60 protein-coding genes and 1 tRNA gene (1 of these 61 cut by a window edge) are annotated in these 56,848 nt (G+C 52.9%); 25 read left to right on the plus strand and 36 right to left on the minus strand.

What is annotated here, in order from left to right; translation table 11 throughout:
- From K0B01_04815 to K0B01_04875, 13 genes are all read right to left on the minus strand, one after another.
- The coding region (locus tag K0B01_04815) for a hypothetical protein (GenBank protein MBW6485457.1) at window positions 1-475 on the minus strand (475 nt) is incomplete at its 3' end.
- 266 nt (window positions 476-741) lie between these two features.
- Window positions 742-1,077: a transposase gene (locus K0B01_04820; GenBank protein ID MBW6485458.1), complete on the minus strand. Its 336-nt coding sequence runs from the start codon at window positions 1,075-1,077 to the stop codon at window positions 742-744.
- Between the two features lie 60 nt (window positions 1,078-1,137).
- Window positions 1,138-2,484: a M20/M25/M40 family metallo-hydrolase gene (locus K0B01_04825; GenBank protein MBW6485459.1), complete on the minus strand. Its 1,347-nt coding sequence runs from the start codon at window positions 2,482-2,484 to the stop codon at window positions 1,138-1,140.
- Between the two features lie 418 nt (window positions 2,485-2,902).
- Entirely contained in the window at window positions 2,903-3,136 is a 234-nt protein-coding gene (locus tag K0B01_04830) for a BrnA antitoxin family protein (protein MBW6485460.1), read from the minus strand.
- Window positions 3,108-3,389 carry a BrnT family toxin gene (locus K0B01_04835; protein MBW6485461.1) on the minus strand — a complete coding sequence of 94 codons (282 nt, stop codon included), beginning with the start codon at window positions 3,387-3,389 and terminating at the stop codon, window positions 3,108-3,110. Before K0B01_04835 ends, K0B01_04830 begins: the two co-directional genes overlap by 29 nt.
- Before the next feature lie 119 nt (window positions 3,390-3,508).
- Window positions 3,509-4,402: an ADP-ribosylglycohydrolase family protein gene (locus K0B01_04840; protein MBW6485462.1), complete on the minus strand. Its 894-nt coding sequence runs from the start codon at window positions 4,400-4,402 to the stop codon at window positions 3,509-3,511.
- 7 nt (window positions 4,403-4,409) lie between these two features.
- The gene (locus K0B01_04845) at window positions 4,410-4,862 is read right to left on the minus strand and encodes a hypothetical protein (GenBank protein MBW6485463.1); all 453 of its coding nucleotides are present in this window, start codon (window positions 4,860-4,862) and stop codon (window positions 4,410-4,412) included.
- The gene (locus K0B01_04850) at window positions 4,859-5,671 is read right to left on the minus strand and encodes a hypothetical protein (protein MBW6485464.1); all 813 of its coding nucleotides are present in this window, start codon (window positions 5,669-5,671) and stop codon (window positions 4,859-4,861) included. The genes K0B01_04845 and K0B01_04850 overlap by 4 nt, the downstream gene beginning before the upstream one ends.
- 141 nt (window positions 5,672-5,812) lie before the next feature.
- Window positions 5,813-6,088, minus strand: coding sequence for a hypothetical protein (locus K0B01_04855; GenBank protein MBW6485465.1), 276 nt, complete (start codon window positions 6,086-6,088; stop codon window positions 5,813-5,815).
- A gap of 18 nt (window positions 6,089-6,106) precedes the next feature.
- Window positions 6,107-6,964, minus strand: coding sequence for a metallophosphoesterase (locus K0B01_04860; GenBank protein ID MBW6485466.1), 858 nt, complete (start codon window positions 6,962-6,964; stop codon window positions 6,107-6,109).
- A 70-nt stretch (window positions 6,965-7,034) separates the two neighbouring features.
- Entirely contained in the window at window positions 7,035-7,670 is a 636-nt protein-coding gene (locus K0B01_04865) for a hypothetical protein (GenBank protein MBW6485467.1), read from the minus strand.
- Window positions 7,671-7,680: 10 nt separating this feature from the next.
- A complete protein-coding gene (locus tag K0B01_04870; protein MBW6485468.1) occupies window positions 7,681-8,259 on the minus strand; it encodes a hypothetical protein in 579 nt (192 codons plus the stop codon).
- 13 nt (window positions 8,260-8,272) lie between these two features.
- The gene (locus K0B01_04875; protein MBW6485469.1) at window positions 8,273-9,259 is read right to left on the minus strand and encodes a hypothetical protein; all 987 of its coding nucleotides are present in this window, start codon (window positions 9,257-9,259) and stop codon (window positions 8,273-8,275) included.
- Window positions 9,260-9,382: 123 nt separating this feature from the next.
- Between K0B01_04875 and K0B01_04880 the strand changes: the two genes are divergently transcribed.
- The 9 genes from K0B01_04880 to K0B01_04920 all read left to right on the plus strand — a co-directional run bounded on the left by K0B01_04880 (window position 9,383) and on the right by K0B01_04920 (window position 18,993).
- Window positions 9,383-10,378 carry a transcriptional regulator gene (locus K0B01_04880; protein ID MBW6485470.1) on the plus strand — a complete coding sequence of 332 codons (996 nt, stop codon included), beginning with the start codon at window positions 9,383-9,385 and terminating at the stop codon, window positions 10,376-10,378.
- Window positions 10,379-10,655: 277 nt separating this feature from the next.
- Window positions 10,656-10,883, plus strand: a complete 228-nt coding sequence (locus K0B01_04885) for a hypothetical protein (GenBank protein ID MBW6485471.1) — start codon at window positions 10,656-10,658, stop codon at window positions 10,881-10,883.
- Between the two features lie 68 nt (window positions 10,884-10,951).
- The gene (locus K0B01_04890; protein ID MBW6485472.1) at window positions 10,952-11,278 is read left to right on the plus strand and encodes a putative toxin-antitoxin system toxin component, PIN family; all 327 of its coding nucleotides are present in this window, start codon (window positions 10,952-10,954) and stop codon (window positions 11,276-11,278) included.
- A gap of 531 nt (window positions 11,279-11,809) precedes the next feature.
- Window positions 11,810-12,340, plus strand: a complete 531-nt coding sequence (locus K0B01_04895; protein MBW6485473.1) for a hypothetical protein — start codon at window positions 11,810-11,812, stop codon at window positions 12,338-12,340.
- Between the two features lie 2 nt (window positions 12,341-12,342).
- The gene (locus tag K0B01_04900; GenBank protein MBW6485474.1) at window positions 12,343-14,391 is read left to right on the plus strand and encodes a hypothetical protein; all 2,049 of its coding nucleotides are present in this window, start codon (window positions 12,343-12,345) and stop codon (window positions 14,389-14,391) included.
- A gap of 3 nt (window positions 14,392-14,394) precedes the next feature.
- Window positions 14,395-15,321, plus strand: a complete 927-nt coding sequence (locus tag K0B01_04905) for an NADH-quinone oxidoreductase subunit H (GenBank protein MBW6485475.1) — start codon at window positions 14,395-14,397, stop codon at window positions 15,319-15,321.
- Between the two features lies 1 nt (window position 15,322).
- The gene (locus K0B01_04910) at window positions 15,323-15,970 is read left to right on the plus strand and encodes a hypothetical protein (GenBank protein MBW6485476.1); all 648 of its coding nucleotides are present in this window, start codon (window positions 15,323-15,325) and stop codon (window positions 15,968-15,970) included.
- A 3-nt stretch (window positions 15,971-15,973) separates the two neighbouring features.
- The gene (locus K0B01_04915; protein MBW6485477.1) at window positions 15,974-17,422 is read left to right on the plus strand and encodes a hypothetical protein; all 1,449 of its coding nucleotides are present in this window, start codon (window positions 15,974-15,976) and stop codon (window positions 17,420-17,422) included.
- On the plus strand, window positions 17,419-18,993 hold the full coding sequence (locus K0B01_04920) for an NADH-quinone oxidoreductase subunit C (GenBank protein ID MBW6485478.1): 1,575 nt from the start codon (window positions 17,419-17,421) through the stop codon (window positions 18,991-18,993). The genes K0B01_04915 and K0B01_04920 overlap by 4 nt, the downstream gene beginning before the upstream one ends.
- 161 nt (window positions 18,994-19,154) lie before the next feature.
- Here K0B01_04920 and K0B01_04925 read toward each other — a convergent pair whose 3' ends face one another.
- The 9 genes from K0B01_04925 to radA all read right to left on the minus strand — a co-directional run bounded on the left by K0B01_04925 (window position 19,155) and on the right by radA (window position 28,578).
- Entirely contained in the window at window positions 19,155-19,949 is a 795-nt protein-coding gene (locus K0B01_04925; protein MBW6485479.1) for an SDR family NAD(P)-dependent oxidoreductase, read from the minus strand.
- Between the two features lie 67 nt (window positions 19,950-20,016).
- On the minus strand, window positions 20,017-20,724 hold the full coding sequence (locus tag K0B01_04930; GenBank protein ID MBW6485480.1) for an ABC transporter ATP-binding protein: 708 nt from the start codon (window positions 20,722-20,724) through the stop codon (window positions 20,017-20,019).
- Window positions 20,717-21,511, minus strand: a complete 795-nt coding sequence (locus tag K0B01_04935; GenBank protein MBW6485481.1) for an ABC transporter ATP-binding protein — start codon at window positions 21,509-21,511, stop codon at window positions 20,717-20,719. Before K0B01_04935 ends, K0B01_04930 begins: the two co-directional genes overlap by 8 nt.
- Before the next feature lie 4 nt (window positions 21,512-21,515).
- Complete coding sequence (locus K0B01_04940) at window positions 21,516-22,724, minus strand: branched-chain amino acid ABC transporter permease (GenBank protein ID MBW6485482.1); 1,209 nt, start codon at window positions 22,722-22,724, stop codon at window positions 21,516-21,518.
- Between the two features lie 19 nt (window positions 22,725-22,743).
- Window positions 22,744-23,646, minus strand: a complete 903-nt coding sequence (locus K0B01_04945) for a branched-chain amino acid ABC transporter permease LivH (GenBank protein ID MBW6485483.1) — start codon at window positions 23,644-23,646, stop codon at window positions 22,744-22,746.
- A gap of 93 nt (window positions 23,647-23,739) precedes the next feature.
- Window positions 23,740-24,873, minus strand: a complete 1,134-nt coding sequence (locus K0B01_04950; GenBank protein MBW6485484.1) for a branched-chain amino acid ABC transporter substrate-binding protein — start codon at window positions 24,871-24,873, stop codon at window positions 23,740-23,742.
- A gap of 156 nt (window positions 24,874-25,029) precedes the next feature.
- A complete protein-coding gene (gene groL, locus K0B01_04955; GenBank protein ID MBW6485485.1) occupies window positions 25,030-26,670 on the minus strand; it encodes a chaperonin GroEL in 1,641 nt (546 codons plus the stop codon).
- 28 nt (window positions 26,671-26,698) lie between these two features.
- The gene (groES, locus tag K0B01_04960; GenBank protein MBW6485486.1) at window positions 26,699-26,989 is read right to left on the minus strand and encodes a co-chaperone GroES; all 291 of its coding nucleotides are present in this window, start codon (window positions 26,987-26,989) and stop codon (window positions 26,699-26,701) included.
- Between the two features lie 128 nt (window positions 26,990-27,117).
- On the minus strand, window positions 27,118-28,578 hold the full coding sequence (gene radA, locus K0B01_04965) for a DNA repair protein RadA (GenBank protein MBW6485487.1): 1,461 nt from the start codon (window positions 28,576-28,578) through the stop codon (window positions 27,118-27,120).
- 199 nt (window positions 28,579-28,777) lie between these two features.
- Between radA and K0B01_04970 the strand changes: the two genes are divergently transcribed.
- The 7 genes from K0B01_04970 to K0B01_05000 all read left to right on the plus strand — a co-directional run bounded on the left by K0B01_04970 (window position 28,778) and on the right by K0B01_05000 (window position 37,282).
- Window positions 28,778-29,905, plus strand: coding sequence for a phosphoserine transaminase (locus tag K0B01_04970; GenBank protein MBW6485488.1), 1,128 nt, complete (start codon window positions 28,778-28,780; stop codon window positions 29,903-29,905).
- Window positions 29,906-29,977: 72 nt separating this feature from the next.
- Complete coding sequence (serA, locus tag K0B01_04975) at window positions 29,978-31,561, plus strand: phosphoglycerate dehydrogenase (protein ID MBW6485489.1); 1,584 nt, start codon at window positions 29,978-29,980, stop codon at window positions 31,559-31,561.
- 19 nt (window positions 31,562-31,580) lie between these two features.
- On the plus strand, window positions 31,581-32,885 hold the full coding sequence (locus K0B01_04980) for an adenylosuccinate synthase (protein ID MBW6485490.1): 1,305 nt from the start codon (window positions 31,581-31,583) through the stop codon (window positions 32,883-32,885).
- A 78-nt stretch (window positions 32,886-32,963) separates the two neighbouring features.
- Window positions 32,964-33,039 (plus strand) — tRNA-Lys (locus K0B01_04985).
- 693 nt (window positions 33,040-33,732) lie between these two features.
- Window positions 33,733-35,832, plus strand: a complete 2,100-nt coding sequence (locus K0B01_04990) for a thioredoxin domain-containing protein (GenBank protein MBW6485491.1) — start codon at window positions 33,733-33,735, stop codon at window positions 35,830-35,832.
- An 83-nt stretch (window positions 35,833-35,915) separates the two neighbouring features.
- Window positions 35,916-36,407 carry a DUF433 domain-containing protein gene (locus K0B01_04995; protein ID MBW6485492.1) on the plus strand — a complete coding sequence of 164 codons (492 nt, stop codon included), beginning with the start codon at window positions 35,916-35,918 and terminating at the stop codon, window positions 36,405-36,407.
- Window positions 36,408-36,415: 8 nt separating this feature from the next.
- The gene (locus tag K0B01_05000; GenBank protein MBW6485493.1) at window positions 36,416-37,282 is read left to right on the plus strand and encodes an enoyl-CoA hydratase/isomerase family protein; all 867 of its coding nucleotides are present in this window, start codon (window positions 36,416-36,418) and stop codon (window positions 37,280-37,282) included.
- A 140-nt stretch (window positions 37,283-37,422) separates the two neighbouring features.
- Here K0B01_05000 and K0B01_05005 read toward each other — a convergent pair whose 3' ends face one another.
- Window positions 37,423-37,944 (minus strand): peptidylprolyl isomerase, encoded by a 522-nt coding sequence (locus tag K0B01_05005; GenBank protein ID MBW6485494.1) that lies wholly within the window; start codon window positions 37,942-37,944, stop codon window positions 37,423-37,425.
- Window positions 37,945-38,187: 243 nt separating this feature from the next.
- Here K0B01_05005 and galE point away from each other — a divergent pair, with 243 nt between their 5' ends.
- On the plus strand, window positions 38,188-39,198 hold the full coding sequence (gene galE, locus K0B01_05010; GenBank protein ID MBW6485495.1) for a UDP-glucose 4-epimerase GalE: 1,011 nt from the start codon (window positions 38,188-38,190) through the stop codon (window positions 39,196-39,198).
- Window positions 39,199-39,246: 48 nt separating this feature from the next.
- Here galE and K0B01_05015 read toward each other — a convergent pair whose 3' ends face one another.
- The 7 genes from K0B01_05015 to K0B01_05045 form a co-directional block, all read right to left on the minus strand.
- Window positions 39,247-39,558, minus strand: coding sequence for a nitrous oxide-stimulated promoter family protein (locus K0B01_05015; protein MBW6485496.1), 312 nt, complete (start codon window positions 39,556-39,558; stop codon window positions 39,247-39,249).
- A gap of 4 nt (window positions 39,559-39,562) precedes the next feature.
- Window positions 39,563-40,009: an NUDIX hydrolase gene (locus K0B01_05020; protein ID MBW6485497.1), complete on the minus strand. Its 447-nt coding sequence runs from the start codon at window positions 40,007-40,009 to the stop codon at window positions 39,563-39,565.
- A gap of 424 nt (window positions 40,010-40,433) precedes the next feature.
- Window positions 40,434-41,201: an IS21-like element helper ATPase IstB gene (istB, locus tag K0B01_05025; GenBank protein MBW6485498.1), complete on the minus strand. Its 768-nt coding sequence runs from the start codon at window positions 41,199-41,201 to the stop codon at window positions 40,434-40,436.
- Complete coding sequence (locus K0B01_05030; protein MBW6485499.1) at window positions 41,198-41,689, minus strand: hypothetical protein; 492 nt, start codon at window positions 41,687-41,689, stop codon at window positions 41,198-41,200. The genes istB and K0B01_05030 overlap by 4 nt, the downstream gene beginning before the upstream one ends.
- Complete coding sequence (istA, locus tag K0B01_05035) at window positions 41,686-42,675, minus strand: IS21 family transposase (protein MBW6485500.1); 990 nt, start codon at window positions 42,673-42,675, stop codon at window positions 41,686-41,688. Before istA ends, K0B01_05030 begins: the two co-directional genes overlap by 4 nt.
- Window positions 42,672-43,088, minus strand: a complete 417-nt coding sequence (locus tag K0B01_05040; GenBank protein MBW6485501.1) for a hypothetical protein — start codon at window positions 43,086-43,088, stop codon at window positions 42,672-42,674. Before K0B01_05040 ends, istA begins: the two co-directional genes overlap by 4 nt.
- A gap of 81 nt (window positions 43,089-43,169) precedes the next feature.
- The gene (locus K0B01_05045; GenBank protein ID MBW6485502.1) at window positions 43,170-43,634 is read right to left on the minus strand and encodes a hypothetical protein; all 465 of its coding nucleotides are present in this window, start codon (window positions 43,632-43,634) and stop codon (window positions 43,170-43,172) included.
- 211 nt (window positions 43,635-43,845) lie between these two features.
- On the opposite strand from K0B01_05045, the gene K0B01_05050 reads away from it, so the two are divergent.
- Window positions 43,846-44,706, plus strand: a complete 861-nt coding sequence (locus K0B01_05050) for an OmpA family protein (protein ID MBW6485503.1) — start codon at window positions 43,846-43,848, stop codon at window positions 44,704-44,706.
- 15 nt (window positions 44,707-44,721) lie between these two features.
- A complete protein-coding gene (rlmN, locus tag K0B01_05055; protein MBW6485504.1) occupies window positions 44,722-45,756 on the plus strand; it encodes a 23S rRNA (adenine(2503)-C(2))-methyltransferase RlmN in 1,035 nt (344 codons plus the stop codon).
- A gap of 178 nt (window positions 45,757-45,934) precedes the next feature.
- On the opposite strand, the gene K0B01_05060 is transcribed toward rlmN, so the two are convergent.
- Window positions 45,935-46,639, minus strand: a complete 705-nt coding sequence (locus tag K0B01_05060; GenBank protein ID MBW6485505.1) for an outer membrane protein assembly factor BamD — start codon at window positions 46,637-46,639, stop codon at window positions 45,935-45,937.
- 204 nt (window positions 46,640-46,843) lie between these two features.
- Between K0B01_05060 and K0B01_05065 the strand changes: the two genes are divergently transcribed.
- Complete coding sequence (locus K0B01_05065) at window positions 46,844-47,557, plus strand: MTAP family purine nucleoside phosphorylase (protein MBW6485506.1); 714 nt, start codon at window positions 46,844-46,846, stop codon at window positions 47,555-47,557.
- A gap of 78 nt (window positions 47,558-47,635) precedes the next feature.
- On the opposite strand, the gene K0B01_05070 is transcribed toward K0B01_05065, so the two are convergent.
- Complete coding sequence (locus K0B01_05070) at window positions 47,636-48,082, minus strand: hypothetical protein (protein MBW6485507.1); 447 nt, start codon at window positions 48,080-48,082, stop codon at window positions 47,636-47,638.
- A gap of 449 nt (window positions 48,083-48,531) precedes the next feature.
- Between K0B01_05070 and K0B01_05075 the strand changes: the two genes are divergently transcribed.
- The gene (locus tag K0B01_05075; protein MBW6485508.1) at window positions 48,532-49,305 is read left to right on the plus strand and encodes an enoyl-CoA hydratase/isomerase family protein; all 774 of its coding nucleotides are present in this window, start codon (window positions 48,532-48,534) and stop codon (window positions 49,303-49,305) included.
- Between the two features lie 12 nt (window positions 49,306-49,317).
- On the opposite strand, the gene K0B01_05080 is transcribed toward K0B01_05075, so the two are convergent.
- Window positions 49,318-50,583 (minus strand): radical SAM protein, encoded by a 1,266-nt coding sequence (locus K0B01_05080; protein ID MBW6485509.1) that lies wholly within the window; start codon window positions 50,581-50,583, stop codon window positions 49,318-49,320.
- Between the two features lie 141 nt (window positions 50,584-50,724).
- Between K0B01_05080 and K0B01_05085 the strand changes: the two genes are divergently transcribed.
- The 4 genes from K0B01_05085 to K0B01_05100 all read left to right on the plus strand — a co-directional run bounded on the left by K0B01_05085 (window position 50,725) and on the right by K0B01_05100 (window position 55,630).
- Window positions 50,725-51,741, plus strand: a complete 1,017-nt coding sequence (locus K0B01_05085) for a DUF3187 family protein (protein ID MBW6485510.1) — start codon at window positions 50,725-50,727, stop codon at window positions 51,739-51,741.
- 67 nt (window positions 51,742-51,808) lie between these two features.
- Window positions 51,809-51,961, plus strand: coding sequence for a hypothetical protein (locus K0B01_05090; protein MBW6485511.1), 153 nt, complete (start codon window positions 51,809-51,811; stop codon window positions 51,959-51,961).
- The gene (locus K0B01_05095) at window positions 51,961-54,924 is read left to right on the plus strand and encodes a hypothetical protein (GenBank protein MBW6485512.1); all 2,964 of its coding nucleotides are present in this window, start codon (window positions 51,961-51,963) and stop codon (window positions 54,922-54,924) included. Before K0B01_05090 ends, K0B01_05095 begins: the two co-directional genes overlap by 1 nt.
- Before the next feature lie 103 nt (window positions 54,925-55,027).
- Window positions 55,028-55,630, plus strand: a complete 603-nt coding sequence (locus K0B01_05100; protein ID MBW6485513.1) for a molybdenum cofactor guanylyltransferase — start codon at window positions 55,028-55,030, stop codon at window positions 55,628-55,630.
- 19 nt (window positions 55,631-55,649) lie between these two features.
- On the opposite strand, the gene K0B01_05105 is transcribed toward K0B01_05100, so the two are convergent.
- The 3 genes from K0B01_05105 to K0B01_05115 form a co-directional block, all read right to left on the minus strand.
- Window positions 55,650-55,811, minus strand: coding sequence for a hypothetical protein (locus tag K0B01_05105; protein ID MBW6485514.1), 162 nt, complete (start codon window positions 55,809-55,811; stop codon window positions 55,650-55,652).
- Window positions 55,812-55,868: 57 nt separating this feature from the next.
- The gene (locus K0B01_05110) at window positions 55,869-56,312 is read right to left on the minus strand and encodes a hypothetical protein (GenBank protein MBW6485515.1); all 444 of its coding nucleotides are present in this window, start codon (window positions 56,310-56,312) and stop codon (window positions 55,869-55,871) included.
- A gap of 114 nt (window positions 56,313-56,426) precedes the next feature.
- Window positions 56,427-56,848 carry the end of a TRAP transporter large permease subunit gene (locus tag K0B01_05115; GenBank protein MBW6485516.1) on the minus strand. It continues 895 nt past the right edge of the window, so only the last 422 of its 1,317 coding nucleotides appear in the window; its start codon lies beyond the right edge, outside the window; it ends in the stop codon at window positions 56,427-56,429.

The following is a 56,848-nucleotide window of genomic DNA, read 5'->3' on the forward strand; positions in this document are numbered from 1 at the left end:
CGCTTATGCGCTGGCTTGCCAGGGACGTCACGAGGGCGGGCTCATGGCTTTTCGCCCAGGATTCGCAATAGCTGAGCGCTCCGCCCTCTATAGCGAGGTAGTTGGCCATCGCCAGGATCTGCCGGTGAGTGTCGGGAAAGCAGGACTTCAGCAATTTCTCCAGACCGGTGCGCTTGGAAAACTCATCCAACACCACCGCTGGGCCGACGACCTGCGCCGATGCGGTGACCGCGGGATCCCGGACCGCCGCCTGCCGGGGATCAAGGCGTTTGGAGGGGACGAACTCGCCGGTTACCGGATCAAGCTTGCCGACGCACACCTGCTTGTTGCGCGACTGCCCAAGTTCCTTGTGCCATACGGATACCACATCGTAGACATAGGTGACGCCGTTCTTCTTATTGGTCTGGTGCACACGGTATGCCATGCTTTCCTCCTTTATCGTCGTAATTATGACGATAAAAAAGAGAAAAGTCAAGGCTTTTTAGTGCATAAACTGATTAATTTTATATGATTGTATCTCCCATCGTTATAAATATGGCGGGAATTTAGGATGTTATCTGCTGCGTAATGGCCGGCACGAGGTAAGAGTCCGACGAACCCGCCTTGCGGGGTATTAGCCAGTGCGGTAGAAGATGCCCGTCGCGGCGGTGGATCAATCCAGCAACGGCATGCTCTTTGACAATCTATGCAGGAGAAATGGTTTTGAGAAGCAAGGCGCGCTCAATCATCCCCTGGCTGTTGTCAGCGGGTTTCAGGAATGGTTGATTCGGTAAGGAGTAGGCCATGTTTATCTTTAGGGAGCAGCGCCCACTGATCGGGGAGGAACTCGCGCCGGCGACTGACCGGATGGCTCATAATCCTCCTGAGTATATCGTCTAAATACTCCCAGGGATTGATCTCGAGGTCTTTGCAGGATTTTACCAGGCTCATGAACAGGGCCGCCGCTCTGCCGCCCCGTTCGCTGCCGACTAAGAGCCAGTTCTTCCAGCCCAGAGTTATCGGACGCATCGCGTTTTCAGCCGTATTGTTATCCGGCTTCAGTCGCCCGCAAGTCACCACCGCCAGGACAGCCAACACGAATGATCATCATACCATGAAATCCTCCTCGCATGCCGGGCGATCGAGTGTCCATCGCACTTAGAGTGCGGCCACCTCGTGGAGCAACGCCGCCGTGGTCTTGATGCCGCTGAAAAACCCCTCCACCATGATGCTCTCGTTCGGTGCGTGGTTGTTCTCGTCGTGGGGCGCGTACGGGACATTCACCCGTGGGATCCCGAGTACCCGCGTGAAATAGTAGTCAGGATCGCTACCACCCATGCAGGGCTGGAGCACCGGTTCTTTGCCGAATCCCAGCCGGACCGCCCGGACCGCTGCGCCGCCGAGGGGATGATCCAGGTTTGTCCGGGACGGATAAAACCCGCCTTGGCGATCGATATGCACGTCGTCGAAACCGTGCGCCTTGGCGTGCGCGGCGAACTTCGCGAAGATGTCATCCGGATCCTGATTCACCACGAGGCGCATGTCGATCTTGGCCGACGCCCGGTGCGGGACGATGGTCTTGGAGCCGGGACCCTGATAGCCGCTCGTCAGGCCGCAGATGTTCACGGTGGGCTGGAACATCAGTCGCTCCAAGTAAGCCGGCCCCGCGTCCGCCGGTCCTGCAGGCAGCCCCAGCCCGGTCAGGACGACCGGATCGAATGGGATCTTACGGAGCGTCTCCTGCTCAAGAGGCGTCGGGGGGACCACGGCATCGGCGAAGCCTTGGATCAGTATCCGCCCCTGCGGATCCTTGAGCGTGTTCAGGAAATGGACCAGCCGCCAAGCCGGCGCCGGCACAAAGACGCCCAGGTTCCCCGAGTGGACGTCTCTGTTCGCACCCTTGAGCGACACCTCCACGTGCAGGATGCCGCGAACGCCGAACAGGATGGTCGGCTGATGGTTGTACAGCATCGGGCCGTCGGAGCAAAAGCAATAGTTCGCCGCCAGCAAGGCCCGATTTGCTTCAATGAAGGCGCGCAGGCTGCGACTGCTGATCTCCTCTTCACCCTCCAAGAGGATCTTGACGTTGACCGGCAGCCTGCCCACGGTCTTCAGGATCGCTTCCACCGCCTTCAGGTGGGCAAAGAACTGGCCCTTGTTGTCGCCGGTCCCCCGTCCCCAGATGCGTCCATCCTTGATCGTCGGTTCGAAGGGAGGCGTGTGCCACAGCTCCAGCGGGTCGGGCGGCTGCACGTCGTAGTGGCCGTAAATCAAAATGGTACGCTTGGCGCCCGACGCCTTCACCTCCCCGAAGACCACCGGGTGGCCGGTCGTCGGAAGAACCTGCGCGGCGATGCCAATGGCCTCCAACTGGGACTTGAGCAGGGTCGCGCACTCGGTCACGCCCACATTCTGAGCACTGATGCTGGGTTGCCGGAGCAGCGTGAACAGTTCGCCCAGAAAGCGCTCCCGATTGCGATCCACGTACCGGAAAATTTCGTGCATGGTTCCTCCTGACGACATAGCCCTTCCTCTGCGACGAACGCTTCAGCGCGCCGTGAACCTCCGCTGCCGCGTTGGTTTGTAGCGTTCTCCGTCCACCCTTGTCAAGCGGAGTTTCGTGACCGGTGGGTGATCGGCCCACGGCGTCCCGCCGGGCGGGAGCGTCAGGGCGAGCATCGGGATCTTAACTGGATGTATTCATCCCAGGTATATTATGTAGAGAGGTCGAGGTGGAAGGATGAGCAAGCCTGGGTGTTTGTTGCAAGATAAAAAGTTAATGAATAAAAATGCCCATTTTGGCAAAATTGACCAAAGCGGGTTTTTTTTCTTGATATTATTGACGATTCTCTTTTTCTTATTCTTTAACTTTTGTATAGAGGTTAAAGAACTGGGGCGGTGCGGGAATTGTGAAAACGATGGTTCAAACCGATGTCTTCAATCGTTCCGCGATCCAGAACTTAATGACTGATTGCCGGGTAACACCTAACTCGCGAGCGGCCTGGTCAAGACGTTCGATCATCCAGGCGGGAAAATCGACGTTGACCCGACGTTGTTCCAATCCGGGACGGAGAATATTATCAAGGTTACAGTATTCCAGGACATCTTCGCCGGCATCAAACTTTTCGTCAAACTCCTTTGCGGTTATGGTCTTCATAAAGCATCTCCTCTTTTTTTCGGGAGCGGCGCACGGAAATGATACGAATACAGCCTTTCCTGAATGTTGCGACGGCGGTCCAGAATTTTCCTTCGATTTTCCCTATCGTCAAAAACCGTGGTTCATCCAGCGTGGCGACGGGAACCTCAATCATTCCATGATCGTTCCAAAGAGTACGGGCTTCTTGGAAATCAATCCCGTGCTTGTCCCTGTTGGTAAGGCTCTTATTAGGATCGTACTCGAACGTCGTCATAGGGTATTAACTATACCTTTATTAACTTGTTGTCAAACAAAAATCCCCGTGAAGTTGACATGATCCTTACCCTCTGTTCGTGTTAAGACAAACTGCCAATTTCTCGGTCATTTGAAGAATTAAGCCACATTCTGATATCTTAACCTTCCAAAAAAAGGAATTGCTTTATCCCCGTAATACGCCCCGGCAAGCTGTCCGTAAATCGCCCCGGTGGTGTCTGCATCATCGCCAAGGTTGACAGCCATTAGACAGCCTTCTTGAAAGGTATCGCTGTGGAAGAATGCCCACAGGGCAGCTTCCATGGATTGGACGACATAGCCGCTGCCCCTGATTTCCGGGGGATGCTTGTATTTGAAGGAGCCTGCGGCAATTTCGGCAATCTCTGGGACAAGAGGGGTCTTTTGCCAGTATCCAGCTACAGGGCAGTAATGATCGGCCAGGATGGCTTCTTTATCTTCGCCGTTCAGAGCCCCGACAATCAGCGCCCCGAAATAGCGGCAGGCATCCACGGCAGCAGGGGCGCCATGGGTGGTTTCGGAGCTTTCGCCGGATTTCTCAATGGCCTCTCTGGGGCTGCCGGCATAGAACATGGGGACCGGAGCCAGACGCATGAGGGAGCCATTTCCAGCGCTGTAAGAACCGGATGATCCGGAGAACGGGTTGCCTGTTTTCAAGAAGGCGGCAAGGGCCTTCCTGGTCGTATTGCCGATGTCGAAGCATGTCCCTGTGCTACTCAGGTGGCCCTCTTTCCACCAGAGAACGTACCGCTCCATTTGATCTTGTGGGTTGAAGTCCTGACATTCGATCAGGCTTTCAGCGAGGCACAGGGCCAGGGATGTATCGTCAGTCCACTGGCCCGGCTTGAGATTGAAGGGACCACCGCCGACCATGTCGGTGATGGGCTTGAAACTGCCCGGAGGCATGAACTCCAGAGTTGTCCCCAAGACGTCGCCAGCGGCAAGTCCGAGCAGGCAGCCCCGATATCGTTCGAGCTTTTCTATGCCGTTAGTCACGCCGCTATTATTGTCCTTTCTCCCAGGAGCAAACCATCCGGATTTGCTGGGGCATTTCCGGGGAAGGCCAGTGCGCCTTTGCGTCGGTGCGGCGAAGCTCTTTAATCTTCTCCAGCACGCCTTCCCCTTCGGCAATACCATGGCGTACCAGCCAGCAGCCGACGACCGTCCCTGTTCTACCTCGCCTTCCCCAACAATGGACATAAACGGGTCGATCTTCTCCCAGTGCACCATCAATCTGATCGAGGATCTGCACCATAAAGTCTCGCGAAGGAATCCCGAGATCCCGGATAGGCATGCGGTGGCAGGTCACCGGGGGACTGCCATTGGTGATTCTTTGTAGAACCGGCACATAATCCACGAAGGGCAACCCATTATGATCCCGCTCATCCGGCTCCATAAGATTGACAATACACCGGACGCCGCACGCCAGAAGATCCGACATCTTTTGCTTCATCATGTCCTTTTGCCGGTCGCCGGGATAATAGCCGGCCAGGAATTTTCCATGGACGACCCAGTATGACCGGTCGAAGGGTGGCTTATGGTTTGTTCCCTCAGATCCTCATACTCTTTTTTGATTTTGATGACAGGCTGCCCATCTCCTGCCGTGGTGATTCTCCGGAAGTCTTTTGCGTGTTCTTCCAGTCCGGCGACCCCGGTGCAAGCGCCATACTCGCTCTTCACCTCAACAAAGACCAAATATGGCTCTTCCCAGCCGGTTGCATCGTTAAGAGTTATCCTGCGCTTTGCTGCGATCATGTCGAATCGGCATTTGGCATATTCATACTCCAGATCCAGCACCAAATAGTCAACTGAAGATCGACCAAATATTCCGGCATTCTCGGTGGCAATCTTTTGGCAATGATCACGCTCGTGCCTGTGTTCGCTCTCGTCATTCCGATGTTGGTCAAACCATCGGTCCATGCCGGCGATCAGATCCGGAAATGCTTCAATCCATCGTTCCAGGTTTGCGTCTATGCACTCCTGCGGTAGTTCAGGTGCTGGGCACGATATGTCATTGAAGTACTCTTTGTCGAAATGCAGAGACCAGAGTTTTTTGCGTCCATCGACGCGCATCAGGTTGCCGCCGCGATAGTATATGTTAAAGCGATGATCCCGGATCTCTAGGCGTAGTCGCTGATCGGCAGCGACTCTGACCAGGACTGGATTGAGCATGCCGCCTGGCCCGAGTGCATCTTCCATTGCCTGAGTCAGGAGGCGAGGTCCTTTTCGGTATGTAGTGAGGTCAACGTCATTCTTGGTAGTCATCTGTCTATTTCCACCAGTGAATACAAGGAGAACAGCTCAATGCGTTACTCGATTTCGCCAGAATCCAGCCTTGCGGAAAAGCTGGGTGACTTCGGCAATAATTCGCTCAGACTCTTCTGCTGATACAGGAATATCCCTTTTCTACAGGCATTCGATATGGTTGGGCATTTCGTCGTTCCAGACGACCAGAACTGTGGATCGCGGTTCTCCCAGCCAGCGAAAGAAATAGGCCGCTCTCTCTTCAATACTGTCATACCAGAAATCATCAAAGATGATACCCGTTACCTTGGCTTCTCGAAAAATGTCGGGCCAGGTGGTTATCGGCGCAAGCAGTTTGCTTCCTTTCACCGGTGGCGGTGGGAAAATGCCATCCAACCTTCTTGTCTGTTCCGCACGTTTCTTTTCCAAGTCAATCATGTCCGGCATTCCCTGAGTCTATTGGGCAGCAAGTGGCGTGACGGTCCATTTTGAAAGGGCTTTGCTGTGCTGCAGGAGATCGCCCTCCTCTGTGATTTCAAGATAAACCCTTGCCCCGCCGTACACCCGGCACATGCCAGCATCCACGTCGATAAGCTTTAAACCCTGTGCGGTCTGGACCCTGTTTTGCCTTGTCGGCGTATGGCCGAAAATTTGGGGAATCGTCCATGCCTCGAGGGAAGGGCTGATCTTAGAAAAGTCGCACCAGAAGATGCCCCCCACGTCATTATCGCCGCCTCTCTCTGGTCCCACATGGAAAATGGGGTGCCGTTCGAGATCGTCCTTCTCTACAGCCTGTCGGAAAATCCCGTTGATATGTTCAGCAAGCCGGTCGAGATCGCCGGTCCTTTCCTTCACTTGAGCCCCAATCGTTCCCATTTCCGCCATCAGGGCTTGCCGGATGGCGGATCTCAGACCGGCATGCGAATATAGCCGCGCTCCGTCGCTATAGGCAGCCTGCACATTGCCCTTGGCGATTTCCTCGGTCAGTTCAGGCATCAACGACGCCGGGTTGGTGAAATTGGCATAGAAAAATTTCCCCTGCAGGAGCATCAGCTCATGATTTCCGCAGAGGCGGATGACTGCACCCTTGGCGTGAATGGCTTCTTTCTGAAGATTCCTCAGTAACGCAATGGTTTCTCGTGAGTAAGGTCCTCTATCTATTACATCTCCTGTTTGTATTAAGATGCAATCGCTGCCACTCCAATTGTCTTTGTTATCAATCAATCCCGCATTTCTCAAGATTTCTCTAAATCCATCCACTTCTCCGTGTATATCTCCTACGACAATGCGTCGTTTTTGTTCTACCGATTGCATTCTAACCCCTTACTCATAATGCGGTGTCCGTGTATGGTGCCAGAAAATCGTAAAGAAAGATTACGCCTTGTTAGACTGCACCCCACGCACCAAGGAACTCTGGTTTCGGTTTTGACTTTCCATCGACCAGAGCAAGGGCTACTCGAACACGTGTAGCTGCATCTTCAAGGGCGGCTCTGATTTCGTCCTTGTTTCGATTGTAATCTGAGTCATCACGGACAAAGAAGAGGAGATATCCATATCTGATCTCGTTCTTTGGACCGGCTAATTTCGTGGCGTCGTTTATAGTGTGAACATTCCCCTTCCCGCACTCATTAAGGGCCAACTCAGCGGCACAGAGTACCTTTTGCTTACGGTGTTCCCGCTCCGCGATAAAGAGAGGATCCCAGATCGAGATGTCGAAGGCTCCACGCCTACGGCCTTCAACCGATTCCTCCAATTTTCCGTCTACCCTTCTCAAGTAACGGGCAACAGTAGGGTATTCCTTGTGAAGTAGTATCGTGTCATAACCCTCAGCCGTGCGATAGAGACCATTCTCAAAGCCACCCGAATATAGGCGGTGATAGAGATAGCAGTGCATGTCAGTTTCTGTGTAGAATGCATACGGATGATTCCGAAACCTTCGGACGAGACTCTTGATGGCAGCTTCAAATTTTGGAATGAGTATTTCTGGTGAAGGCAGCTCAGATGGACGTCGATATGGCATATCTCCTCCTTTAATTCAGGTAAATCTCTCTTCCTTCTTCATAAATATGCGCCGTCCAGTAATCGGCCCAATGGACGAGCAGAGTTAAGGGTTCCTCCTTGTGGGCGATAATCCTGTTATCTTCAATATACTGCCCGTCATGATAGGCAATTGCCTGGGCTTCGGCATCGGAGAGGGGTATGTATTGCGCCACCAGGTAAAGGCTTCTCACCGCCAGTCCCATTGCCACTACTTCGGGATTGATCTTATAGCGTATCCCTCGATTCTTTACCATCCATTTATTGTCATTATGCAGATATAGCGGTTTGCCGGGCATCCCCAGTTTCCCCACATCATGGAAAAGGCCGACTATGACGCAGCTCTCCTCGGGGATCGCCGGGGCAAGAAATTCCCGGAAACGCAGCAGGGATTCCGTCACCCCGACGCTGTGTTTCAAGAGACCCTGTTCCTCCGACAGATGAAACCTGGTACTCGCTGGAGAGGCGAGCCAGGTGGTCTCGCCCTCCAGGAGTTTGATGAAACACTCAAACGGTTCCTTCCGATCCGTGATCTTCTCTTTCAGTGCCTTATAACGATCTAACAATTCCATACATTTACCTCAATCATTGATTCGTCCGGTACGCCCTTCTCCGGGAGACGGGTGACATGCGGCCGGCTTTCTCGGTTTCCGTGATCTGAAAGAAGGCCATGTGGATCGCGGTGTTCTCATAAACCAAGGCGGAGCCGACGATATTCTTCCCTTCGTAGCGGTAATCCTGACCGTAGCCCACCGAGTCGAATCTCTGCTCCGTGCACAGGGCAATCTTCTGCAGGAAGGCATCCGCCTTCTCCGGGGGTGTTTCTTTTGCCCTCCTCGGTTTTTCCGTCAGGGCGTCCATGACATAGCTGCGGATCAGCTTGGGGTGGAGCACGCTGAATGACGATGCGCGTGAGACTCTGTCCAGGCCGACCACGTCTCCGTTCACGATTACGACGAGGCCCTCCTGATCGGCACCCATCGGGAGGTGTTCCAGAAAGGCATCCATGTCTTCCTTTTTGGCTTCCAACACATCTTTCATCGCTCCCGTTACGGGGCTGACTTTATTGATGTGAGCCTGTGTGGCGATCTCGTCCCAGACCGCCCCCTGATCGGAACAAAAGCTGTGCGCGGATTTAAGATTTTCAAAGACGGAGGCATTCTTGACCCTCCTGAGCTTGGCGGACATGATGTGGCCCGATTCCTCAAAATGGGCGGAGCGGTAGGACCAGCGGCCGTGCTCGGTGCAGCTTACAGGGATGACCATTTCCGACATTTCTTTGAGCAGGATGGTGGTATTGAGCACCCGGTTCTGCTTGGCGCCCGAGAGTTCCTCGCCGTCGAGAAGTAAAACGGGTTTTTTCCCCCGGTTGATGACCTTCAGCTCCGGGACCGTTCCGCCCTCCGTTACCTCGGTCACCGTGAGAAGCTGTTGCTCCATGGCCTCCTTCATGGTCAGGTAATCCGGCCCGGAATCGCCGCCGCCGATGATGGGGATCACGGCCACATGACCGTGGACCTGAACCTCTCCGAACTTGATCCTTTCCAAACTTCCCTTAACGATTGCTTCCATGGCTTTTCTCCTTTCCCCCTCTTTTGTCTTGACCTTAGGCGGTTTTCCCTGATAATTCCAGAGCGGGGCGACAAGGGTGTGTCGCATTATTTGAGGACGCATTTCCTGAAGGAGGCAAAGGCGATGGGCCGTGAGCAAAACGCGCAGACGAAACTGATCCGGTTGGGCCAGATCCTCAGAATCTTCATGGAGAAGGATAAAGTCGCGAGCAGTTGGTTGAGCGAGCAGTTCCAGACCACACCTCGGACGATTCAGCGTGACCTGCTTCTCCTCAAAGAGTCCGGTTTCCCTCTTCATGAGATACAGAAAGGCATTCACCAGATGAGCAAGGACCTGGTGAAAAATCTGGAGGTGTTCGACGATACCGAGCTTGCCCTGGTGATCGCCCTGAAGAATATGGTGGGGCAGTTGGGCCAGCCCTTCCAGCAGGCGGCCGACGGTGTTCTCGACCGGCTGTACGATTGCGTGACTACCATGCCGGTGTTCGTGAAGATCGACGAATCCGTACCGCTGGACAGTGCTCTGCTCAATCGGATCGTGAAGGCCATTCGGGAAAAGAGGCGGGTTGGTTTTCAGTATGCGCTCGCAAAAGGGAGCGGGATGCATCCCGTCGATCTGGAACCCTACCGGGTCGTCTATTTCGGCGGTTTCTGGTACCTGATCGGCAACGAGCCCTGCACGGGGATTCTCAAACGGTACGCCCTCGACCGGATCAGGAATTTGCGTCTATCGAATGATGTATTCAAGGGTGTTCCCGATGATCTGGATACGATCCTTCAGGGCAGCGCCAATATCTGGTTTACCGGCGAGCGGAACCCGGAGGTGACCATCCTGGTCGATTCCCAGGTCGGTCATTATTTCAAGCGGCGGAAGATGTTCCCGACACAGGAGATCAAAGAAGAAAGGCCCGATGGGGCGCTTGTCCCGACACAGGAGATCAAAGAAGAAAGGCCCGATGGGGCGCTTGTCGTCTCATATCGGGTAGGCAATTACGAGTCCATCGAAAATCTTCTCAAATCCTGGATACCCCATATCGTGATCTTGGAGCCAAAAGAATTCAGGGAGTCCTTTCTGGCGGATGCAAAGGAGTGGGTCCGCAAACAAGGGAAGGTGCGTTGATTCAGTATTCCGGGGATAGTATTCCGGGGACATAATACCATTTTTCTTCTCATTACCAAGCTCCATGCATATTCAAGACTGGTACTGGCTCCACAATTGTTCCCCTCGTCAGCCAAATCCTGCCGGACGGCTCTGCCTTCCTGACTTTGCAGTGGGTTCAGGTGGAACATCTGGCCACCAGGCATGTGTTTCCGGTAAATTATCGTCTTAACTTTTTATCGTTGGCGTGATATATGTCTCACCGGCGATCTGTAAATTTTAGTTTTGAGGTATAGCAATGAATAATCCAACCATTGAATTGAACCGCCCACAGCTCGTATCTGCACTATCGCAGTTCTCCCCGGAAGCACTGAAAAAGGTCATAGACGATCTGTTCCGTAAGAAGCTCTACAAACCGCATTCTCTGGATGAAATCACCAGAGAGGCATCCGCCATGGTCTGCAAGGCCAAACTGGGGCCAGAAACGGTAGCGGAAGCGGTGAAATGGGCACGATCTCAAAAATAGTTATCGACACCAATGTATTCATATCCGCCTTTGGGTGGGATGGCGAACCTGAATAGGTGTTGCGCTTATTGGAACAGCAGCACATTTTCAACTACACGACCGACAATATCTATGATGAGCTCCGTCGTGTAGTTGCCTATCCCAAACTGAAGTTTTCCGCTTCACTGCAAGCCAAAATTCTTGAATTCGTCTTCTGTTGGTCAACGTTTATGCAACCCGTTAAGGCCGTTTTTGTTGTAACTGATGATCCTGATGACGACAAGTTCATTTCCTGCGCACTCGTTGCCGGCGCCAGCCACATCGTTTCCGGCAACCCCCACCTGCTGAATATTGACACCTACCAGAGCATCCGGATTCTAACCCCTGCTCAGTTTATAAAATCATTCGACAAATAGCTTATGATCTCCTGCGAAACATGCCGGACGGCACACACGCGCATCCGCTTGCGGAAAGCCCCAATCCTCGCTTATTTTCTTTTCTAATGACGGCGGCACGGCGGGGCTCTCAGGATTGGTCAAAACCAAATCCTGACCTCGGCCGTCAATAGTGGACATGAAATATTTCATGCTTCAGAGGCAATTGCAAAACTCTCACATTCTGTCATTCCCGCAATGATTTTAAGCGGGAAAACGAAGTTTAATGTTCATAATCTGGTTCTAACTGCTTGAAAAACCGTATTCCCGATAGAAGCATTGTGTACATTAAGCTCCGCTTTCGGGAATGACAAATAGTTTTGCAATTGGCTCTTCATACTTGGCATTTATCTTGATTATATGTCAAGTACGGTTGCCCGATAGCGAGACCATTCTGGCTGAATTTGTTGATAACATCATTAATATTAAAAGTTTATAATGTAAGGACCATTAGTGTAGAATAATTATTTTTACCGTTGACATGAAAGCGAGACAGGAGTAGGAGCACCGCTTATGTTTAAACTTGTTAAAAAAATAATTGCCACACCCAATAACATCGTCTCGCTGAATCTTGAGGATTGCGAGCAGGTGGAGGTTACTGAAGTTGGCATAAAGATTGAAGAAAAAGTGAAGCGTCTCTTCCGGGGATCGCTTGCTATCAGACAGGTGGACGCAGGCTCCGACAATGCCGCCGAACAGGAACTGGTAGCCTTGTCCAATCCTTTTTACGATGTCGAGCGGTTCGGAATCCATTTTGTCGCTTCGCCCCGCCACGCCGACATGCTGATAGTAACAGGCCCGGTGACCCGGAATATGGCAGAAGCGGTGCGGCGGGCGTACGGAGCGACGCCGGATCCCAAGATCGTGGTGGCGCTCGGCGACGACGCCATTAACGGAGGCATCTATCGGGAAAGTTACGCGGTACTTGACGCGGTTAAAAACGTCATCCCGGTTGATTACGAGATTCCGGGCAATCCGCCCTCCCCTAAAACCATTCTCTGTCATTTGGTTAAAATATTGTACAGAGTATCTGCGGCGCATTGATCATGATTGAATTTATTATATCGCCGGACGGCTTTATCATATTGCTGCTGTTGTTTCTGCTGGGGGCTCTCGGCGCGGCGCTGCTGAAAAATAATGATGAGTCGGCCAACTACTGGAGCAGCTTCTTCGCGATAGCCGGTTCGCTCTGGGGCGTCCTGTTCGGTCTGGGGTCGCTTTTTGCCGTCCGGCCGCTCCTGTTTACCATCGGGGCCTCCCCCTTTTCGCTTTTGCAGTTTTCCTTTCTGATCGACAAGCTGGCCGCCTTCTTCGTTTTTATCATCTGCCTGATCGCCCTCTTCTGTTCGCTCTACGGCATTGACTATGTTAGGCAGTACTACCGCAAATACAGCATCGGGTCGCTGGGATTTTTTTACAACCTCTTTATTGCCGGGATGCTGCTCGTGGTTACCGCGACCAACGGACTTTTTTTCCTGCTTGCCTGGGAGATCATGTCGGTCGCGTCCTTTTTCCTGGTCATCTACGATCGCCATGAACAGGAAAATATCCGGGCAGGGTTTCTTTACTTAGTCATGACGCATGTCGGCACCTCCTTTATCATCGCGGCCTTTCTGCTCCTTTACAAATTTACCGGGTCGTTCGAATTTTCGCTGATCAGAAATGGGGCGGGAATGATTCCCGGCTCAGTCAAAAACGCCGTTTTCGTTTTATCGCTGATCGGGTTCGGCACAAAGGCCGGCATTATCCCGCTGCATATCTGGCTCCCCGGCGCGCACCCGGCGGCCCCTTCGCACGTCTCGGGGCTAATGTCCGGCGTGATGATAAAAACCGGGATATACATGATGATCCGGATTTTTCTCGATCTGCTCCAGCCGTTTCCGTTGTGGTGGGGGGTGGTTCTGCTCATCACCGGCGCGGTTTCTTCCCTGCTGGGCGTCCTTTACGCCCTGACCGAGCACGACATCAAAAAGCTGCTGGCCTACCACAGCATAGAAAATATCGGGATCATCCTGCTGGGTCTCGGGAGCGCCCTCACCTTTCTTTCCCTCCAAATGCCGGCGCTCGCGCTGGTCGGTTTGGTCGCCTCCCTTTTTCATACGTTAAACCACGCCACCTTCAAGTCGCTCCTTTTTCTCGGCGCCGGTTCGGTGATCAATCAAACGCACACCCGAAACATGGAGGAATATGGCGGTCTTATCAAATTAATGCCGCAGACCGCGCTGCTTTTTCTCGTTGGGTCCATGGCCATCACGGCCCTGCCGCCCTTTAATGGTTTTTTCAGCGAATGGCTCACCTTCCAAGCGCTCTTCCAGGGAATCGCAGCTCCCAATTCACAGGTAATCTGGATATTTGTGATAGCGGCGGGCGCACTGGCCTTTACCGGCGGTCTGGCGCTTGCCTGTTTCGTCAAGGCCTTTGGCGCGATCTTTCTCGCCCGTCCCCGCAGCGACGAGGCCAAGCACGCCAAAGAATCCTCCCCCTTCATGCTCGCCGGGATGTGGTCGCTGGGGGCGCTGTCGCTGTTATTCGGGGTTGGTTCCGGCTATGTTTCTCAAGTTCTTCAAGCAGTTGGAGGCGAGTTTGCGGTCTTCCAAAATCTTCCTGCCCCGTTTTTGCACACGGAAGGGGGATGGATCACAGTCGGCGGCTTTTCCTCCGTCTTTGCGCCGGCAATATTTCTGGCGTTGCTCTTGGCGCTTTTGGCCGTTGTCTTTGCGGTCAACCGCCTGCTCAGTCGTCGGCAGACCGTCAGGACCGGCCCCACCTGGGATTGCGGCACGGATCTGACGCCCCGCATGGAAATTACCTCAACCGGGTTCGCACGTTCCATCATCCTTATATTTAAGGGAATCTTGAAACCGACCATGCAAAAAGCGGTTGAATATCGGGACGGGGAGTCGCGCTATCTGCCGAAGTCGAGGATGATCAAGCTCGGCATGAACGATATCTACGAGAAATATCTCTATGAACCGGCCCAGGCCTTTGTCCTCAAATTTTCGCTCTACGCCAAAAAGGTGCAGAGCGGCTTGATCAACATGTATATCCTTTACATTTTAATCGCCCTGGTCGGCGTTTTACTTTTTTCACTGTGAACTATGAATATAATTTTTGACATACTGCAACCGCTTTTCGTCCCTTTGCTTTCGCCGCTCTTGATCGGCGTCGTCAAGAAGATCAAGGCAAAAATGCAAAATCGCCAGGGCGCGGGCGTTCTTCAGCCGTATCGGGACTTATGGAAGCTTTTTCACAAGGATGAGGTAATCAGTCAAGACGCCTCCTGGATTTTCCGCATGGCGCCCTATATCATCTTCGCGGTCACGCTCATTGTCGGCGCCTTCATCCCTATATTCAATTTGAACACCTTCACAGCCCCCCTCGGCGATTTGCTCGCCGTTGTGTATCTGCTAGCAATCGGTACGTTTTTTCTGGCTCTGGCCGGAATCGATACCGGCAGCGCGTTCGGCGGGTTCGCCTCCAGCCGCGAAATGACCGTTTCGGCGCTCGCGGAAGTGGGCCTGATCTTTTCGTTTTTTATCCTATCATTGGTGAGCGGCAGCACAAACCTCTTTACAATCGCCGATTCCGTACTCGTCGCCAATATCACCTCCCTGCAGCCGATCATCCTGGCCGGTCTGGGATATTTTATAGTACTGCTGGCCGAGGGCGGGCGGTATCCCTTTGACAACCCGGCAACCCACCTTGAACTGACCATGATTCACGAAGCGATGATTTTGGAATATTGCGGCCGGCGGTTGGCGCTCATGGAGTGGGCAGCTGCCAATAAGTTATTTATTTTCATGACTTTGGGAGCTAATTTATTCTTTCCGTGGGGGCTGATGCATGAGTTTTCATTGGCCGCCCTGATTGTTGCCGTCGCCGTTTTCGCTCTCAAACTATCGGCGTTCTGTTTTGCAATTGCCTTTATCGAGTCCGGCATCGCCAAATTCCGCTTCTTCCGTCTGCCGGATTTGCTTATCGTCTCTTTCATACTTAATATTGTCGCAATCGGGTTAATTAAATAAAATGGAACTGTTCTCCCCACACTTTCTGGCAGTAGCGATTTTTCTGACGATCATCTTCTCCCATATCGTCAAGAGAAACATTATCATCGTTACCGTTTACGGCATTCAGTCGTCGGCAATCGTGCTGCTGCTGTTCCGCTCGTTTTTAGAGACAAAGTCCCTGGCGATGCTCTTTATCGTTATCCTCGTTGCCGCCATCAAGGTTTTCCTGCCGCTCCGTTTTTTTATCGGCTTTATCCGAAAGTACGAAACGGGCTTGTCCTCATCCGCATATCTGAATTTGCCCCTGACCCTGATTGTGGTCGCGGCGCTGAGCACGTTTGCGCACAGCCGGCTGTTTGCGCCGCTTGCGACAATCGTACCGGGAAATAGCGCCCTGCTTTCGCTCAGCATCGCCGGGATGATGATCTCGCTTTTATTGATGATCAACCGTAAAGGCATCTTGTCGCAGATCATCGGGGTGCTTTCGCTGGAAAACGCCATCGTGGAATTCGGTTTGTTTGCCGGCCTCGAACAATCGCCCGTGCTGCAGCTTGGCATCATGTTCAACATCCTGGTCTGGCTGATTATTACGGCCGTTTTTTCCTCAATGATCTACCGGCATTTTGGAGCGCTGGAGACGGCGGGAATGAAGAGTTTGAAAGAATAGTCAATGGAACCTGTTATCATCATATCGATTTTGTCGCTCGCCGCCATGGCCTGTCTGCTCCTCAAGAGCCTCCGGGCGATCGAGTATGTCTCCCTCGGCGCTGCCGCTATCGTTTTTATCGCAGCCGTCAGCCTGGCGCTTGACGTCTCCGTTCATCCCTCTCTTGCTTCCGCCCAGTTTTTTTGGGTCGATCCGCTGGCGGCGATCATTGCCCTGCTGATCGGAACGGTCGGTTTGGCCGCGGCGTTCTATTCCATATTTTACCTCCGTGCGGAGATGGCCAAGGGGATCATCGGGTTTCACCGCGTCAAGCAGTATTTCATCCTGTTCAACCTTTTTCTCCTGGCGATGTTCTTTGCGGTAATGGTCAACAATCCGATTTTGATGTGGATCGCGATTGAATCGACGACGCTTTCCACCGTCTTTCTGATCAGCTTCTACGACAAGCCAACCGCCCTCGAAGCCGCCTGGAAATATTTGATCATCAACTCCACCGGTCTCTTGCTGGGATTTTTCGGAACGCTCCTCTATTTTACCTCGGTGCACTCAACGGGTGGAAATGATTTGATAAGCTGGGAGATATTAAGGGCAAACACGGCGAATTTGAATCCGCTCATCGCCAAGATCGCCTTTATTTTTGTTCTGATCGGTTACGGTACGAAGGTCGGATTTGCGCCGATGCACACCTGGCTTCCCGACGCCCACAGCAAAGCCCCGGCGCCGATCAGCGCCCTCCTCTCCGGCGTACTGCTTAATATCGCCCTTTTTGCCGTCCTGCGCTTCAAACTGCTTACCGACGCGGTTGCCGGGCAGGCTTTTTCCGAGGGACTCCTCATGTTGTTCGGCCTCGTTTCGATCATCATCGCCGCCCTGATCATGCTGACCCAGCAAAATTATAAGCGGCTTTTGGCATACTCGAGCATTGAAAACATGGGGATAGTGGCGCTCGGTTTCGGCATGGGAGGAATCGGGGTTTTTGCCGCGATCCTCCACATGATCTATCATGCCCTGGTGAAACCGGCTCTGTTTTTTTTAGCGGGCAACATTTTTTTGAAATACAGCTCCACCAAAATCGCCAATATCCGAGGGGTAATTTCCGCCTTGCCGGTATCTGCGGGTCTATTTCTGACCGGATTTTTTACCGTTACCGGCACGCCGCCGTTTGGAATCTTTTTTACGAAGATTTATGTCCTGTCCGCTGCCATCGGGACGAATCTCTTCGCCGGTCTGATCGCGATTTTCGCCTTTGCGCTCGTTTTCATTGGTTTTTTCAGGCAGGTTATCGCAATGATGTTCGGCGAAAAACCTTCAGAGATGCCGGTCGGGGAAATCCATCGCCTGCTCATTGCTCCGCCTTTGCTGCTTTTAGCAGCAGCGCTGGCGCTTAGTTTTTATCTGCCGCCGTTTCTTTCTGAACTGATCACGCAGGCCGTAGGGAAATATTCGTTATGAAATCACAAGTTTTTGACAGCATTATTCCCGCAGGGCATCAAATTGAACGTCATGGACGTTTGAGTGTTTTTGCCGTCAGCCCCTCCGAAATCAAAAAAGTCGCACTTTATTTTCACCAGGAAAAACGGTTGCCGCTGATGATAATTGCCGCAACCGACGAAAGGAAAGAAAAGGGCGCCTTTAAAATATGGTATGTCTTCGGAGTTCCTGGAGAAAACCGTTTTGTGGCTCCCTATATCAGCCTCGCTGACACAGTGGAATTCCCGTCTCTTGCCGCGGAGATTCACGAAACATGGGAGTATGAAAGACTGATTCAGACCTTTTTTGGCTTGCGGCCGGTCGGTCATCCCCATCCGCTGCCGCTGATTCTGCATGAGAACTGGCCAGCCGACGGCTTCCCGCTGCGCAAGGATTTTCACTGGCAGACCCGGCCGGAAACGGCGCAGGGCGTTTATCCTTTTCAACAGGTAGCGGGCGAAGGAATCTACGAAATACCGGTAGGCCCCATCCACGCCGGCATTATCGAACCGGGCCATTTCCGCTTCAGCGTTGCCGGCGAGGAGATCGTCCTGCTCGAACCACGCCTCGGCTACACGCACAAGGGCAGCGAAAAACTCTTCGAAGAACTGCCGCTGCCGGATAAAATCCGCCTCTCCGAGAAGATTTCCGGCGACAGCTCCTTTAGCCACTCTCTGGCCTTCTGCCAGGCGCTGGAGGAGCTGGCCGACATAACCGTTCCCGCCCGGGCGTCTCATCTGCGCGTGATCTATGCAGAATTGGAAAGGCTGGCCAACCACCTGGGCGATCTCGGCGCAATCATGCTCGACGCCGGCTTTAACTTCGGCGGTTCGCAGTGCTCGCGCCTGCGGGAAATGATCATGCAAATAAACGATCGCCTTACCGGCAGCAGATTTCTGCGGGGGGTGAACGCCATAGGCGGGGTTGAAAAGGATATTTCCTTGGAAAAGTCCCTTCAGTTAGTGGATGAGCTAGGGAAAATCAGGAAGGATTTTTCCGAAATAATGGCGGTTGCCCAAAACAGCGCCTCGCTGCTCAATCGCCTGGAGACGACCGGCACACTGCCGCTGGAGATTGCCCGAGAGCATGGCGTCGTCGGGATTGCTGCGAAGGCGCTGGGAATCGTGAATGACGCCCGGCGCGATTATCCATACGCCGCTTATGACAGCCTCTATGTTGCCGATACATTTGCAAAAACCGGCGGCGATGTGTATGCCCGCTTTATGGCGCGGGCAACAGAGGTTTATGGTTCCATCAAGATGATTCAGCAGGCGCTGGCGGGGTTGCCCGCCGGGCCCATACAGACAGCAATCGCCGGGGCGGGATTGTTCCGAAAAAGCTCATTGGCGCTTGGAATTGTGGAAGGCTGGCGGGGGAATATCGTTTATTTAGTCCATACAGACGAACAGGGCGAAATAAGTAGGGTAGCCCTGCGCGATCCCTCTTTTTTAAACTGGACGCTGCTCGGTTACGCAGCGGCCGGCTACATCGTCCCCGATTTTCCCCTGATCAACAAGAGCTTCAACCTTTCCTACTCCGGAAACGACCTCTAAAAAGCTGCCGACCAATGTCAGGAAATCAGTCAAATCGTCATACCGTCGAAAGACGGTATCCAGTCCTTTCAAGCTCTTCCCGGACAAGATCTTTTTCTAAGCGCAGGCATCCTGGGGCTGCAAATTCCTTCCCCAGGCCCGGCGGCTTTATCTAAGGCCAATCAGCCGCGCGATCCCAACCGCAGGCCGCCGTGAATAAAAAACACCTCGCCCGCCATCGCCTCGTTTCGGTAAAGCTCGCAGATCAAAGAGGCGATCTCTTCCGGTTCTATCAGCCGTCCGATCGGAACATCACCGATGATTTTCCCCAAGGCCCTCTCATCCATCCCCTTCACCATCGGGGTTGCCACATAACCAGGCGCCACCGCAACGCAGCGGATACGGTCCGCCAGATTTCTTCTGAAAAACTCGGCGGTAAGCACCTTGGGAATGACGGACATCGCCGCCTTGGACGAGGAGTAGTTGATCTGCCCCGCCGTTCCCAGCGAGCCCGTTGAGGACATAAGGCAGATCAGCCCCTTCGAGCCGGAATTGATCATCTGTTCCGCGCACTCGCGGATGGTAAGAAAAACGCCGGTCAGATTGATGTCCAAAACCGACTGGAACTGCCGGAGCGACATCTTGCCGGTCACCTTGCCCGTTTCCCGGTCGGGCGACAAAAACATGCCGTCTTTGATGATCCCTGCGGCGGGGAAAACAAGGTTGATCCGCTGGTAGCGCTCAATGGCAAGGGCGGCGAGCCGGGCATTGTCCTCTTCCTTGGTTACATCACAGATAAAGGAACTGACATCGCCCCCCAGAGCGGTGAGTTCCCGCTCCACCCTCGATAAATTCTCGGGAACGATATCCGCAAGCACAGCCCTCCCCTTTTGTTGCACCCAATATTTCGCCACAGCCTCGCCGATCCCGCTGCCCGCGCCCGTTATTATCGCAACCGCCTGTTCAATGTCGAGCACCTAACCTCCTTTAGTTTATCCCGCTATTTATCGGGAAACAAAATATTTTTCCGCGGTTTTCGTATTTCTATAAACCCAGATAGGCCTTTTTTATTTTCTCATCCTTGAGAAGATCAGCGGCGACCCCTTCCATTGTTATCGTCCCGTTTTCCATCACATAGCCGCGGTGGGCTATTTTGAGCGCCATGAACGCGTTCTGTTCCACGAGCAGAATCGTCGTTTTGTTCTCGGAGTTAATTTTCTTTATCATTTCAAATATCTGCGCAACGGCAAGCGGCGCAAGTCCCAAAGAAGGTTCATCGAGAAGCAGCAGGCGGGGCCTGGCCATCAAAGCGCGGGAAATGGCCAGCATCTGCTGTTCGCCACCACTGAGCGTTCCTCCATCCTGGTGAATCCTTTTTTTCAGGATTGGGAAAAGCGTAAAAACATATTCAAGATCACTTTCGACCCCGGCCTTATCCTTGCGAAGGAAGGCGCCCATATCAAGATTTTCCGCAACCGTCATCATCGGGAAAATACGCCGTCCCTCGGGTGCCTGAGATATGCCAAGCGAAACTATGACATTCGGTTCCAGCAAACGGATCGAGTTGCCCTGAAAGATTATATCGCCACTGCGGGCGGGGACTACTCCGCAAATCGTCATCAGCGTTGTCGATTTCCCGGCGCCGTTCGCCCCGATCAGGGTTATGATCTCTCCCTCGGCTACAGAAAGGGTGACGCCCTTGAGCGCCCTTATATTGCCGTAGTATGTTTCGACGTTCCTTATCTCAAGCATTTACGCTGAAATCCTCTCCCAGATAAGCCTTAATGACGATCGGGTTTTCCCGTATCTCTTCCGGGGTTCCCTCCGCGATCTTTTCCCCGTAATCGAGAACAAATATCCGGTCCGAAATACCCATGACCATCTTCATATCGTGCTCTATCATCAGCACCGATATCCCCTCTTCGTTCCTGATCCGGTCGATCAGCTCCTTGAGTTCATAAGTTTCACTGGGGTTCATGCCGGCCGCCGGTTCGTCCAGAAGAAGAAGGAAGGGTTCCGTGGCCATGGCTCTCGCTATTTCCAGACGGCGCTGGGCGCCGTAGGGAAGGTTCTTTGCCATTTCATTGACCTGCCCATCAAGTTCTACCTTGACAAGTACCTGATAACTGAAGTCGATTATCGCCTGTTCTTCCTGCTTTGTTGCTGAATCCCGGACGGCGGCGCCGAAAACCCCAGCCTGGGATCGGCAATGACGGCCTATCATGACGTTTTCCAGCACCGTCATGCTCGGAAATAATCTGATATTCTGAAATGTTCTGGCGATGCCGAGTTCAGTCACCTTGTTTATCTGCATCCCGTTGATTCTCTTTTTCTTTTTCCCCGGCGGAACGACAAATATCTCACCTTCGGTGGGAACGTAAATTCCGGTAATGCAGTTGAATAGCGTCGTCTTGCCGGCACCGTTCGGCCCTATCAAGGCCACGATCTCTTTTTGCCCCACATTCAGATCAACCGCGCTGACGGCGCGCAGGCCGCCAAAAACCATCGACAGGTTGTTAATTTGAAGGAGTTCATTCATATAATCATCTATTTGTTTTTTCCGGCGTCCGGAATTTGTATGTACGGCGCACGTTGGGCACGATGCCCTGAGGTCTGAAGACCATCATCAGAACCATCACGGCGCCGAACAAAAGCATCCGGTAATTGCTGAAGGCCCGCAGATATTCCGGGCTCAGAATCAGGATCATGGCGGCAATAAAAACCCCCACAATGGAACCCATTCCGCCCAGAACAACGATTGACAGTATCATCGCGGATTCAAGAAAGGTGAAACTCGCCGGGTTGACAAACGTGGTCTTGGCGGCGAAAATCACCCCCACCATCCCTGCCCAGGTCGCGCCGAGCGCGAATGCCGTCAACTTTGTCTTTGTCTTGTCAATGCCCATTGCCTGACAGGCGACTTCGTCTTCCCGAAGGGCGATCCAGGCGCGACCAATCCGGGAGTCCTGCAATCTGTTGATTATGAAAATCGTCAACAGGCAAAACAGGATCATCAGATAGTACAGATAAATAATTGACTCATTCAGGGTCAAGTTCACTCCGAAAAAGCCGGGACGCGGAATGTGGGCAATGCCGCTGGGACCAAACGAAAATTCGTTCCAGTTTTCCAGAATAAGACGAATGATCTCACCAAAGCCGAGCGTGACGATGGCAAGATAATCCCCTCGCAGTCTCAACACGGGAAAGCCCAGAAGGATCCCAAAGGAGGCGGCAAGCAGAGCCCCAACGGGAAGAACCGCCCAGAAGCCCAACCCGAAATGGTAGTTGATCAGGGCATAGCTGTAGGCTCCCACCGCGTAAAAGGCCACGTACCCGAGATCGAGAAGTCCCGCCAGGCCGACCACGATATTCAACCCCAGCCCCAGCATTACGTACATCAGGGCGGTTATCATGATATTTGTCTGATAGCTGGAAAAGATGTACGGAAAAACAAGGGCGAACAAAGCGATTATCCCGAGAGCCGGTTTGTAATACTTTGGTTCTTCGAGGATCAACTGGCCCCATGATCGGGAACCTTTTTGCGATTCTGCCTGTTTTTGCTTGCGTTCTAAAAAGTATCGCCAGACAAAAGAAAAAAAGAAGCTGCCGATGCCGATAAAAGCCATGTTGCGCCAGCGCCATTCAACTATCTTCTCGATCGTGTTTACCCTGATCACCATGATCGGAAATGTCAGGAACATGAACCACAGGGAAACAACCAGTGATTTTTTGAGTTCAGAAACGGCTTTCATCGGCTATTGCGATTTCCTTTCATACCTTTTGAATGGGCGAGCGGCCCAGCAGCCCAGCAGGTCTGAATATCAAAATAAGCACGAGCAGCAAAAAGGCGAATACATCCTCATAATCGCTCGATACATAGCCGGTGGCAAAACTCTCGGTCCAGCCAAGAACAAGTCCCCCCAGAACAGCCCCGGGGATGCTTCCTATGCCTCCCAGAACAGCCGCCGTAAAGGCCTTTATCCCGGCGATGAACCCTATGTAGAAATTAATCCGGCCGATATGGGAGGCAATCAGCACCCCGCCGATCGCGGCCAGCGCTGAGCCGACAATAAAGGTATTAGAAATAACCCTGTTTACATTCACACCGGTAAGCATGGCCATGTTTCGATCCTGAGCCGTTGCCCGCATGGCCTTTCCGACTTTTGTAAATTTTATGAGGATGGTCAGGATGATCGTCACAACCGCGGTTGTGACTACAATGAAAAGTTCAGCAGGCCCGATGATATGCGAGTAAGGCTCCAAAAAAGGCAACTCCGGGATAAGGCTGGGAAACGGCAGAAAATCCGAGGTCTGCGCGATAAGTACATAATTCTGTAAAAAGATCGACATGCCGATCGCGCTGATCAACGGGGAAAGCCGCGGCGCCTGACGAAGCGGCTTGTATGCTATCTTCTCAACGGTAAATCCATAGGCGGCAGAGTATATTACCGCGACAACCGAGGCAAGTATCAAAACCGAAAGCCCGGTCATTCCTGCCATCGTCAGTATTGATGCAACAATAAGCGCTGTGAAGGCACCAATCATGTAAATCTCGCCGTGGGCGAAATTTATCAATTCTATTATGCCGTAAACCATTGTATAGCCGAGGGCGATCAGGGCGTAAATACTGCCCCTTGTCAATCCTCCCAGCAGGAGTTCAAGAAAGTAGTCCATCTTAAATCATAATTTCCACAACCCTTTATTTCAAAGAAAATAAACTCATGGGAGGGCCTGACGCCCACCCTGAGCAAGTGACTTCATCGCAAGTTATTTAAGCTCGACATAGTTTCCTTTTTGGACCTGATAGATAGAGAACCCTACGCCGATCGCATCTCCCCTTTTGTCGAACTTGATTTTTCCCAGGGGCGTCTCGACAAATTGAGTCTTAAGGGCCTTGCTTACGGCATCGTAATCAGTTGAACCGGCCTTCTGGATTGCGTTAAGAATAGCCTGCGTTGCAGCGTACCCATTCAAATAGAAGGCACCCGCATCGGCACCGTGTGTTTTTTTGTGGAGTTCATTCGCGGCAACGGCCATTGGATTTTTCGAGGTATCTTTCGGACCGGTGGCATAAACACCCTCGGCGTATTTGCCGGCAACCTTTATGAAGGTGGCATCCTTTACCCCGTCATCCGAAATAAAGAAGGTTTTCATCTTCTTCTTGCGCATCTGGGCAACTATGGAAGAGGCTTCCGGATGGTATCCTCCAAAAATAACCGCTTCGGCGCCGGACTGTTTGATTTTCTGAACTACGGCCGAGTAGTCAACCGCGCCGGGAGTAACTCCCTCAAAAAGAACAACGGAAGCCTTTTTAGACTCATCAACGAATTTCTTCGCGAATTCAGCAAGCCCCTTTCCATAATCGCCCTTGTCGTGCAGCACCGCTATTTTCTTTACCTTTAATTTGCTGATCGCAAATTCCACCTCCAAACGGGCCTGGGCGTCATCAGAGGCGATGGTCCGATAGAAATTCGGGTAAGCGCCGCTTTGCGTCAATTCCGGATTCGTTGCCGAAGGCGAAATGACGAGCACCTTTGCATCCTTGTAAATGCCGAGCGCCGACTTGGTTGCGCCGCTGCAGATATGCCCGATGACAAACCTGACGTCTTGTGAAACCAGTTTTGTCGCGGTATTCGTGGCCACTTCCGGCTTGCAGACGTCATCTTCGACGACTAGTTCAACCTGCTTACCGAGGAGACCCCCTTTGGCATTTATCTCCTTAACTACAAACTCTGCCGCCTTTACCGTGGGCAGTCCATAAGAGGCCAGATCGCCGCTGTGGGCGCCGGCTACGCCAAGCTTGATGGTGTCGGCCGCAAAAACATTGTCTGAAACAAGGAAACCCATCAACACAACGCTTAAAAATCCCGCCAGAATCGTCCGAAAATAAAACTTCTTCATAACATCCCTCCTGTTTGATAAAGATAAACATTGGACACCCTTGAGAAATTGTATGCGGGCGGTATTACCTTAAAGTATTTTTGGTGTCAAGATAAAAAAGGGCCCCTATCATAGACAGGGGCCCTTTTGATTTTACATTTTCAGACTGGGGAAGAATTACATTCCCATACCGCCGCCGTATCCGCCGCCGGGAGGCATGGCCGGCATTCCAGCGCCTTTTTCCTCAGGCTTTTCCGCAATCATGCACTGGGTGGTCAGCATCATTGAGGCAACGCTCGCCGCATTCTGCAGGGCGAAGCGGGTGACCTTGGTCGGGTCGATAACCCCGGCCTTGATCATGTCTTCGTACTTGTCGGTTCTGGCGTTGTACCCATAGGCGCCCTTGTTTTCCTTTACCTTCTCGACAACAATACTCCCCTCGAGGCCGGCATTGTTCGCAATCATCTTGAGGGGCTCTTCTAGCGCCTTTTTCACAATCTTGACGCCGACAGCTACGTCGCCTTCGAGCGCCAACTTTTCGAGCAGGGGAAGTGCGCGCAGATAAGCCACACCGCCTCCGGGGACAATGCCTTCTTCCACGGCAGCGCGGGTCGCGTTCAGGGCATCCTCAACACGGGCCTTCTTCTCCTTCATCTCAGTCTCGGTCGCCGCGCCAACCTTGATTACCGCCACGCCGCCTACCAATTTGGCCAGTCTCTCCTGGAGCTTCTCGCGATCATAATCGGAGGTGGTCTCTTCAACCTGCGCGCGAATCTGCTTCACGCGGCCCTCAAGAGAAGCGCGGTCGCCGGCGCCGTCAATGATCGTCGTGTTGTCCTTGTCGATGGAGATGCGCTTGGCACGGCCCAGATCTTCAACCGTCGTATTTTCCAGTTTGTAACCCATTTCTTCGGAAATCAGCTTGCCGCCGGTCAGAATGGCGATATCTTCAAGCATGGCCTTGCGGCGGTCGCCAAAACCGGGCGCCTTGACTGCCGCCACATGGAGGGTCCCACGGATCTTGTTCACAACCAGGGTCGCCAGAGCCTCGCCTTCGATATCCTCGGCGATGATCAGAAGCGGACGGCCCATCTTGGCAATCTGCTCCAGGATCGGCAGCAGATCCTTCATGTTGCTGATCTTTTTCTCATTGATCAGGATGAGGCAATCTTCCAGCTCCACCTGCATCTTCTCGGGATTTGTCACGAAATAGGGGGAAAGGTAACCGCGGTCAAACTGCATTCCCTCGACGATATCAAGCTCCGTTTCCAGACCCTTTGCCTCTTCTACGGTAATGACGCCTTCCTTGCCGACCTTCTCCATCGCCTCGGCGATGATCGAACCGATCGTCTCGTCGTTATTGGCCGAAATTGTCCCGACCTGGGCAATCTCTTTGGCATCTTTCGTCGGCTTGCTCAGTTTGCGGAGTTCGGCAACGACCACTTCCACTGCCTTGTCAATACCGCGCTTCAAATCCATCGGGTTGCTTCCGGCCGCCACACTCTTCGCGCCTTCGCGGAAGATCGCCTGAGCCAGAATGGTCGCCGTGGTTGTGCCATCGCCGGCAACGTCGCTCGTCTTGCTGGCAACTTCCTTAACCATCTGGGCGCCCATGTTTTCGAACTTGTCTTCAAGCTCGATCTCTTTGGCAACCGTTACGCCGTCCTTTGTAATATTCGGGGCGCCGTAGCTTCTGTCTATTATGACGTTCCGTCCCTTGGGGCCCAACGTTACCTTTACTGCATCGGCAAGGGCGTTAACCCCATTGAGGATCGACTTCCTCGCCTCCTCATCATACTGAATAATCTTAGCTCCCATCTATCTTTCCTCCCTAATATTTCATTAATTATTTTTCAAGGATACCGAGGATATCATCCTCGCGCATGATTAAAAGCTCCTGGCCGTCAATTTTGACCTCGGTGCCGGAGTACTTCCCGAACAGAACCCTGTTGCCCTCTTTGACATCCATCGGGATCAATTTGCCTTCATCGGTTTTCTTGCCTTTGCCTACCGCAACTACCAAGCCCTCCATAGGCTTCTCTTTGGCGGTATCGGGAATTATGATCCCCCCCTTGCTTTTCTCTTCCTCGTCAACGCGTTTGACGATCAATCTGTCCTGCAATGGTCTGATTTTCACTGTCTATCCTCTCCTTTCATCTTTATTAATTTTAAGCTTATGATTTTTGATTAACCCAGTAATCGGCGATATGATATGCATCGATTCAGCTGTGTCAAGTCGCGAACAAAAAAAATTTTCGCTCCCAGTCAGAAAATACCCTCTACCAGCTCGCCCAGCGAATGGATCGGGATGAGTTCAATGCCAAGCCTCGATTTATCTGACGACATCACCTCGGGTTGTCTGTTTCCCGGAAAAATACATCGCTTAAATCCCATGCGGGCGGCCTCTTTTATCCGAAATTCGGTCTGCGAAACCCCGCGAATTTCCCCGGTCAGGCCAACCTCTCCAAAAACAACGGTGTCTGCCGCAATGGGCCTGTTGAGAAAACTGGAGGCAATCGCCGCGACAATCCCCAAATCAGTCGCTGTCTCGTCAATTTTTACTCCGCCAGCCACATTGAGAAAGATGTCGCTGTTGGCAACATGAATCCCGCAGATCTTGTCCATCACCGCCGTAAGCAGCGAAACCCGGTTATGATCAACGCCAATCGCCGTTCTTCTCGGCATTCCAAAGCTGGTCGCACTGACCAGCGACTGCACCTCAACCAAAATCGGCCGACTTCCCTCCATACTCGGGACGACAATCGATCCCGCCACCCCTTCGGGACGTTCGGCGAGAAAAAAGGCCGATGGGTTGGCAACCTCGGCCAGACCAGTGTCCCGCATCTCAAACACCCCGATTTCATGGGTGGGCCCGAAGCGATTTTTTATGCACCGGACAATGCGATAGGCGTGACCGGAATCGCCTTCAAAATAGAGCACCGTATCAACCATGTGTTCGAGAATTTTGGGACCGGCAATTGAACCGTCCTTCGTTACATGACCGACAAGAAAAATCGGGATGCCTGTTTTTTTGGCGAAGAGAATCAGTTTACCGGCAGCCTCGCGCACCTGCCCGACACTTCCCGGCGCAGAAGAAAAAGCTGTCGAATAGATGGTTTGTATCGAATCGATGACGGCCACTGCCGGTTTTACCTCAGACAGACGGGCCAGAATGCTCTCCAATTCTACCTCAACCAGGATCAGAAGATCCTTGGCCGCTGCCCCCAGACGTTTCCCCCGGAGCTTTATCTGGCGGGCCGATTCCTCGCCGGAGACGTAGAGAACCGGCAGCCCTTTTTCTGCCAGCTTCTCCAGAACCTGCAAAAGGAGCGTAGATTTTCCAATTCCCGGATCACCGCCAATCAGAACCGCCGAGCCGCCGACAATGCCGCCTCCCAAAACCCGGTCCAATTCGGCGATTCCCGTCAGCAAACGCTCCCCATCATTCGCTTCAATCGCCTCAATGGATTGGGGAACGCCGTTCAGGCGGAATTCAGAAGTTTTGCAAGCGGGATCGCTTTGCAGCTCCTCCTCGACAAAGGTGTTCCACTCGCCGCAGGTGGGACAGCGACCCAGCCATTTGGGAGCCTGTTGTCCGCAGTTGCTGCAGAAAAACACGGTCTTGATTTTTTTATTAACGGTAATCTCTTTTTTCACGAATGCCCTCCTGCGTGCCGTAAATATTTTAAACCAATACCCTTTCGATTGTCCGGCGTCAACCAATATCCACTTGAATAATTACTATAATCCTGATATTCACCCAACGCTGATTATGTAGTTTACCTGTAACTGGAGGATTGCGCATACTAAATCGAAGAAGATATATGTATAAAAAGCAGAAAATGCTTAAAAACATCATTGATGGTGATGCACAATTCATTTTTTTACAAATCTCTATTCTTTCTTTTCATGAAAGGAGCATCGTATGACAAATCCTAATTTCGGGTCCGGCCCCTGCAGCAAGAGGCCGGGATGGAACCTCGACGCACTGAAGGACGCGGCAGTGGGCCGTTCCCACCGCTCCACGCTGGGCATGGGAAAACTTCAAGACGCCATCAACGAGACACGAAAAATCCTTGAAATCCCTGATCATTATCTTCTGGGAATAATGCCGGCATCGGACACCGGGGCTTTTGAGGCCGCCATGTGGAGCCTGCTGGGAAAACGGGCGGTAACCGTCCTGGTCTGGGAGAGTTTTTCCGAGGGCTGGGCGACCGACGTCGCCAAACAGTTAAAACTGAACCCGACGGTAATCCGGGCGGACTACGGGAAAATCCCCGCTCTTGCCACCGTCAACTGGGAGAATGATGTAATCTTTGTCGCCAACGGCACCACTAGCGGCGTCAAAATTCCGAATTGGGACTGGATACCGTCCGACCGCAAGGGACTTTCCTTCTGTGATGCGACAAGTGCCGCCTTCGCGATGCCGATACAATGGGACAAGGTGGATGTCCTGACCTTTTCCTGGCAGAAATGTCTGGGCGGCGAAGCTGCGCATGGCATGCTGGCGCTAAGCCCCCGCGCTGTTGAACGCCTTGAATCTTATGATCCTCCCTGGCCGCTTCCCAAAATATTCCGGATGAAAAAAGGTGGAAAAATAAGCCAGACGATCTTCGAGGCCAGCACGATTAACACCCCGTCGCTTCTGTGCGTAGAAGATTACCTCGACGCCCTGAAATGGGCCGGAAAAATCGGCCTGGCCGGGTTGATCAAAAGGAGCAGGGAAAATTTCCAGGTCGTAGAAAAATGGGTTGCAGCCAACGACTGGATTGCCTTTCTGGCCGAAGTGCCCGAGACGCGTTCTACCACATCTGTTTGCCTTTCTGTTGTGAGCCCGCAAGTGCAGGCCCTTCCCTTGGCAGAGCAGGCCAAATTCCTCAAAGAGATATCGTCGGAGATGGCGAAGAGAAAAGCCGCCTACGACATGAACTCCTACAAGGACGCCCCCCCGGGCTTCCGTCTCTGGTGCGGCCCCACAATCGAACCTGAAGACCTGCGCTTAGCACTGTCCGAACTCGAAAAGGTTTACCGGGAAAAAACCGCGGGGTTATAATTGGGCGCTATGCCGGGGCAGGGTTGAAACCGACCCCGGCATCATAATAATTTAAAAAGGGAGGGAAGAGCGATGAGCAAGGTTCTAATCAGTGATAATCTGTCGCCGGAAGCTTTGGAGATATTAAGAAATACCGAAGAGATAGAAGTAGATTTTCACTCGAAAATGACGGCGGAGGAATTGAATGCCGTAATCGGCAATTACGATGCGCTGATCATCCGCAGCGCAACCAAGGTCACCGCTGAGGTTATGGAACTCGCGGGCCGCCTGAAGGTCATCGGCCGGGCTGGCATCGGGCTTGACAATGTTGATATCCCCGCGGCCAGCAAAAGGGGAATCGTCGTAATGAACACCCCCGGCGGCAACTCCGTTACAACCGGCGAACATGCAATCGCAATGATGCTCGCCCTCAACAGAAAGATTCCCCAGGCAACGGCCTCCATGAAGGCCGGCAAATGGGAAAAGAGCAAATTCACCGGCCGGGAGCTCCTCAACAAGACCCTCGGAATAATCGGAATTGGTCGTGTGGGCGGCATCGTTGCCGACCGCGCCCAGGGGCTCAAAATGAAGGTGCTTGCCTACGACCCGTTTATCTCTCCGGAAGCCGCGGAAAAGATGGGGATCACTCTTGCGTCCCTGGATGAAATATTCCGAACTGCTGATTTCATCTCCGTTCACACCCCCATGACCAAGGAAACCCGCGGGGTGATCAATGCCGAAGCCTTCGCGAAGATGAAGAAGGAAGCATGCGTCATCAACTGCGCCCGCGGAGGAATTATTGACGAAAAGGATCTCCAGGACGCGCTTGCTTCCGGGCGCATTGCCGGCGCCGCCCTTGACGTTTTTGAAGAGGAACCGACAAAAAATATGGAACTCCTCTCCCTGGAGAACTTGATCTGCACCCCCCACCTGGGAGCTTCAACCAATGAGGCGCAGGTCAACGTTGCAGTTGCCATAGCCACACAGATCGTTGCCTATCTTACAACAGGCGAGATCAACGGCGCGGTAAATTTTCCGGCCGTAACCGCTGAGATTCTGGCAGTCATTCAACCCTACCTAACCCTGGCGGAAAAACTCGGGAGGTTTGAGGCGCAGATCGTATCCGGGGCGATTGAGGAAGTCAAAATCGAGTATAGCGGTGAGATTTTGAACTACAACGTGGCCCCGATCACAATCTCCCTGCTCAAGGGACTTCTCACTCCCATTTTGAACGAAAGCGTTAATTTTATTAACGCCCCCTTGATCGCCAAGGAACGGGGAATACGCGTTGTCGAGTCCAAAAGCAACGAGGTAAAAGACTATACCAGCATGATCTCCGTTACCGTAAATACGGCAAAAGAAGAAGCGTTCGCAGCCGGCGCCATTTTCGGAAGGCGTGAACAGCGCATCGTCCGTATTAACCAATTTACCGTCGAAGTTATTCCGGAAGGCCGGCTGTTTGTAGTTCATAACACCGATAAACCTGGGGTAATCGGCAACATCGGCACTATCCTCAGCCAAAATGGCGTAAATATTTCCCACCTCAACCTGAGCAGGGAAAAGATCGATGGGCAAGCAATGGTAATACTCGGAACAGACAGTGTGGTCTCTCCGGACGTTGTTGATAAGCTGCGAAATCTGCCCAACATTTTGTCCGTAAACGAGCTGGAGATGTAATGATTAATCAGATTGGAGCATAAGAATGGCGAATACAGTCATCGTTGGCGCCCAGTGGGGCGATGAGGGGAAGGGAAAGGTTGTCGATATTTATTCCGAAAAGGCCGACGTCGTCGCGAGATTTCAGGGCGGCAACAACGCCGGCCATACCCTCGTTATCGGAGGCAGGCAAATCATCATGCATCTCATCCCCTCGGGGATACTCCACGCCGGCAAGATCTGCATGATCGGAAACGGTGTCGTCATCGATCCGGGGGTGCTGATCAAAGAACTGGACGGACTACGGGAACAGGGCCTCCTGCCGGCTGATGTCCGGCTTTATGTCAGCGAAAAGGCGCATGTCATCATGCCTTACCACCGCAGGATTGATGTAGCCCGTGAATCCCACGGCGTCGGCAAGAAAATCGGCACTACCGGCCGCGGCATCGGGCCTTGCTATGAGGACAAAATCTCAAGGGTCGGCATCCGCATCTGCGATCTTCTCGATGAAGAGATTTTCAGAGAAAAACTGACTCGCAACATCGAAGAAAAAAACTTCTATCTGACCAAACTCTTCGGCGAAGAACCGCTCGACGGTGAGGCAATATTCGCGGAGTACCGCTCCTACAGCGAAAAAATCAGACCGCTCGTGGCCGATTGCTCGCTCATTTTGCAAAAGGAGATGAACAAGGGGAGCAAAATCCTCTTCGAAGGCGCGCAGGGCTCTCATCTTGATATCGACCACGGCACCTTCCCCTATGTAACATCTTCCAACACCATTTCCGGCAATGCCGCCTGCGGTACGGGAGTAGGGCCAGCGGCCATCCAGAATGTTATTGGAATATGCAAGGCTTACACAACAAGGGTGGGAGAAGGACCTTTTCCCACCGAGTTGAAAGATGCGGTTGGGGAAAGACTGCAGCGGGTCGGCCAGGAATTCGGCGCGACAACCGGCAGGAAGCGCCGTTGCGGCTGGCTCGATACGGTTCTGGTTCGCCACTCAATCCGCCTTTCGGGGATTACCGGCATCGCCCTGACAAAACTCGACGTCCTGACCGGAATTGAGAAAATAAAGGTCTGCACTGGATATAGATCGGCAACTGCGGAGTTCACCGAATCCGTCCCCGCCAATTTGCGGGTTCTTGCCTCCTGCCAGCCTGTTTATGAAGAGTTGGACGGCTGGACGGAAGACCTCCGGAAGGCAAAAAAAATGGAAGACCTTCCCAAAAATACGAGACGCTATATCGAACGGCTGGAAGAGATAACCGGCGTGCCGATGGCTCTTGTTTCCGTAGGCCCCGACCGCAATGAAACGATCTCCCTTTACGACCCCTTCTGCGCTTAAACGGGGGGATGGAAAAATTCATATAATGCTTGACAAGAAAACGCCGTTCCTGTTAAAGCCCACCATCTGAAGTTCAGGGGGTCGTTAGCTCAGCTGGTAGAGCAGCGGACTTTTAATCCGTTGGTCGCGGGTTCAATTCCCGCACGACCCACCAAGAAAATCAAGCTCATCGCGGGTTTCCCGTCGATGGGCTTTTTTTCAACCTCCTTAAAACACCTTAAATAAACGCGAAATGCAGACAGTTTGCAGACAGCTAAATCGTCATCAGCTTCCTTTTTTCATCTCTTCCCCATTGGCGACATTCCTCAACATAGTCATTGTAAGCCTTCGATTCTTCCGACAGACCAATCCTAAGCATTTTAATTTCATCGCTGACTGAATACCTCTCCCTAATTTTGTCAACCACCGACCGTTGATATTCTTAAAAAAAGGGCTTCTCCCTATAGGCCGGATCGAGGTTTTTAACCAATGCCGCGGTGCATCCAGTCGGAGTCATCAACACAAATCACGAATCACTGACAAATAGTAAAATATGTCTTGACAAGCCAAAACTGCCCCCCTATACTCCGCCTCGCCGAAAAGCAATGTCTTTTCAAGCAATTCAATAAGAATCTCCGATCCTTCGTTTGCAAATGTCCCGAATGCCAGACGAAGATGGAAATCTTTTCGGGCGAATTCATAAAAGCACAAGTGCAGGAAGTGCGGCAAGCGAATCGATTTCAGCAGCGCGCTCCGGAAGCGGGAAATGGCGCCACCGCGCCACGCTGATCCGGGTTACGGCGGCGCCTGCAAGGCAAGTTCGCGGTAGCCATCAATAACGCCCCGATACCAATAGAAACGGTGGAGCATGGCCAATCGACTGGAAAAGGAAAAAAGCCCTTATCTCCTGCAGCACGCCGCCAATCCGGTGGACTGGTTTCCCTGGTCGGATGAAGCTTTTGCCAGGGCCGCGGCGGAAGACAAGCCGGTTTTCCTGTCGGTCGGTTACGCCACCTGCCACTGGTGCCATGTAATGGCGCACGAATCGTTTGAGGACCACGAAGTCGCGGATCGCCTCAACCGCGATTTCGTGGCCATCAAGGTGGACCGGGAGGAACGTCCGGACCTGGACCAGATTTACATGACCGTGTGCCAGGCCATGACCGGACGCGGCGGCTGGCCTCTGTCGGTGTTCATGACCCCCGAGCGCCGACCTTTTTTCGCCGGCACTTACTTTCCCAAGGAAAACAGGCTGGGGATGACGGGATTCATCAGCATTCTGGAACAGATCTCCGGCCTTTGGAAAAACCAGCGGCGGAAGGTACTGGACAACAGCGCCACGGTTATCGCCGCGCTCCAACCGTTCTTGGCAGACACCTCCCGGTCTTCGTCCGGGCTCGATCAGACGGTGCTGGCAGAAGCCCTCGGTCAGCTCAAAAGCGTGTTCGATGCCACCTGGGGCGGGTTCGGAACGGCACCCAAATTCCCCACACCGCATCAGCTCACTTTCCTTCTTCGCCGGCATCAGCGGACCGGCAGCCCGGCAGCCCTGGAGATGGTGGAAAAGAGCCTCGTCGCCATGCGCCACGGCGGCATCTTCGATCAGATTGGCTTCGGGTTCCACCGCTATTCGGTGGACCAGCAGTGGCTGACGCCGCATTTCGAAAAGATGCTGTACGATCAGGCAATGCTGGCGATGGCTTACGTGGAAGCCTATCAGGTAACGGGCAAGCCGTTTTACGCGGCGGTGGTGCGGGAAATTTTCGAATACGTGGAGCGCGACCTCGGCCATCCGCAAGGGGCCTTCACCTGCGCCGAAGACGCCGACAGCGAAGGCCGCGAAGGGCTATTCTACCTATGGCAACCGGATCAGGTTCGGACCGTGCTGGGAGAGGAACTGGGCGATCTGACCTGCCGTTTTTACGATGTTTCCACACTTGGGAACTTCGAAGACGGCTTCAGCATTCCGCACATCACCAAGTCCAGGGAGGTGTTTTCGGAGCTAAGTCGGACCGAACTTCCGGTCCTTGAAGAACGGCTGGAAACGGCCCGCAAGCGCCTCTTCGCGGAGCGCCGAAAACGGGTTCGGCCGTTGCTCGATGACAAGGTGCTGGCATCCTGGAACGGCCTCATGATCGCCGCCCTGGCCAAGGGCTACCAGGCCCTGGGGGACACCCCTTATCTGCAAGCCGCGAACCGCGCCGCTGACTTCGTGCTGGAGCGGCTGCGCCCGGACGGCCGACGTTTGTATCGGCGCTGGCGCGACGGGGAAGCGGCGCACCCGGGATTCCTCGACGATTACGCTTTTCTGATCTGGGGGTTGCTGGAACTCTACCAGGCCGAATTCGATCCGCTCCGCCTGGAACAGGCCATCGACCTTCAGCAGCAGATGATCGCTTTGTTCCACGATCCGGAGACCGGCGGTTTTTACTTCAGTGGCAGCGACGGCGAAGCGCTCATCGTGCGCGATAAGGAAATCCACGACGGCGCCCTTCCCTCAGGCAATTCCGTGGCCATCGAAAACCTGCTGCGGTTGAGCCGCTTGACCGGCAACACCCGCTGGGAGGAACTGGCCGAACAAGGAATCAACTCCTTTGCCGAACTGGTACGGGGCTACCCCATGGCCTACACGCAATTTCTCCAGGCCGTGGATTTCTCGCTGGGACCGACTCTGGAACTGGTAGTCGTGGGCCGTGCCGCCGCTCCCGATACCGGAGCAATGCTCCGGCTCATTCAATCGGTTTACTGCCCGCGTAAAAGTGTCCATTGGCTGAACGGGGACCCGGTTGCTGAGCAACGTCTGATGCGCCTGGCGCCCCATTTGGAAAGTCTGCAAGCCGACGGCGGGCCCAGGGTTTATCTGTGCGAAGGCTTCAGCTGTCAGCAGCCGCTTCGCAGCCTGGCGGAACTCAAACGCGCCCTCGCCGTGAGCGGGCCCTCGGGCTCGCCGCAACAGGAACAACCGTGAGGAGGACACAAACATCGACCTGCAGCATTGGAATAAACTGATCTACTCGACTGCTCTTGACAAACCATGAATTATTTCTGTAGATGACATTCAAATTGACAGATGCGCCGATCTCATCTATTTTGAGGGCGAAACCAAACCGTTTCCTTGAGATATTCGGGCACAGAGAAGGGAACGGTGTTAGAAGAGAGAAGGCGCCCTATGCCGCTGACAGCCTGGAAACTGATTGCCCTTACATCATCTCGGAACCGGGTATCGCCGGAGGACGGCCGGTGATCGCGGGGCCCGGGATCACCGTAAACTGTATTGCCGGGTATTGCCAGCTCGGCATGAACATCGCCGAGATACCGGGCAGCCTTCGGCATCTGACCCCGTCCAGGTACAATTCCGCCCTGGCCTATTACTTCGACCGCCAAGACGCGATCAATGTGGATATTGAAAAGGCGGGCAACAACGAATGCTGGAAGAGTCAGGTTCAGGCCCATCCCGCACCACGCCAATTGCGGATCGCCATCGGATTAAACCTTTGCAGTGGGATGCTTGGTAAAACTGTTGACGCTGCGAAACAACCATAGAGGTGATTATGACTTACAAAACATTGCTGGTGGAAATAAGACAGGGTGTGGGGGTAATCTGGATGAACCGTCCGGAGAGACAAAATGCGCTCAACGCAATAATGATCACGGAGCTTGAAGAAGCCTTTTTGTTGCTGGATGCCGATCAGGAGGTTCGCATCGTCGTTCTCGCCGGAGCGGGCGCGTGCTTCTGTGCCGGCGCGGACAGGGAAATTCTGCAGGGGCTCACCGAAAACTGTTTGGAAAAAAATCGCCTTGACGCGATGGGCCTGGCAAAACTGCTGCAGACCATCTACAACCTTTCCAAGCCGACGATCGCCCGCGTTACTGGTTTTGCAGTCAATGGCGGGGCAGCGCTTGTTGCCGCCTGCGATATGGCGGTTAGCGACTATAATGCGGAGTTTGGGCTTTCTGATCTGCGTTTCGGCCTGCTTCCAACCACTATTGTCCCCTATTTGTGCAAAGCGGTGGGAGAGCGGCAGACGCGCCACTGGCTCCTCTCAGGCGAACTTTTTGCCGCCGCCGAGGCCTACCGCACCGGGCTCTTGACCGACATCACCCCTGCGGAGGAACTCGACGCCCGGATCAACGAGTTGATCGGTAAAATCATTCAGGGCGCCCCCAACGCCCAAGCTTGCCTCAAGGATTGGCTGCGGTCAACGGCCGGGGCCCCGATTACCCCCGGACTGTGGGAAGACAGTGCCTTACGTTTTGCCAAAGCCTGCGCCGGCGAGGAATTTCAACAGGGGCTCGCCGATCTTCTCGCCAAGCGCAAACCTCACTGGCTGCTCAAAAAGAAAAAAGCCTCCTCCAAAACGAATCGTCCGCGGAATGAAAAGCAGCCAAAAGCAGCGATAGGGCCCGGACGTAAATAAGGAGGACGCAGTGAACAATCTATACAGGACGACATAAAATATTGCTCATGTTCACTATTGTCACACAACGTATCGCGCCAACCATGCGCAATAAATTAAGACGCTGTGTATGACAAAAAACGGGGAGACAGCACAGCCCCTTATTTTTTCTTTGCGTCCAGGATAGAGTTCCAGCCCTCGAGCTGCTGCTTGTTGGTTTCGGCCAATCCGGAGTAGTCGCCGGAGATCGAAATCGATACTATTTTGTCGCCGACGCCTATGCTGTTTACAACGTTTTGATCATCCGCTCCGGCAACCTCGCCAAAGATGGTGTGTTTGTTATTCAGCCAAGGGGTCGGAACATGGGTGATGAAAAACTGGCTGCCGTTGGTGCCAGGACCGGCATTGGCCATTGAGAGGATGCCCGGTTTGCCATGTTTGAGACTTGGTGAAAACTCGTCCGGAAAACGGTAGCCGGGACCGCCGGTGCCCGTTCCCAGCGGGCAACCACCCTGAATCATGAAATCGGGAATGACCCGATGGAACGCAAGTCCGTCATAAAAACCCCGTGCCGCAAGGTTGATGAAATTGAGGACCGTAAGCGGCGCCTCGACAGGAAAGAATTTAATTTGGATATCCCCCTTGTTCGTTTTTATAGTTGCCCCCAAAAGCTGTTCTGTCATGGTTAGTTTCTCCTTTTCTTGTTTGTTTGCCGCAGGCACCTTGGCCCGAAAGCGCGCCCTATACACCATGAATGCCCGTCGCTGTCAACTCCAAACAAACGATCGGATTAACGACAGACCGAAAATTATGAAATCTTTTATCAACTGCCGTAAATGAAATCCAGCTTTACAGAAGGCTTGTAATCGTTTATACAGGGCCGCATTGGTGCTGCGGGGATGAACACTCATTAAGGAAATTCAAAAATGATTCTGGTAACCGGCGGGGCGGGATACATTGGTTCACATACCTGTATCGAGTTGATCGCGGCGGGCTTTGATCTGGTGGTGTTCGACAATTTGAGCAACGCCCATTCGGCGTCATTGCAGCGGCTCGAAACCATTACCGGGAAAATCGTCCCCTTTGTCAAGGGCGATATTCGGTCGCATGCAGATCTGGCGGGTGTTTTCGACAATTATCAGCCGGAGGCGGTGATTCATTTTGCCGGGCTGAAAGCGGTGGGAGAATCGGTAGCGGAACCCCTCCTTTATTACAACAACAATCTGGCCGGCACAATTTGTCTATTGGAAACGATGCAGGAGTTCGGGTGCAAAACCATCGTTTTCAGTTCATCGGCAACGGTATATGGCGATCCGCATACGACTCCGATCAGAGAAGATTTTCCGCTTGCGGCGACCAATCCTTACGGGCGCACCAAGCTGATGATCGAGGAGATGCTCGGGGATCTGTTCACTGCGGATAATGCCTGGCGGATTGCGCGGCTGCGTTATTTCAATCCGGTCGGCGCGCACACAAGCGGTCTGATCGGCGAAGACCCGCACGGGATTCCCAACAATCTGATGCCGTATATATCTCAGGTGGCAGTCGGCAAACGGGCCAAGTTGCACATCTTTGGCGGCGATTATGACACACCGGACGGAACCGGCGTGCGGGACTATATTCATGTTGTTGATCTGGCCCGGGGGCATCTGAAGGCGCTGGAGGCGCTGACAACTCAACCGCGGCTGCTGACAGTCAATCTGGGAACCGGCAAGGGTTGCTCCGTGCTGGAGATGGTAAGGGCCTTTGAAAAGTCCTCCGGCCGCAAGGTGCCGTATGAAATAGTGGCGCGGCGTCCGGGCGACGTCGCCCAGTGCTACGCCGATCCGTCACTGGCAAAATCATTGCTCGGCTGGGAGGCGCAATTCGACCTCGAGCGAATGTGCAGCGACTCCTGGCGCTGGCAATCAATGAATCCAGACGGCTATGCTGACTGATGCCAATTGATCGTTGCAATCCGATCTCTTGGAAAAGTCTCTGGAACATTACCGCTCGTAACTGCCCTTCCTGCCTGTTAGGTGTTGAAAAGCCAGAACGGGGTGACGCCAGGTCATTCTTGGCCCCGCAAAACGCATCACCTCGGTGATCCGCCCCCGCATCTCCTTCTTGTAGCAATGGATCGGGCATTGACTGCAGGCGGGTTTCTTTTCTTTGTAACGACAACCCCTGATCCGCGCCTCTGCATAGCCGGCAAGCTCCCGGCAGCTCTCACACGGCTCTTTTGCCCCATGCCGGCCGCGACAGTAAAGGCCGATCATCAGTTTTACAGTCTTTACCTCTTTATCAAGTGATTTCATAATCTTACCAGAAGCCACGCTCCATGCAGTTATCGATGAATTCCAGAGAGGTTTTCGGTTCTTTCATCACAAAATCATAGAGTTTTTTCCCCACATCAGGGTAAATCGCGCACTGGTTGATTTTTTCGACGGCAACCCAGGCGATGCCGAGGGAACTGGTATTGTCCGGCCTCACTTTAGGAGTGCCGTAAATCTCAAAGGCCTCAAAAATGATATGCAGGGTCTGGGGATGCCGCTTTGTTGCAGGCGCCTCGCCTACCATTATGACCCCCCCGATATCCACCTTGATGCCCAGTTCTTCCTTCCACTCTTTAATCAGCGTTGTCTTCAGCGGAGCGTCCTGATCTACGCCTCCGCCCGGCAGTGCAAAAACATCCTTGCCTCCGTACTTGTATTTCATGCAGAGAATCTCGCCGCCCCTTTCAAATACAGCCGATACACGCACCCTCATGAAGACTCCTTTCCGATCGCAGCACACTTTTTTTATTTTTTTACCATAATGTCAGCGATTAATAAACAGGCAATTTGCCATCCAGGTAATTGGGGTCAGAGTCGGGGTAATTGGGGTCAGAGTCATATTTCTCTCTGGAGAAATATGACTCTGACCCCAATTACTTTCACTCTGGAGAAATATGACTCTGACCCCAATTACTTTCAATTACTTCGATTATTGGTTGAAAATAGTTTCGCTTCGAAGCGAAGTAATAGAACTTGGCATATTATCACCGGCCAAAAAGGAGGCCAAAATCACCGGATAAAAAGAGGCCACTGATTGAGTGGGATGCACTCCGGTGCCTAAGCGCCTATTTTATGAAGCGCCTTTTCTATTCTTGTCCTGTTTTGCGGTGAACAGATCAAGCCAAGGTATTTACTTTTCAATCATCTGCTTTTTTTGCTTTTGGTTTCGTTCGATAGCTTGGCCCCTCCAAGATGATGACTTCCGAGTTGTTGACAAGCCGATCGGCGATGGCCGTGGCCACGGTGGTACTGTCGAAGATTTTTCCCCAATCAGCGAACGGAAGGTTCGTAGTTATGACCGTCGATTTTTTTTCGTGTCTGGTGCTGATGACTTGGAAGAAGAGATTGGAGCCTTCGCTGCCTAAGGGAAGATACCCTACCTCGTCGATGACCAACACATCCGGCGCCTGATATAGATGAAGCTTTTTCAGTAGAGAGCGGTCTGCCTCGGCGGCGACGAGGTGATTGATCATATCCATGCCTGTGGTAAACAGGGCGCCGACCCCGGCCTGGGTGGCGGCATAGGCGATGCACTTTGCCAGGAAGCTTTTGCCCGTACCGGTATGTCCGATGAAGATGATGTCTTTTTTCTGCGGGATGAAGCCCAGATCCAGTAGGTGTAATATCCGGGCTTTCTGTTTGGTTCTCGATATGTGGAAGTTAAAGTCGAACTGATCGATGGTCGGTTTTTCAAAGAGTTTTGATTGCTTGTACTTAATGTTGATCCGGTTTTGCCGCCTGTGTTCCAGCTCCAGATCGAGAAGCCGTTCGATGGTTTGCAGGATTGAGATGTTCTGTTTTTCAGCTCTCTCCAGGATTTGCGGGATGTTGTCCGCACAGGATCTGAGCCGCAGTGTTTTGAGCTTTTCCTTTACGGATTCGAGGGAGGACTCATTGGATGTCATTCTTCTTTCCTCCTTTTAAGGATGTAGGCATCGTAATCGGCCAATGAAGGTTCCGGCAGTCTGATATTGTTCAAGTCTTCATTTTTGAGCTTGACGGGCGGATGTTGTTTCGGCGGCGTTTTTCCCTGGCGGAGGATGTTTTCGATGTAATCGGCTCCATAAGCTTTATGGAGCATGGCTTTCCTGATGGCGCAAAGGAGTGAAACGGCGCCGTATTGCTCTTTGAGTTGCAGGAGTTTGAGGACGCTCTTCTTGATCAGTTGTCTGGCATTGACCAGTGCGGCAAGATAATCGACGGCTTCTTGCCCCAGGGATGACAAAAGGGCGATATCCCTGTCCTGCCATAATCGTTGGTGGAGCTTTTTGACCTGTTCCTGATGTGAGGTTAGCTCGATTCTTTTTTTCCGTTCCCATGACCGATGATGGACGGCAACCTGTTTTTCCCGGTGGTAAAGCGTCACCGTTGTTTGGTCCGCTTTGAGAGTCAAGTGTCTGCCGATCGTCCAGGGGGCGCCGTGTAGCTGTTGTCGTCAAAGCGGACAGCAAAATCCTGATGCACCAGGAGAGTGGCGCTTTCCCGGCAGTCGGGCAATAACGGCGGCAGCGGTCTCAGACTGACCCCGGCGAAACGGTCGATGGGTCTGTCCCCGGTGGTTTGATGGACTCTCACATTGCAGACGCCGTCCCGCCACTGATTGACCTGTCCCTGGACGTCCATCAGATCGCTGAAGGAACGCAGGGGCCAGAAGTTCTGGCGGAGGTAATCGATGCTTTTTTCGATTTTTCCCTTTTCCTGAGGAGAGCGGATATGACAGGCGCGAGGAACGATTTTGTATATCCGCAAAAAATCCAGGAAGGCGTCATTGAAACGGATGACGCTCCCGCAGCGCTCCGTGACGGCGGTCAGCATATTATCGACGACGATTTCTTCCGGGGTTCCGTTAAAGAAGTGGAAGGCGTTGAGCAATCCCTGATGAAGGGCTTCCTGCTTCTGGGAGTGGGTGAACTCTACGTAAAGCATGCGGCTGTACGATTCAATGACAGCCAAGGCGTAAAGCTTTCTGACGGATTTTCCATAAGTCAGGGCGCCAAAGTGACCCCAGTCGATCTGTAGTTGCCTTCCCGGCGCTGATTCGAAGCGGATGAAGGCCTCCCGGTTTCGGCCCTGCTCACGCTTTTTCTGGAGGTAAGACCGGACGATGGTGACCCTGCCGTCGAATCCCTCGGTTTTGAGCCTTTGGAGAACCACTGGGGCTTTGACAGCAGGAAACTCCTCCAGAAACGAATCAATCTTTTCCCGATAGGCATCCAGCTTTGACGCCTTGGGCTTCCTGTCGGAAACAGTACGTTCGGGATGATCGAGATACTTCTTTACGGTCTTTCTGCCGATCCTGAGTCGCTGGGCGATCTGCCTTGCCGAGCAACTTGCATCCTTGAGCCGGTGAATATCAAAAACAGTTCTTCTGTCGATCATGGCAACGCCCTCCTGTAATCCGCATACCGAAGAGATTGTCGGATGATCTGCGCCACCGCGGCAGGGTCTTCATCGTCATCGTCTGCCGGCTTCCGTTTGGTCACCGGGCGGGGAGGAAGAGCCAAAACCTGGAAGATGCGACTGTCGAAACCGATCAAATCCTTCCCGATCAATCCGTCCCGGGCGGCGATGTACTCATCGAGATTGATCTGCAAAAGGGTACAGATAGCGTCATAACTGTAGCAGGAAAGACCATATCTGTCCCCGGCCAGAATCAAGAACAGGTACAGGATGATCTCCTCCCGATCCAGAGAGGCCAAAAAACCGTCGGCCAGAAAGCGGTGGGGGATAAAGCTGAACCCGCCGGTGATCTTCCTGACCCTGTCCGCATTGAGAATCCTTTTGGCCAGCATGGGCTTGCCCTCCTTGTAACCGTGATTTTGTGTCAGGCTACACCGGAAGGAATCATTTTTCCATCGAGTCCTTTTTTGCAATCACTCACAACTTGTCGGTATCCCGTAGATATTTACTTTTAACGCGTCCATTTTTGCAATCACCGGTACCAGCCAGAATTGCCCGGAGAATGTTGTTCTGCTTGGCGTTCCGAGGTGTTCCGACGCGTCCATTTTTGCAATCATAGACCCCTTCATCCCCGGCGGATCGCCCCGGCCCCGGCTGCGGCGCCTTATGTTTCGCATTCTCTGGAGGTCCTGATTGCGCCTTGCCTTATCAGGATGTTTCTTCCGATATGCTTTCCAGTAATCGGGATGAACCCTGTACCAGTCCTGCCAGCATCTCTTCTGGTTGGCCAGGTAATCCGGATCGCCGCGAATCTTCTCCCTTTGCCACGCCGCCTTCCGAGCGCGCTGACAAACCAATTTTCCACAATACCGGGGATGCTTCTGCCGAGGATCGGGAATAAAATACCCCCCGCAATGACAACATGACACCTCTTCCATAATTCCACCGCCATCATTCTGGATGGCTGCTGTATATGCCCGGAATTAAAAGAATGAAATGGAATGAGAAGAATGATATGGTCTTTAGAAAGCTCAGAATGAAATGAGTGGACCTAAATGATCGGTGATGACGGTATCAATTTACTCCGGTGATTCTGGTAGGAAATTACGCCGGCGATGATACTTGGCATAAAATAAGCGGGGGAACGATATGCTTCATATAGAAAAAAGGCTTTCTTTGGCAGTTGTGGCGCTTCTGATCATGAGTGGCTGTGTCGGAAAAAGCGAATATCTCAAAAAACAGGCTGAGGCCGACGACCTTAAAAGGGATATCGCCACAGTTACAGCAAAAAACAGGCAGCTCCAGTTGGAAGTGGAAAATTTAATCAAGGGAAAAAAATCTTTGCTTGCCGCAGAGAAAAGCTTGCAGGCCAAGCATGAAAAACTTGCGGCTGACAGAAAAAATCTCGAAACCAGTTCGGAGGGGTTCAAAAAAGAGGCAACCATTGCTATAGAGCGCCTGCGCGAACAAAACGCCGAGCTTCTCGGAGACAAGCAGATGCTCAACGAGAGCATTGCCCTGCTTAGAAAAACCAAGGAACAGGAAGTAAAAAAGGTAAGCGGGACGTACGAGAACCTGCTCGAAAAAATGGATAATGAGATCAAGCAGGGACAGATTGCCATAACCGAACTCAAGGGGAAGCTGACGGTGGATGTTGTGGACAAGATTCTCTTCGACTCCGGGAAGGCGGAAATAAAGCCCGAGGGGCTGGAGGTGCTGGGCCGCGTGGTCGATATACTGACGACGGAAGCGGACAAGGCGATCCGCGTCGAGGGACACACCGACAATGTTCCGATCAAGGGCAATCTCGCAAAGCAGTACCCGACGAACTGGGAGTTGTCCGCGGCGCGCGCGCTCACGGTAGTGAGGTATCTTGAAACCCAGGGGCTCGACCCTCATAAGCTCGCAGCGGTTGCGTTTGGTGAGCACCGACCTGTTGCGGAAAACGACACCCCGGCAGGCCGGGCCAGAAACCGGCGAATCGCCATTGTTTTACAGCCGGAGGAATGACAGGGCCTGAAAAATATGACAGCAAAACCTAACATCAGGGATTTGTCCCTTGAAGAGATAGAAGCCCTGATTGTCGGGTTGGGAAAGGAGAAGTACCGGGCCCGCCAGATCATGAAATGGCTTTACAACGGCGGGGCAGCCTCTTTTGCAGAAATGACCACCCTCTCGCAGGAGTTTCGCTCCCGTCTGGCCGAACTGGCCCATCTTTCCGAACCGGCAATAGAAAGGCTCCAGGCGTCTGAGGATGGAACAAAGAAGGTCCTCTTCCGGCTGTCCGATGATTTTTTCATCGAAAGCGTCCTCATACCCGGACGCAACCACTGGACCGCCTGCATCTCAACACAGGCAGGCTGCGCCATGGGCTGCCGCTTCTGTCTTACTGGCAGCCTGGGGTTCAAGCGCGACCTGAAACCCTCCGAGATTACCGGCCAGATGACCATGCTGCGGCGCAATCTGCCGGAAGGACCAAATATCAAGAATATCGTCCTGATGGGAATGGGAGAACCGCTGGCTAACTATGACAACGTCTTGAAGGCGATCAAAATCCTGATTTCCGATTACGGGCTCGGCTTTTCCAGCCGCAAGATAACCGTCTCCACCTCCGGCCTCGCCCCGCTGATCAAACGTCTGGGCCGGGACATCTGCGTCAATCTCGCCATTTCCCTGAACGCCCCGGACAACCGCAAAAGGGACGAATTGATGCCGATCAACCGCAAATATCCCCTGCCGGAACTCCTTGCCGCCTGCCGGGAGTACCCGATGCCGGGAAGGCGAATGCTGACCTTCGAATACATTCTGCTTGCGGGCGTCAATGATTCGGTTGAGGATGCCAAAAAGCTCGTTCGCCTCCTCCGGGGGCTGCACTGCAAATTAAACCTGATCGCCTTCAACGAGTTCCCCGGCTCCGCCTATCATACTCCCACACCCGCGGCAGTTTCGACCTTTCAGCAGATTCTGCTTGATCACCATTACACGGCAATCCTGCGCGCCAGTCACGGACGGGATATTCTCGCCGCCTGCGGTCAGTTGAGCGGGCAAGCCTCCCCCTAAGGGCCTGTCCACAATTAACCCGGGCAAGATTGCCCTCAGATTTGGGTTGGATTTGGTTGCGGCGATTGAACAAAACCGCAGACGTAGCAGCGCTACGTTGAGGATTTTGTGATTGAGCCACAGCCAAAGACGGCCCAAAGATGAGATGCAAGATGTTCAGGCTATTTGTGGACAGGCCCTAAAACAACCACCAGCTTTTTTTCTTCTCCGGGGCGTTGAGATGGTTTTTCGCTTCGGTTATCAGACGATTGACCTTTTTATCATCAAGCCCAATATTGGCGTAGTCGCGCGCGACCTTTTCGAGACGTCGCAGCGAGGCCGCGTATTTCTTTGTTTTGAAATAGAACTCACCGATATATAACTCTTTTTCTCCCATGCTCTTTCGGCACTCCAGAATCTTCTTCCCGGCCAGCACAGAGAATTTGCTTTCGGGGAAACGCGCCGTCAGCCTTTCAAACTCCTTGATCGCCTTGAAAGCCTCGGAGTTGTCGCGATCTATCGTTGTCAGTTGATTCAGATAGCACATCCCGGTCTGGTACATGGCATAAGGCAGATTTTCGTTTGTCGGATGCAGATCAACGAATTCTTTATAGGCAAGCGCCGCCTCCGGATATTCCTTGCTGCTGAAAAAGGAATCGGCAACCCCCATCTCCGCCATAATGGCCAGCGGGCTGAGCGGATACTCCTCTTTGACCCGCTGAAAGAGTTCGATGGAACGCTTGTAGCTGCCGGCATTGTACTCTTCCAAACCCTGTTGATAAATGCTCTCGGGATTCGCCCGGGGCATTCCGGTTCTGCTTTGCCAGGGCAGCCACATTTTACAGCCGGCCAGCAAAAAAACCGCAATCAGGAGCGCCGCAAAAACTTTCTTATCATGAACCATCTCAACTTTTCCTTTCCCGAAGGGCTTATTCTTAATAATCCAACAGCTGTACCTTTTATAACCGCGCGAATGGGGGCGACTATTGCACAAAGAACGGGGATATGTCAATCAAGATTGACGTTCATCATTCAGCGAAAAGACGATTTTGACAGAAGTCCGGCAAGCTGGTATAAACCCCCTCGACGATCTCAGGAAAGGATAACCATGAAAACTCTCGGCATCATCTCTGGAACGGTTCTGCTCAACGGCCAAGGAATATTTTCCGACCTTCGCGAAGAAGCCGTGGAAACAAAATTCGGTCGAGCGGTGGTCTTTCATTCGGCGAGAGTGTTGTTAATCGCCCGTCATGGCAGCGACCCTGACTCTCATATTCTGCCACATCTGATCAACCACCCGGCCAACCTTGCCGCTTTGAAAAAGCTTGGGGCAACTGAGGTTATCGGCGTAAACTCAACCGGCACCCTGAAACTCCGTATAAAACCGGGGACTTTCGTTATTCCTGACGATTACATCCAGCTCGGCGCTGGCATAACCGCGGTCCAAGGAGAACCTGTTCATATCACACCGCGCCTGAATCAGGAAGTTCGACAGAAATTGCACCAGGCGGCCCATGAATGCGCCATAAATCCTGTTGACGGCGGAATATACTGGCAATCCGCCGGTCCTCGCCTGGAAACACGGGCAGAAATAGCGATGATCTCGCAATTCGCCGACATCATCGGGATGACAATGGCAAGCGAGGCAATTATCGCTCAAGAGCTGAATATCAGTTACGCATCTCTGTGCTCGGTTGACAACTACGCCCATGGCATCGGGAAACGCGAATTGACGCTCCAGCAGATCCTTCAGCACGCCCGTCTCAACACCGAGGCGATCCACCGCATACTGAACTGCTATGTAGAGCAGAATAGTCGGTGAAACCTTTGAAAAATGCCGCGTTTTTCATGTCGAGGACAGCGTTGCAAGCCCGTTTATCCTCGAAAATGGTAAGTGGGATCAGAAAGCGCCGAGTTGACAAGGCTTGATGCGAATTTTCAGATTCTCGCAGGCCTCGGAAACCGCCATTTTCGACAGCCCTTTTTCAGCAGCTATCTCCCAGGCTGACTTGCAGGAAAGTTTTTCTTCAACAAGCCGGGCGCGAATGGCGGCTTCAATATCCGGCGCAACCATCTTCGCCGGCCCAACCGTTTTTCCTCCGGGAAATTTTTCTTTGGGAAAGCCGAAAAGTCCAAGCTGACAGTTCTTTATCCTGATCTCCAAGAGATCAACAGCGACGCCAACCTCGCTCAGCGTAACCCCGAGTTTCGCGCTGATCACCTCGGCCTGCGCGCAGGCAATCTTCCCCTCAACGCTATTTTCCCGTATCGCCGCAGCCAGTTTCTCCTCAACAACTGTTCCCGAAGCATGTTTCGCCGCGTATCCCCCTGCATCCTTATGTGTCATTGCCAGCTCCTTTCTGAACATTGAACTTCGTTTTCCCTGTCATCCGGATAAATCGTTTTATACCCCTGCTCCCGGGCAAGTCGCTTTCTGCCTTGATATTGGCGATCATTCTACAATGGCAACTCTGTTTTATCAAGACAAACATCTTTTGCTTTCTTCGGCACCTTGAAGAAATATAGAAATATATGTTGACATTTCCGCGATGCTTCCGTTAGTTTGGCCGCCGTTCCAAGCTTAAGAAGGCCGGTCGTTTCGCACCTGGCGGCGACTTTTATAGGGAGAGGTAATTGCGAAACTCCGTGTCATGCCCGAGTGCTTTTGTCGGGCATCCATGATTTCAAATAGTTAAAAAATGGATTATGAACATTAAACTTCGTTTTCCCGCCCAGAAGCGTTGCGGGAATGACAGCGTTGGGAGTTTTGCAATTGGCTCGGGAGAAAAAAATTATATGTCCGAAAACCAAGTGCTGATCAGCCGGGAAAATGGCTTAGCGACAATAACCATCAATCGGCCCGCGGTGATGAATGCTCTGACCGCCGAAACCATGTCCACGCTGTTAGCCGCTTTCGCAGAGGTTGGAGCAGATCCGGACATCCGTGTCGTGTTGCTCCAGGGTGCCGGCGGAAATTTTACGACGGGGGCGGATATGTCTCTGCTGGGCGCCTCCGCCGATCCCGCGCAGTCATTTCAGTTTATGAAAAACACGGCAGGAGGACTTATCCTTGCCATCAAAAGAATTCCCCAGCCCGTTATCTGCAAGGTAAGGGGGAATGTTTACGGCTACGGCTGCGGGCTGGCGCTGGCGGGCGATTTTGTCGTTGCCGCAGATGAGGCAAGATTCTGCGAGGCGTTCGTCAATCTGGGCATATCCTTAGATGGCGGAGCTTCCTATTTCCTCCCCCATCTGGTCGGGATGGCCAAGGCCAAGGAACTGGCCCTTCTCGGAGATGTAATCAGCGGTAAAGAGGCTGCCGCCCTCGGGCTTATCTACAAATCCGTGCCGGATTCCGAACTCGACACAGAAACAAAGCTGCTGATTGACAGACTCGCCTCAAAATCAGCGAAGGCCATGAGCTCCATCAAGGAAACGCTGGAAAAGGGCTGTGATACCGACCTTGCTTCGGCCCTCGCCTTGGAGGCTTATCATCAGTCAACCCTGCTTGCCGGAGAAGAATTGCAAGCAGCGATCAGCTTGTTTCTGGAATCACGTAAAAAAGGCTGAAAGCTGCCCTTTTCATAGTCTCTGCGCCAGATAGATAAAAACCGGCAAAGGGGAGCTTCTTTTTATCTCTACAAACTCATTGATTATTTTTCTTCTCTGTGCCCTTCCGAAAAGCGGGGAAAGAAAAGCCGTGCCCCGATCTCGGGCCGTCGTCTCTGCGGAGAGCATTTTTTTTATTCCTTCCTTGTGAGCTTGCGGCAGCTCGCCTCCCAAAACAAAATTGCAACTGACCGTGACCCTCTGCCAGCCCCTGTTTACCGCCATCATTTTCCGAAAGGCCTCCTTCGTTTTTTCGGCGGTAAGCGGCTTTCCCAAAATTGACAGCGTTTCCTGATCAAACGACTCCAGCCCGATATTGAGAAACGTCCGGAAGGGCAAATTGTCGAGTGCGTCGAACAGGGAGCTTTTCGCCTTCAGAAAGGGATCAACGCTGCCGAAGAAAAAAAGATTGGCGGGCCCCTTGTGAAAGGATGAGGCAAGATTCAACCCTTCATAGGCCAGGCTTGCCGCGGTGATCAGGATTTCTTCCCCTCCCGCGAGCGCGTCGTTTTGCCCCAGAAGGATTGAATTATAATTTATCAGGTCCTCTCCATAGAAATCTTTCAAAGAGCTTATCTGCTGACGGATATTTTCCCTGTTGCGCACCTGCAGGGAATCATGCGCCGTGAATGTGCAAAACCGGCAGTTATAGTCGCAACCATCGGTAACAATAAGAGGAATAACCTCATAATCGACATCGATCGTATCCGGGGGAAGCACCGGCAGATTTGTTCCCATGATGCGGTACAGGAGCTCAGCCTCGACGGCCAGTCCCTCCCGATCGCAGGCGGCAACCTTGAGCAAGAAATCACGGGCCCGCCCGCCAGCCGCCGTCCCGGAAAGCCTGCCCGCCTCTTTGGCAAGTTCGCAAACAGACCGCAAAGCCTGCTTTACATGGCCTGCTTTCAGTGGATTAACCGGAAAAAGATCAAAATTATAGACGCCGTTGTAGGGTATATAGAAGTTCTTGATGAGATCATAATCGGCGTAGTCTTCAACGCCATAATAAATCAGTCCGTTTTTGTCGGTTCGCTTCAACATCTCCTGGGCGTCGGGCCAGACGCCATGCCCGCCCGTGATCCATTTCCACCCCCCGCGCAGATTGAAATCAAAACGATATCCGCGCCATTTGATCTTGACGGGTATGCCGTACCAGACGGGAAAGCTGAACTTGCCCCAGTCATCCCTCCCGGCGCAGTCAAACAATATCTCCACATCCTCAATCTGATAACGTTCCACTGAAAAACTCAACCTCCCTTCCCCGCCGCTTTTAGACCCGCTTCCGAAAACTTTCAAGAAGATAAAAATATCCCTTGACAAGAAAAAGCAGCCCACCTATACCCCAGGCCAAAGAAAACAAACCATTATCAAGGAGTTAACATGCAAAAAAAGATTGATATCGTTGCTTTAATCGCCTTCTGCCTGTTCGGGCTGACTTTACCCAACCCTGCCGCCGCCAGCGAGATGGCGCCTTTTGCCAGCATCAATCAAAGTCCCCTGGTGGGAATCTTTGGGCTGCCCGGTACGGGAAATTTCATCGTCATGGCGCCGGGGCAAACAGAGGTAGGTGTTAATGCCGTATTATCGAGCAATTACACAACCAATGACAATACGCGGGAGGCAATCATCCTTGATGGAGAAACGACCAAGTTTACCTTGATGGCAAGGCACGGTCTTTTGCCCCGCTGGGAGGTAGGTGTAAACATCCCCTATATCTCTCAAAGCGGGGGTTTTGGGGACAGCTTCATTGAGAGCTACCATGGCGCCGTCGGCCTTCCGCAGGGAGGCAGGGATCTGGCGCCGCACAATCGTTTGCTCTATCTATATCGCCGCGACGGCGTCACCCGCCTGCGTGTTGATTCTGCTGATTCCGGCGTGGGCGACATCTCCTTGACCAGCGCCTGGCAACTGTACCAGTCTGGAGACCAGGATAAAGACGGATTGGCCTTAAACATCAGTCTCAAACTGCCCACTGGCGAAAGCGATTGCCTCCAGGGAAGCGGCAGTACGGACATCGCGTTGTCGCTGACAGGGGGGTCGGAAGCCAAATTTGAGTTCGGCAAATGGACCACTTACGGCTCTTTGGGCGCGCTTTACATGACAAAGGGCAAGGTGCTGGCCGAGCAACAGAAAAATTGGGTCGTCTTCGGCAGCCTGGGCTTAGGGTGGAAGACTCCTCTCCCCTGGCTGGGGCTGAAGGTGCAGGCGGATGCCCACACGCCCTTTTATCGCGACAGTGATCTGAAAGAAATATCTGCCAATTCAGTTCAGTTGATCGCCGGCGGGACGCTTTTCTTATCGGACAAAACATCCCTCGATGTCGGCGTGGGAGAAGACATTGCCGTCGGAACCGCGCCGGACGTCAGTTTTTACCTGACTCTGCGGCGCCACTTTTAGCAAAGCGACGATAATCCTGCCCTGAAAAAGCATTGCCTTAGCAATCAATTTCAGGAGGATTCCATACATGCCAATACTTGGCGGCAAAGAGAGTGGGGATAATCCTCTTTATCAGCGCAACGCTCCATGCTATACTTGCCTTGCTGGTAAATTACGGATGAAGCAAGGGAAAATGGCAGTCTTGGAAAAAATTAATGTTTCAGCAAGAAAGGCTGTTTAATGCTTCTCCCATACAATGGGGAAATATCAAATATCATTTGTCTTTTCGCCCATTGCGGAAAGGATGAAGACGAAGGCAGCCGCATCTACCAGATAGCCGCACAGCCGCTCTCTCCCAAGGGTGAAGGGGAACCGTTCTCGTCGCCGGTACGGTACAAAAAAACGACGGAGCGGGACTATCGCCTCTCGGGCGTCTCCCGCGATATCCTGCAGGGCGCCCCTACCTTTGCCGATGTCGCCGCTTTTCTCTTCCCCCTGTTTCGGGAAACAAATATCGTTGTCACGCTGAATCCGCGGGAGGAAATAGAGTCGCTGCTGGCGGTTTACGGGAACCCCCGCGTGGTCGATCTGCGGTTCGCCGCCGAATTCTTTCTGCCCCATGCCAACACCGCCTCGCTTAAATCCCTGTGGGAATACCTGCACGGGAAAAAGCGGGAGAAGTTTTCCTTCAGCGCCGAAGAGGCGCTCCTTCTTTCAGTCGAGCTGCTCAAACATCTATCCGGTTTTATTCTCAATCCGGCGGAATTCCCCCCGGCCGCGGCCCTGCGTTTCTACCTCCGAAAAAGTGAAACCCTCTTCGGCGATCTTTTTATCGGCCTGAACAGCAACTTTCAAAATTATTTCGGAGAGCTTTTCAACCCCGGCAGCGGCGACGAAACGGACGACTGGAAAGGTTTTCTGGAAAAGGCCCCGCTCAAAATACCTGTTCCCGTTCCCGAGGAAAGGCGAAAAAAGGTTTCCCTGCCCCATATTGAAGATATCTATCGGGCGCTCTCGGCGAAGACGAAAAACTACGTAATTCGCCCCCCGCAGATCGCCTACGCCAAGCACGTGGCAACCGCCCTCAACGAGCGCGAGGTGCTCACAATCGAGGCGGGAACAGGGACCGGAAAAACCCAGGGCTACCTGATTCCCACCATGGAGTTTCTGGCAAAAAACCCTGGCGCCCGCATAGCTATCTCCACCTACACGAAAAACCTCCAGGAACAGCTCGTCCGGCGAGAGCTCCCGCTTGCCGCCTCCCTCAAGCCGACCTACAAAAAAATACCGGTCGCGATGTTGAAGGGCAAATCGAACTACCTGTGCGCCGAGAAACTCGACCATCTCTATGAAGAGGCGCTTTTTGGAAGCAGATTGCTGTTGTGGCTCTATTTTGTCAATAAAATATATTATTTCCGGCAGGTGGGCGGCGAGACAACCGGAGAAAGAATCCGCTTTCATCTCAACGACGGCTTTTTTTTCCGCCGCCTCCAGCATGAAATATCGGCCCGCAGCGGCTGCTCCCGCCACCATTTACGCTGCCCGGCCCAGGTAATCGTCGCCGAGGCCCTGAACGCCCGTCTTATAATCACCAATCACCACAAGCTGGCCTTGCTGAACAAGGATGGGGCCTTGGCGGGAATTTTCGGGAACTGCATCATCGACGAGGCCAATCATTTCGAACAGGCCGTCCGCGGCGCCTTTGCGCTGGAGGTCTCGTCGCGCGAGATTTCCGACTCCGCAACCTATATCGAAACGGCGCTCCGGCGCATCCCGCCTTCCCAGGAAAGCCCCGGCGTGAAGGCCGCCGGCGAAGCGCTTGACGCAATTAATGTTCTTCGCGAAGAAATGTCGGCATTTTCTTCAGTTATCTCGTCAGTTCGGGGTGCTCTCGCTGGCGGCAAGGCAACTATCATCCCCGCGGAATATCCCTCCTTCCGAAAAGGGCGCTTGAACTGCCAGCTTCTCGATCTACGGAAAGCCCTCAAAAAAATAGCGGTCTGCCTCTCATTTTTAAAGGACGATGAATCATGCCGGCAGCTCGGCATCCGCCCCCGGACCCTCGAACGGTTGAGGACGGCGCTGCAGGACATGGAGGAATATGGCGATACCATAAAGGCCATCGCCGACGCCTGCGAATCTCCTGAATATGTAACCGCGGCGGTGCTTTACGTTCACCACTGGAGCGTTTCCACTCAGGCGGTAGAGGTGGCGGACATTCTCCGCACTCACCTCTACAAAATCTGGGACAGCGTGATCTTCACCTCGGCCACTCTTCGTCAGAATGAGAGCTTCGCCGGCTTCATGAGTATTGCCGGCATGTCGCCAAAGAAAGCCCCATCATCCGGAACAAATCCGGAAGATCCTTCCAGCGCCGACAAGCGTAGAGTTCTTCAGCAGGAGCTGACCAAAAACATGACAGATGCTCGGCAAACAAAGGTTAATGGCGATGATATTGCTCCGGCAGGTGAAAATGGCAAAAATTGCGCTGCCGGACTGGAGCCGGCATCCAGCCCTGTTCCGGATTATGATCAGGAAGCTGCGCTTGCCCGCCTCCGCGAGAATGAAGGCCTGGACGTACATCCTTGCCGAGGGAATAACAAACAGGGGCGGGATTTTCGTTTTGAGGCGATCCCCTCCCCTTTTGCGCCCGACGCCTTTGTAATCAGCGTGCCTCCGGAGGCCCTCAGCGGAGCTTATGAAAGCAAGGAATTCTGGCTGTCCCGGGTCGCGGAGCTGCTTCCCGGGCTTGTCCGCGAAAATCGGGGAAGAACCCTCGTTTTATTTGCAAGCTACGGAGATCTCAAGGAAATAGCGGCACGAATCGGCGACGATATCCGCGCTTCCGGCTACCCCCTTCTCCTTCAGGAAAGCGGCGTTTCCACGCTCGCTTTGGTCGATGAATTTCGGGAGATCCGGGAAAGCGTCCTTTTCGGCGTGGATTCTTTCTGGTTCGGGGTGGATTTTCCCGGCGACACGCTGACCCAGGTCGTTATCACCAGGCTTCCCTTTCCTCACCCGCAGGACCCGCTGCAGATCGCCCGCCGCAACATCCTGACCGAAAGGGAGTACTGGCAGCGCTACCGTTACGAAACGGCGATCAAACTCCGCCAGGGCATCGGCCGCCTGATCCGCTCGGAGGCGGATAGCGGTCAGGTGGTTATCCTTGACGCCCGTTACCGTAAATACCATGAGAACAGGTAAAAAAAGAAGGATCGAGCGTCAATGCAGCGTTAGTGAAGCTTATTCAGGAAGAGTTGGGAAGCAAAAAGAAACGTAATCAGATCAATATCGAGAGTGCGCAACTATGGAACAGAAAATGACCGGGGTGATTCTCGCGGGGGGGAAAAGTAGCCGCATGGGAACGAACAAAGCGTTCTTGAAGATAGCAGAAGAGAGACTGATTGACAGAAACATCCGTCTTTTAAGGAACATTTTTAAGGACGTGCTGATTGTCGTCTCAAATCCGCAGGAATATCTGCTGAAGGAGGCAACAATCGTTACCGATATCGTTCCGGGAAAAGGAGCGCTGGGCGGCATTTACACAGGGCTTTTCTTCGCGCCGGATAAATACGCCTTCGTCATGGCCTGCGACATGCCCTTTTTAAATATTAGTTTTGTTGAATACATGGCAGAAAAGGCGAAAGGCTGCGATATTGTTGTTCCTTCTCCTCCGGATGGCCTGCAGCCGCTTTGCGCAGTTTATTCGCGTGCCTGCCTGCCGGCAATTAAGAATCTCCTTGATAAAAACAGGCTGCAGATAAAAAACTTCTACCCTGGCCACAAGGTTCTGGAAATCCCCGCCGCCACGCTGAGCTCTTTCGACCCGCAGGGAAATATGTTCACAAACCTCAACACACCTGAAGACTTCGCTGCCTTTGCGCAATCAGGACTTTCCGAAGCAGGCTGAATTACCGACGGGGCCGATTTCAACTATCGATGATCACTTCATCCTGCTTCTCTTTATAATCCTTCATTACGTTTTCCCAGCCCTTGAGGCAGCCGTAGATGACAAAACCGATCGTAGCAACCACAATACCGAGACCGAAAAACAGCAGGGTATTGGCGGGAATGGTAAACATCTGCGTCATCGCATCTTCTCCTTCTAATTGATTACGGAACCGATCAGCGATAAGGCCCACCGGTCTTTATATTCGCACCATCTTCAGCAGGGGGTTCCTTTTGCGTATCCCTGCTATAATTTCATCCAACTCTTTGTTTCTTCCGTGGCAAAATAAATAACCGCTCTCCTTCGGCAACTTGAGTTTGAGAAAACCGAATCCTCCGGAAAACCGGGACCCCTCTACTTCGCGGATATTTTTCGCCGGCAGCTCCAGCCGCCGCCTCAAGCTTTTCAAAACCACCTGCCCCTCGAAATCGAGGGATATATGGTAAAACAGACCCAGGGACCAGAACCAGGTGAACAGATAGAAAAAGGCGATCATGAACGCGTAGAGCTTGTCTCCCATGAATTCACCGTGCTGAAACTTCTGGTAAATCAGCGGCACGGTGGCAACGGTCCAGACCAGCAACACCCCGTAGAAAACAGCCATAAAAAGCACAGGGGCTTGAAAAACAGTCTTTTGTTCCATCCTTCTATCCAATGACAGCCGCATCCTTATTTTTAATCGGTGCGGCGGCGGGAGAAAAACCCGTCGCCGCACCCCTCGCTATCTGCAAAACGACTTGCGCCAACTGCGCGTCGCTCAGTTCCCCATGAGCACCTTGGGCACCCAGAGGATGATATCCGGGAAGATCATAAGCAGAACCAGACCGACGAACTGAAGCCCCAAAAACGGAAAAGCCGATTTCCAGACGTCCACCGTGGAAACGCCCGGCGGCGCCACGCTCTTCAGGTAGAAGAGCGACATGCCGAAAGGCGGTGTCAGGAAGGACATCTGCATATTTACGGCGAAGAGAACCCCGAACCAGATCGGATCGAACCCGAGTTGCCGGATGATCGGCCCAAAGAGCGGGATCGTCAACATGATGATCCCGACCCAGTCGATGAACATCCCCAGGAAGATCAGGATCAACATCATGATCCAGAGGATTGTCCATTTCCCGAGGCCCGAGCCGAGAAGCATGGAGTTCACAAAATCACCACCGCCCACCATGATGTAGAGCG

It is taken from the genome of Syntrophobacterales bacterium, assembly GCA_019429105.1.
Classification (GTDB): Bacteria; Desulfobacterota; Syntrophia; order Syntrophales; family UBA5619; genus DYTH01.

Bases quoted from the DNA above. Each gene is read 5' to 3' on its own strand.
- K0B01_05020 (MBW6485497.1), bottom strand. From the start codon at position 40,009: ATGAGGGTGCGTGTATCGGCTGTATTTGAAAGGGGCGGCGAGATTCTC.
- istA (MBW6485500.1), bottom strand. From the start codon at position 42,675: ATGATCGACAGAAGAACTGTTTTTGATATTCACCGGCTCAAGGATGCA.
- K0B01_05015 (MBW6485496.1), bottom strand. From the start codon at position 39,558: ATGAAATCACTTGATAAAGAGGTAAAGACTGTAAAACTGATGATCGGC.
- K0B01_05040 (MBW6485501.1), bottom strand. From the start codon at position 43,088: ATGCTGGCCAAAAGGATTCTCAATGCGGACAGGGTCAGGAAGATCACC.
- K0B01_05060 (MBW6485505.1), bottom strand. From the start codon at position 46,639: ATGGTTCATGATAAGAAAGTTTTTGCGGCGCTCCTGATTGCGGTTTTT.
- K0B01_05065 (MBW6485506.1), top strand. From the start codon at position 46,844: ATGAAAACTCTCGGCATCATCTCTGGAACGGTTCTGCTCAACGGCCAA.
- K0B01_05045 (MBW6485502.1), bottom strand. From the start codon at position 43,634: ATGGAAGAGGTGTCATGTTGTCATTGCGGGGGGTATTTTATTCCCGAT.
- K0B01_04900 (MBW6485474.1), top strand. From the start codon at position 12,343: ATGATTGAATTTATTATATCGCCGGACGGCTTTATCATATTGCTGCTG.
- K0B01_04880 (MBW6485470.1), top strand. From the start codon at position 9,383: ATGGGCCGTGAGCAAAACGCGCAGACGAAACTGATCCGGTTGGGCCAG.
- K0B01_05000 (MBW6485493.1), top strand. From the start codon at position 36,416: ATGACTTACAAAACATTGCTGGTGGAAATAAGACAGGGTGTGGGGGTA.
- K0B01_04950 (MBW6485484.1), bottom strand. From the start codon at position 24,873: ATGAAGAAGTTTTATTTTCGGACGATTCTGGCGGGATTTTTAAGCGTT.
- K0B01_05110 (MBW6485515.1), bottom strand. From the start codon at position 56,312: ATGGAACAAAAGACTGTTTTTCAAGCCCCTGTGCTTTTTATGGCTGTT.
- K0B01_05090 (MBW6485511.1), top strand. From the start codon at position 51,809: ATGCCAATACTTGGCGGCAAAGAGAGTGGGGATAATCCTCTTTATCAG.
- K0B01_04870 (MBW6485468.1), bottom strand. From the start codon at position 8,259: ATGGAATTGTTAGATCGTTATAAGGCACTGAAAGAGAAGATCACGGAT.
- K0B01_04940 (MBW6485482.1), bottom strand. From the start codon at position 22,724: ATGAAAGCCGTTTCTGAACTCAAAAAATCACTGGTTGTTTCCCTGTGG.
- K0B01_04895 (MBW6485473.1), top strand. From the start codon at position 11,810: ATGTTTAAACTTGTTAAAAAAATAATTGCCACACCCAATAACATCGTC.
- K0B01_05095 (MBW6485512.1), top strand. From the start codon at position 51,961: ATGCTTCTCCCATACAATGGGGAAATATCAAATATCATTTGTCTTTTC.
- K0B01_05075 (MBW6485508.1), top strand. From the start codon at position 48,532: ATGTCCGAAAACCAAGTGCTGATCAGCCGGGAAAATGGCTTAGCGACA.
- K0B01_04945 (MBW6485483.1), bottom strand. From the start codon at position 23,646: ATGGACTACTTTCTTGAACTCCTGCTGGGAGGATTGACAAGGGGCAGT.
- K0B01_04875 (MBW6485469.1), bottom strand. From the start codon at position 9,259: ATGGAAGCAATCGTTAAGGGAAGTTTGGAAAGGATCAAGTTCGGAGAG.
- K0B01_04845 (MBW6485463.1), bottom strand. From the start codon at position 4,862: ATGATGAAGCAAAAGATGTCGGATCTTCTGGCGTGCGGCGTCCGGTGT.
- K0B01_04970 (MBW6485488.1), top strand. From the start codon at position 28,778: ATGACAAATCCTAATTTCGGGTCCGGCCCCTGCAGCAAGAGGCCGGGA.
- K0B01_04920 (MBW6485478.1), top strand. From the start codon at position 17,419: ATGAAATCACAAGTTTTTGACAGCATTATTCCCGCAGGGCATCAAATT.
- K0B01_04865 (MBW6485467.1), bottom strand. From the start codon at position 7,670: ATGCCATATCGACGTCCATCTGAGCTGCCTTCACCAGAAATACTCATT.
- K0B01_05100 (MBW6485513.1), top strand. From the start codon at position 55,028: ATGGAACAGAAAATGACCGGGGTGATTCTCGCGGGGGGGAAAAGTAGC.
- K0B01_04910 (MBW6485476.1), top strand. From the start codon at position 15,323: ATGGAACTGTTCTCCCCACACTTTCTGGCAGTAGCGATTTTTCTGACG.
- K0B01_04935 (MBW6485481.1), bottom strand. From the start codon at position 21,511: ATGAATGAACTCCTTCAAATTAACAACCTGTCGATGGTTTTTGGCGGC.
- rlmN (MBW6485504.1), top strand. From the start codon at position 44,722: ATGACAGCAAAACCTAACATCAGGGATTTGTCCCTTGAAGAGATAGAA.
- K0B01_04905 (MBW6485475.1), top strand. From the start codon at position 14,395: ATGAATATAATTTTTGACATACTGCAACCGCTTTTCGTCCCTTTGCTT.
- K0B01_04825 (MBW6485459.1), bottom strand. From the start codon at position 2,484: ATGCACGAAATTTTCCGGTACGTGGATCGCAATCGGGAGCGCTTTCTG.
- K0B01_05050 (MBW6485503.1), top strand. From the start codon at position 43,846: ATGCTTCATATAGAAAAAAGGCTTTCTTTGGCAGTTGTGGCGCTTCTG.
- K0B01_04995 (MBW6485492.1), top strand. From the start codon at position 35,916: ATGACATTCAAATTGACAGATGCGCCGATCTCATCTATTTTGAGGGCG.
- K0B01_04930 (MBW6485480.1), bottom strand. From the start codon at position 20,724: ATGCTTGAGATAAGGAACGTCGAAACATACTACGGCAATATAAGGGCG.
- K0B01_05005 (MBW6485494.1), bottom strand. From the start codon at position 37,944: ATGACAGAACAGCTTTTGGGGGCAACTATAAAAACGAACAAGGGGGAT.
- K0B01_05085 (MBW6485510.1), top strand. From the start codon at position 50,725: ATGCAAAAAAAGATTGATATCGTTGCTTTAATCGCCTTCTGCCTGTTC.
- K0B01_04835 (MBW6485461.1), bottom strand. From the start codon at position 3,389: ATGACGACGTTCGAGTACGATCCTAATAAGAGCCTTACCAACAGGGAC.
- K0B01_04855 (MBW6485465.1), bottom strand. From the start codon at position 6,088: ATGATTGACTTGGAAAAGAAACGTGCGGAACAGACAAGAAGGTTGGAT.
- galE (MBW6485495.1), top strand. From the start codon at position 38,188: ATGATTCTGGTAACCGGCGGGGCGGGATACATTGGTTCACATACCTGT.
- K0B01_05070 (MBW6485507.1), bottom strand. From the start codon at position 48,082: ATGACACATAAGGATGCAGGGGGATACGCGGCGAAACATGCTTCGGGA.
- K0B01_04860 (MBW6485466.1), bottom strand. From the start codon at position 6,964: ATGCAATCGGTAGAACAAAAACGACGCATTGTCGTAGGAGATATACAC.
- serA (MBW6485489.1), top strand. From the start codon at position 29,978: ATGAGCAAGGTTCTAATCAGTGATAATCTGTCGCCGGAAGCTTTGGAG.
- K0B01_04915 (MBW6485477.1), top strand. From the start codon at position 15,974: ATGGAACCTGTTATCATCATATCGATTTTGTCGCTCGCCGCCATGGCC.
- K0B01_04830 (MBW6485460.1), bottom strand. From the start codon at position 3,136: ATGAAGACCATAACCGCAAAGGAGTTTGACGAAAAGTTTGATGCCGGC.
- K0B01_04885 (MBW6485471.1), top strand. From the start codon at position 10,656: ATGAATAATCCAACCATTGAATTGAACCGCCCACAGCTCGTATCTGCA.
- istB (MBW6485498.1), bottom strand. From the start codon at position 41,201: ATGACATCCAATGAGTCCTCCCTCGAATCCGTAAAGGAAAAGCTCAAA.
- K0B01_04990 (MBW6485491.1), top strand. From the start codon at position 33,733: ATGGCCAATCGACTGGAAAAGGAAAAAAGCCCTTATCTCCTGCAGCAC.
- K0B01_04850 (MBW6485464.1), bottom strand. From the start codon at position 5,671: ATGACTACCAAGAATGACGTTGACCTCACTACATACCGAAAAGGACCT.
- K0B01_05105 (MBW6485514.1), bottom strand. From the start codon at position 55,811: ATGACGCAGATGTTTACCATTCCCGCCAATACCCTGCTGTTTTTCGGT.
- groL (MBW6485485.1), bottom strand. From the start codon at position 26,670: ATGGGAGCTAAGATTATTCAGTATGATGAGGAGGCGAGGAAGTCGATC.